This window comes from Caulobacter sp. GW456-12-1-14-TSB4, from assembly GCF_059424195.1.
The window spans coordinates 1-41,129 of sequence record NZ_JBWKZF010000037.1 but is presented as its reverse complement, the minus strand read 5'-3'; the positions used below and the strand labels follow the sequence as shown (position 1 = coordinate 41,129).

39 protein-coding genes and 3 pseudogenes are annotated in these 41,129 nt (G+C 68.7%); 20 read left to right on the top strand and 22 right to left on the bottom strand.

Annotated features, from left to right (window positions below):
* Positions 1-123: 123 nt before the first annotated feature.
* Together AC07YH_RS23980 and AC07YH_RS23975 are read right to left on the bottom strand one after the other, a co-directional pair.
* The gene (locus AC07YH_RS23980) at positions 124-822 is read right to left on the bottom strand and encodes a DUF998 domain-containing protein (protein ID WP_494749412.1); all 699 of its coding nucleotides are present in this window, start codon (positions 820-822) and stop codon (positions 124-126) included.
* A 144-nt stretch (positions 823-966) separates the two neighbouring features.
* A complete protein-coding gene (locus AC07YH_RS23975; protein ID WP_494749411.1) occupies positions 967-2,682 on the bottom strand; it encodes a M28 family peptidase in 1,716 nt (571 codons plus the stop codon).
* Positions 2,683-2,932: 250 nt separating this feature from the next.
* Here AC07YH_RS23975 and AC07YH_RS23970 point away from each other — a divergent pair, with 250 nt between their 5' ends.
* Entirely contained in the window at positions 2,933-3,166 is a 234-nt protein-coding gene (locus AC07YH_RS23970) for a flagellar basal body rod C-terminal domain-containing protein (RefSeq protein WP_494749410.1), read from the top strand.
* 231 nt (positions 3,167-3,397) lie between these two features.
* Complete coding sequence (locus AC07YH_RS23965; RefSeq protein WP_494749409.1) at positions 3,398-3,988, top strand: C39 family peptidase; 591 nt, start codon at positions 3,398-3,400, stop codon at positions 3,986-3,988.
* 20 nt (positions 3,989-4,008) lie between these two features.
* Here the strand turns inward: AC07YH_RS23965 and AC07YH_RS23960 are convergent, their stop codons facing one another.
* The 4 genes from AC07YH_RS23960 to carA all read right to left on the bottom strand — a co-directional run bounded on the left by AC07YH_RS23960 (position 4,009) and on the right by carA (position 7,325).
* Positions 4,009-4,158 carry a hypothetical protein gene (locus AC07YH_RS23960; RefSeq protein ID WP_494749414.1) on the bottom strand — a complete coding sequence of 50 codons (150 nt, stop codon included), beginning with the start codon at positions 4,156-4,158 and terminating at the stop codon, positions 4,009-4,011.
* Entirely contained in the window at positions 4,154-5,194 is a 1,041-nt protein-coding gene (locus AC07YH_RS23955; protein WP_494749408.1) for an alcohol dehydrogenase family protein, read from the bottom strand. The genes AC07YH_RS23960 and AC07YH_RS23955 overlap by 5 nt, the downstream gene beginning before the upstream one ends.
* A gap of 13 nt (positions 5,195-5,207) precedes the next feature.
* On the bottom strand, positions 5,208-5,945 hold the full coding sequence (locus AC07YH_RS23950; protein WP_494749407.1) for an SDR family NAD(P)-dependent oxidoreductase: 738 nt from the start codon (positions 5,943-5,945) through the stop codon (positions 5,208-5,210).
* Between the two features lie 213 nt (positions 5,946-6,158).
* The gene (carA, locus tag AC07YH_RS23945) at positions 6,159-7,325 is read right to left on the bottom strand and encodes a glutamine-hydrolyzing carbamoyl-phosphate synthase small subunit (protein WP_494749406.1); all 1,167 of its coding nucleotides are present in this window, start codon (positions 7,323-7,325) and stop codon (positions 6,159-6,161) included.
* Positions 7,326-7,583: 258 nt separating this feature from the next.
* On the opposite strand from carA, the gene AC07YH_RS23940 reads away from it, so the two are divergent.
* Both AC07YH_RS23940 and AC07YH_RS23935 read left to right on the top strand, forming a co-directional pair.
* Positions 7,584-7,865, top strand: a complete 282-nt coding sequence (locus tag AC07YH_RS23940) for a DUF1272 domain-containing protein (RefSeq protein ID WP_494749405.1) — start codon at positions 7,584-7,586, stop codon at positions 7,863-7,865.
* 1 nt (position 7,866) lies between these two features.
* A pseudogene (locus AC07YH_RS23935) lies at positions 7,867-7,972 on the top strand (hypothetical protein); the annotation flags it as partial.
* A 22-nt stretch (positions 7,973-7,994) separates the two neighbouring features.
* Here the strand turns inward: AC07YH_RS23935 and AC07YH_RS23930 are convergent.
* Positions 7,995-8,366 carry an endonuclease domain-containing protein gene (locus tag AC07YH_RS23930; RefSeq protein WP_494749404.1) on the bottom strand — a complete coding sequence of 124 codons (372 nt, stop codon included), beginning with the start codon at positions 8,364-8,366 and terminating at the stop codon, positions 7,995-7,997.
* Positions 8,367-8,383: 17 nt separating this feature from the next.
* Between AC07YH_RS23930 and AC07YH_RS23925 the strand changes: the two are divergent.
* From AC07YH_RS23925 to AC07YH_RS23910, 4 genes and pseudogenes are all read left to right on the top strand, one after another.
* Positions 8,384-8,498 (top strand): annotated as a pseudogene (locus AC07YH_RS23925) (hypothetical protein).
* 283 nt (positions 8,499-8,781) lie between these two features.
* Positions 8,782-11,886 carry a TonB-dependent receptor gene (locus AC07YH_RS23920; RefSeq protein WP_494749403.1) on the top strand — a complete coding sequence of 1,035 codons (3,105 nt, stop codon included), beginning with the start codon at positions 8,782-8,784 and terminating at the stop codon, positions 11,884-11,886.
* Between the two features lie 73 nt (positions 11,887-11,959).
* The gene (locus AC07YH_RS23915) at positions 11,960-13,222 is read left to right on the top strand and encodes an SGNH/GDSL hydrolase family protein (protein ID WP_494749402.1); all 1,263 of its coding nucleotides are present in this window, start codon (positions 11,960-11,962) and stop codon (positions 13,220-13,222) included.
* Between the two features lie 39 nt (positions 13,223-13,261).
* A complete protein-coding gene (locus AC07YH_RS23910; protein WP_494749401.1) occupies positions 13,262-13,393 on the top strand; it encodes a hypothetical protein in 132 nt (43 codons plus the stop codon).
* 42 nt (positions 13,394-13,435) lie between these two features.
* Here AC07YH_RS23910 and AC07YH_RS23905 read toward each other — a convergent pair whose 3' ends face one another.
* Both AC07YH_RS23905 and pip read right to left on the bottom strand, forming a co-directional pair.
* On the bottom strand, positions 13,436-13,687 hold the full coding sequence (locus tag AC07YH_RS23905) for a hypothetical protein (RefSeq protein ID WP_494749400.1): 252 nt from the start codon (positions 13,685-13,687) through the stop codon (positions 13,436-13,438).
* Between the two features lie 200 nt (positions 13,688-13,887).
* Positions 13,888-14,985, bottom strand: a complete 1,098-nt coding sequence (gene pip / locus AC07YH_RS23900) for a prolyl aminopeptidase (protein ID WP_494749399.1) — start codon at positions 14,983-14,985, stop codon at positions 13,888-13,890.
* Between the two features lie 97 nt (positions 14,986-15,082).
* Here pip and AC07YH_RS23895 point away from each other — a divergent pair, with 97 nt between their 5' ends.
* The gene (locus AC07YH_RS23895) at positions 15,083-15,787 is read left to right on the top strand and encodes an HAD family hydrolase (protein ID WP_494749398.1); all 705 of its coding nucleotides are present in this window, start codon (positions 15,083-15,085) and stop codon (positions 15,785-15,787) included.
* A 17-nt stretch (positions 15,788-15,804) separates the two neighbouring features.
* Here AC07YH_RS23895 and AC07YH_RS23890 read toward each other — a convergent pair.
* The 4 genes and pseudogenes from AC07YH_RS23890 to manD form a co-directional block, all read right to left on the bottom strand.
* Positions 15,805-15,939, bottom strand: a pseudogene (locus AC07YH_RS23890) (hypothetical protein); the annotation flags it as partial.
* On the bottom strand, positions 15,936-17,009 hold the full coding sequence (locus tag AC07YH_RS23885) for an acyltransferase family protein (RefSeq protein WP_494749397.1): 1,074 nt from the start codon (positions 17,007-17,009) through the stop codon (positions 15,936-15,938). The pseudogene AC07YH_RS23890 and the gene AC07YH_RS23885, both read right to left, overlap by 4 nt.
* Before the next feature lie 206 nt (positions 17,010-17,215).
* A complete protein-coding gene (locus tag AC07YH_RS23880; protein WP_494749396.1) occupies positions 17,216-17,965 on the bottom strand; it encodes a FadR/GntR family transcriptional regulator in 750 nt (249 codons plus the stop codon).
* A 153-nt stretch (positions 17,966-18,118) separates the two neighbouring features.
* Entirely contained in the window at positions 18,119-19,330 is a 1,212-nt protein-coding gene (gene manD, locus AC07YH_RS23875) for a D-mannonate dehydratase ManD (RefSeq protein WP_494749395.1), read from the bottom strand.
* Between the two features lie 327 nt (positions 19,331-19,657).
* Here manD and AC07YH_RS23870 point away from each other — a divergent pair, with 327 nt between their 5' ends.
* Complete coding sequence (locus tag AC07YH_RS23870) at positions 19,658-21,769, top strand: alpha-glucuronidase family glycosyl hydrolase (RefSeq protein WP_494749394.1); 2,112 nt, start codon at positions 19,658-19,660, stop codon at positions 21,767-21,769.
* Positions 21,770-21,921: 152 nt separating this feature from the next.
* On the opposite strand, the gene AC07YH_RS23865 is transcribed toward AC07YH_RS23870, so the two are convergent.
* The gene (locus AC07YH_RS23865; RefSeq protein ID WP_494749393.1) at positions 21,922-22,212 is read right to left on the bottom strand and encodes a GIY-YIG nuclease family protein; all 291 of its coding nucleotides are present in this window, start codon (positions 22,210-22,212) and stop codon (positions 21,922-21,924) included.
* Positions 22,213-22,462: 250 nt separating this feature from the next.
* Here AC07YH_RS23865 and AC07YH_RS23860 point away from each other — a divergent pair, with 250 nt between their 5' ends.
* Positions 22,463-23,776: an amidohydrolase gene (locus AC07YH_RS23860; RefSeq protein ID WP_494749392.1), complete on the top strand. Its 1,314-nt coding sequence runs from the start codon at positions 22,463-22,465 to the stop codon at positions 23,774-23,776.
* Position 23,777: 1 nt separating this feature from the next.
* Here the strand turns inward: AC07YH_RS23860 and AC07YH_RS23855 are convergent, their stop codons facing one another.
* Positions 23,778-24,500 (bottom strand): hypothetical protein, encoded by a 723-nt coding sequence (locus AC07YH_RS23855; protein WP_494749391.1) that lies wholly within the window; start codon positions 24,498-24,500, stop codon positions 23,778-23,780.
* A gap of 202 nt (positions 24,501-24,702) precedes the next feature.
* Here AC07YH_RS23855 and AC07YH_RS23850 point away from each other — a divergent pair, with 202 nt between their 5' ends.
* The 3 genes from AC07YH_RS23850 to bamJ all read left to right on the top strand — a co-directional run bounded on the left by AC07YH_RS23850 (position 24,703) and on the right by bamJ (position 28,277).
* On the top strand, positions 24,703-26,862 hold the full coding sequence (locus AC07YH_RS23850) for a sensor histidine kinase (protein WP_494749390.1): 2,160 nt from the start codon (positions 24,703-24,705) through the stop codon (positions 26,860-26,862).
* Positions 26,859-27,509 (top strand): response regulator, encoded by a 651-nt coding sequence (locus AC07YH_RS23845; protein WP_494749389.1) that lies wholly within the window; start codon positions 26,859-26,861, stop codon positions 27,507-27,509. Before AC07YH_RS23850 ends, AC07YH_RS23845 begins: the two co-directional genes overlap by 4 nt.
* Positions 27,510-27,764: 255 nt before the next feature.
* Complete coding sequence (bamJ, locus tag AC07YH_RS23840; protein ID WP_494749388.1) at positions 27,765-28,277, top strand: BamJ family beta-barrel-assembly machinery protein; 513 nt, start codon at positions 27,765-27,767, stop codon at positions 28,275-28,277.
* 128 nt (positions 28,278-28,405) lie between these two features.
* On the opposite strand, the gene rutA is transcribed toward bamJ, so the two are convergent.
* The 4 genes from rutA to rutB form a co-directional block, all read right to left on the bottom strand.
* Positions 28,406-29,482, bottom strand: a complete 1,077-nt coding sequence (gene rutA / locus AC07YH_RS23835) for a pyrimidine utilization protein A (protein ID WP_494749387.1) — start codon at positions 29,480-29,482, stop codon at positions 28,406-28,408.
* A 170-nt stretch (positions 29,483-29,652) separates the two neighbouring features.
* Positions 29,653-30,453: a pyrimidine utilization protein D gene (gene rutD, locus AC07YH_RS23830; RefSeq protein WP_494749386.1), complete on the bottom strand. Its 801-nt coding sequence runs from the start codon at positions 30,451-30,453 to the stop codon at positions 29,653-29,655.
* Positions 30,450-30,839, bottom strand: coding sequence for a pyrimidine utilization protein C (gene rutC, locus AC07YH_RS23825; protein WP_099576025.1), 390 nt, complete (start codon positions 30,837-30,839; stop codon positions 30,450-30,452). Before rutC ends, rutD begins: the two co-directional genes overlap by 4 nt.
* Before the next feature lie 138 nt (positions 30,840-30,977).
* Positions 30,978-31,694, bottom strand: a complete 717-nt coding sequence (gene rutB / locus AC07YH_RS23820; protein WP_494749385.1) for a pyrimidine utilization protein B — start codon at positions 31,692-31,694, stop codon at positions 30,978-30,980.
* Between the two features lie 109 nt (positions 31,695-31,803).
* Here rutB and rutR point away from each other — a divergent pair, with 109 nt between their 5' ends.
* From rutR to AC07YH_RS23800, 4 genes are all read left to right on the top strand, one after another.
* Positions 31,804-32,547 carry an HTH-type transcriptional regulator RutR gene (gene rutR, locus AC07YH_RS23815; protein ID WP_494749384.1) on the top strand — a complete coding sequence of 248 codons (744 nt, stop codon included), beginning with the start codon at positions 31,804-31,806 and terminating at the stop codon, positions 32,545-32,547.
* A gap of 60 nt (positions 32,548-32,607) precedes the next feature.
* Entirely contained in the window at positions 32,608-34,290 is a 1,683-nt protein-coding gene (locus AC07YH_RS23810; RefSeq protein ID WP_494749383.1) for a sensor histidine kinase, read from the top strand.
* A 271-nt stretch (positions 34,291-34,561) separates the two neighbouring features.
* Positions 34,562-36,157, top strand: coding sequence for a flavin monoamine oxidase family protein (locus AC07YH_RS23805; RefSeq protein WP_494749382.1), 1,596 nt, complete (start codon positions 34,562-34,564; stop codon positions 36,155-36,157).
* A 3-nt stretch (positions 36,158-36,160) separates the two neighbouring features.
* Positions 36,161-36,562 carry a c-type cytochrome gene (locus AC07YH_RS23800; protein WP_494749381.1) on the top strand — a complete coding sequence of 134 codons (402 nt, stop codon included), beginning with the start codon at positions 36,161-36,163 and terminating at the stop codon, positions 36,560-36,562.
* 172 nt (positions 36,563-36,734) lie between these two features.
* On the opposite strand, the gene AC07YH_RS23795 is transcribed toward AC07YH_RS23800, so the two are convergent.
* The 3 genes from AC07YH_RS23795 to AC07YH_RS23785 all read right to left on the bottom strand — a co-directional run bounded on the left by AC07YH_RS23795 (position 36,735) and on the right by AC07YH_RS23785 (position 39,362).
* Positions 36,735-37,199, bottom strand: a complete 465-nt coding sequence (locus AC07YH_RS23795) for an SRPBCC family protein (protein WP_494749380.1) — start codon at positions 37,197-37,199, stop codon at positions 36,735-36,737.
* The gene (locus AC07YH_RS23790; protein WP_494749413.1) at positions 37,196-37,507 is read right to left on the bottom strand and encodes an ArsR/SmtB family transcription factor; all 312 of its coding nucleotides are present in this window, start codon (positions 37,505-37,507) and stop codon (positions 37,196-37,198) included. The genes AC07YH_RS23795 and AC07YH_RS23790 overlap by 4 nt, the downstream gene beginning before the upstream one ends.
* A gap of 271 nt (positions 37,508-37,778) precedes the next feature.
* Positions 37,779-39,362: an aldehyde dehydrogenase (NADP(+)) gene (locus tag AC07YH_RS23785; protein ID WP_494749379.1), complete on the bottom strand. Its 1,584-nt coding sequence runs from the start codon at positions 39,360-39,362 to the stop codon at positions 37,779-37,781.
* A gap of 117 nt (positions 39,363-39,479) precedes the next feature.
* Between AC07YH_RS23785 and AC07YH_RS23780 the strand changes: the two genes are divergently transcribed.
* On the top strand, positions 39,480-40,364 hold the full coding sequence (locus AC07YH_RS23780) for an oxygenase MpaB family protein (RefSeq protein ID WP_494749378.1): 885 nt from the start codon (positions 39,480-39,482) through the stop codon (positions 40,362-40,364).
* A gap of 192 nt (positions 40,365-40,556) precedes the next feature.
* On the top strand, positions 40,557-41,081 hold the full coding sequence (locus tag AC07YH_RS23775) for a hypothetical protein (RefSeq protein ID WP_494749377.1): 525 nt from the start codon (positions 40,557-40,559) through the stop codon (positions 41,079-41,081).
* The last annotated feature ends 48 nt before the right edge of the window (positions 41,082-41,129 follow it).

Sequence of the window (41,129 nt, the reverse complement as noted above, 5' to 3'; positions counted from 1 at the left end):
GGGTGGCGGCGGGCTGGTCCTCGGTCTTCTGCTGGGAACAGGCGGTCAGCAAGAGCGCGGCGATGCCAACGGCCGCGAGGCGGTGTCCGATCATGATGATGTCTCCCCCGTTATGGCGAGAGCCTAGACCACCGCAGGTTCCGCCGCCACGGCACTCGCCTTCCAGCCCTTCTCCAGGCTCCAGGCGGCGATGGCCAGCCAGAGGAGGCCGAGGAACGCGTGGCCGCGCTGCCAGTAGCCGACATCGTAGCCGGTGCGCACGTTCCAGACGCCCGTGAGCAGGGCGAAGACCAGCAGCAGGCCGAAGAACCAGCCCAGCGAGAAATTGGCCAGCCGCCGGTAGCCCGGCTTGCCCCACAGCGCCCAAGCGGTGAACAGCGGCGCGAACTGCATGGCCAGACCCACCCCGCAGGCGCGGTGCATGGGGTCGGGCCAGTGGAACACCCCGGCGAAGAAGGCCCCCAGGCCCGTCAGCGCCACGAACAGGCCGGCGAAGGCCGAGACGCGGCGGCGACCGCCGGCCTCCTCCAGCGCATGGGCGAAGCCGGCCCCGGCCAGGAGGCCCGCGATGCCGGCGATCATCATGCCGTAGTTGAAGACCTCGGGCAGCGGAGCCTTGGGCCCGCCCAGCTCGCTGATGAACTGGGCCCCGGCGTCGAAGCCCGGGAACAGGCGCTGGGCGATCCACACGTCGGCCACCATGATGGCCGGCGCGATCACGCCGATCTTCAGGAAGGCGCCGGTGCGGGCGGTCACGCTTACGATTATCCGTCGGTCAAAGAGAGAGGGCGGCAGAATCCCTTCCGCCGCCCTCCGGGTCAATTCCAAATCCCGTTTTCCCGGCGAAGGCCGGGACCCAGATCTCGGGGCGCTGGGGATGATTGGAAGGGCTCAATGTTCTTAGAGCCCACCCCAGCGCCTTTCCATCTGGGCCCCGGCCTTCGCCGGGGAGACGGAGTTAGGTGATCACTTCGCCGCCGAAGGATGCCCCGCCGGCGCGAAGGTCCCGCCGAAGAAGTCGCCCTTCTTCCACACAGGACGGGCCGGGACGTTGGCCAGTTCGCGGGCGATCTCGTAGTTGACCAGGGCGAACTTGGCGGCCGCCTGGTAGTCGATCGGCTGGTTCAGGTCGTCGCCCGGGTGGTGGTAATTGCCCTTCAGGAAGGTCGTGAAGGCCTTCTCGCCGCCGTTCTGGAAGCCGGTCATCAGGAACACCGACGGGATGCCCTGCTCGACGAAGCGGTAGTGGTCCGAGCGGGTGAAGAGGCCTTCCTCCGGCAGAGGGTCACCGGAAAGCGCCACGCCCACGCGGCCGGCGGCGTGCTTGACGGCCTCGCCCACGGTCGAGCGGTCGGCGCCGAACGCGATCACGTCGGTGAACGGGTACAGCAGCACCGGCATGTCCAGATTGACGTCGGCGGCGATATTGGCCTTCGGCACGGTCGGGTTGGTGGCGAAGTAGTCCGAGCCGACCAGGCCCTTCTCCTCGCCCGTCACGGCCAGCAGGATGATCGAGCGCTTGGGCCGCGACTTGGTGTTCTCGAAGCCACGCGCGACCTCCAGCAGGGTGGCGATGCCCGAGGCGTTGTCGAGCGCGCCGTTGTTGATGCGGTCCTCGCCGGGCTTGGCGTTTTCCTTGATCCCGATGTGATCCAGGTGGGCCGACAGGATGATCGTCTGGGCCTTCAGGGTCGGGTCCGAGCCCTCGATCATGCCGACGACGTTGCTGCTCTCGCGCTGCTCGATCTGCGTCTTAAGGGCGATGCTGGCCTTGGTGGTCAGGGCGAAGCCCTTGACCGCGCCTTCGGGCGTCTCGGACTGCGCCAGCACGTCGGCCAGGGCCACGGGGGCGCCGGCGAACAGCTTGGCCGCGCCGGCCTGGCTGATCGACACCAGGGCCGGGGCGCCCGGCGCGCGGATCGCGCCCACGCCGTTGGCGTCACGCCAGATCACCCGCCAGCCGCGTAGCATGCCCGCGCCGGCCGAGAACGGACGGCGCTTCTCGGCGCTGGGGCCCGACATGGTGATGACGCCGACGGCGCCGCGCTTGGCGGCCTCGGTGCGCTTGGTGTTGGGGTTGCTGAAGTGGGCGCGTTCCTCGGTCTGCAGCGAGGTCGGGGCGCCGTTCAGCATGACGACGATCTTGCCCTTCACGTCCAGGCCCGCATAGTCGTCGCGGCCCGTGGCCGGGTTGACCAGGCCGTAGCCGACGAAGACCAGCGGCGCGTCCAGCTTGACCTCGGCCGCTTGGGCCTGGGCGTTGGGCAGGTAGTCCTCGCCATATTTCAGGGCGGCGGTCTGGCCGTCGGCGCCGGTCAGGCCGAAGGCGCCTTCGCCATCGGTGCGGAAGGCCAGCAGCGGCACGTGCTGCTGATACGAGACCCCGGTGGCCGTCTTGTCGCCCGCCGGCTTGACGCCCAGCAGGGCGTATTGGGCGGCGACATAGTTGGCGGCGATGTCATAGCCGCGCGTGCCCGCCTCGCGGCCTTCCATGGCGTCGTCGGCCAGGAAGGTCATGTGGGCCTTGATGGCCTCGGGCGACGGCGTGAAGTCCGAGACGGCCTTCTTGCCAGTCTTTTGGGCTGCGGCGGGTTTGGGCTTGGCGGGTGTGGCCGCGAGGACCGGTTGCGCCACCATGAGCAGGGCGGCGCTGGCCAGCGCGATACGACGCGAAAACGACATTTCTGAAAGAGACTCCCGAGCGACGGGCCGCCCCCCGGCCCGCGAAGGGGCGAACCATGTCGGGACGGTGACAGCTTGTCGATAAGGCCAAGCCTGAACGTTTTGTAATGTTTGAGCGCTGTCAGGGCTCGGCGCGCCAAAAGTTAACGCGCGCTAAAAAAGATGACCGAGGTATGAATTTTACCATTTTTGGTTGTAATGGCTTAACCCAACCGAACGGATAACCATTGGCGTACACGGAGAAAACGCCATGCAGGCTCTCTCGATCGCCGCTTCCGGCATGATGGCCGCCGCGGATCGTCTTAACGCTTCGGCCCAGCGCGTGGCCGCTTCGGACGCCCGCGCGGCCGAAGGCTTCAACGACGTCGACTACGTCAAGGAACGCACCGATCAGATCGGCGCGGCCACCGATTTCAAGGCCAACGCGGCGGTGATCCGCACGGCCGAGGACATGACCCAGCGCCTGCTCGACCTCAAGGTCTAGCCGCCGGTCAAACCCGAAGAGTTCGTCCACCATTCCCCCTCTCGGAGCGTCACCCGAGCGGACGAACTCCCATGGCCGGACCCCTGAAGCGCCCCCCTTGCCCGGGGGTCTGGCCGCCGCCTCCCGCATCGCCCCCTAGTCTTGCGGGAGGCGGCACCCCTTCCGTGTCGCATCGACAGAGCCGGTTAAGCCTCGGCGTGTAGCTTCCGGGTGAGGTATCCTGGAGTTGAAATGCGCCGACTGGTCGCCGTCCTGATCGCATTGGCCATCCTGCCGCTGAGCGCCTGCCAGGAACGGTCGGAACACCACGTCGCGCTGCCGGTGCCGCACATCGCCCAGGAGACGCTGCTGTGCGTCCCGACCTCGGCGGCGATGGTGCTGGCCTTCTACGGCGATCGTCGCGAGCCCCGGGCGCTGAAGGCCCTGTCGCGGGGCAAGGCCTACGATCCCGCCGCGCCGTTCGACGACTTCACCATCACCCTGTTCGCGGACATGAAGCGCGGCCTGGCCAGCCAGGGCTATGCCTGGACCGACGCGGCCTTCGACGACACGCCGGAGGGCTATGCGAGCGGGCTGAAGGTGATCGAGGACGAGCTGCGGGCGGGGCGGCCGGTGCTGATCGACATCACCGCCGGCGGCGTCGGGCATACGGTGGTGGTCAGCGGCTTCGACGACCGCCGGCGGGAACTGTCCTTCGTCGATCCGGCCCAGCCCGCGCCGGGCGCGGTGACGGTGGGCTACGACCAGTTCGAACCCCTCTGGAACGAGCACGCCTATGGCGGCCGGTTCCGGGCGCTGATGAAGACCGCGCGGAGGGCATAGGGTCATTGCGCTTGAGAGGTTCAGGACTTCCAATTCTTGTCATCCCGGAAAGCCCGTAGGGCTTGTCCGGGACCCAGGGGCCAACGCAGTGCGGCGGCCCCTGGGTCCCGGCTCTCCGCTTCGCTGCGGCCGGGATGACAAGTTTGGGGGCTCCAGGAACGTTCCTCAATCCGGCGTCAGCACCATCTTCAGCGCGCCCGCCTCGCGGCTTTCGAACAGCCGATAAGCCTCCGCGCCCTCGCTGAGCGGCAGGCGGTGACTGATGTACTTCTCCGGCTTCAGCCGTCCCGAGCGGACCAGCGGGAACAGGGCCGGCAGCTCCTCGGGAACCGAGCAGGTTCCCACCCGGAAGGTCAGCCCCGCCGCGAAGGCGCGCTCCAGCGGGAAGGGGAAGCGCCGCGCCTGCTGGACGCCGATCACCGACACCACGCCGCGCGCGCGGACCAGCCGCAGGGCCGCATCGACGGTGGCCTCGCTGCCGACGGCCTCGATCACGCAGTCCAGGCCTTTGCCTTTCGTGTCCTCGCGGATGCGGTCCTTGGCCTCGTCGGGAGAGAGGGCGATGGCGCCGGCCTCTTCCGCCAGCGCCCGGCGGCCGGGGACGGGGTCGATGGCGTAGACCACGTGCGCGCCCATGACATAGGCGCTCTCCACCGCCATCAGGCCGATGGGCCCAAGACCGATCACCGCCACGCTGGACCCTGGCCGGACCTCGGCGTTGCGCGCCCCGAACCAGGCGGTGGCCAGGGCGTCGGTCATCATCAGCGCCTGCTCCATCGAGACGCCTTCGGGCACCGGCACGGCGTTCATGTCGGCGGCCGGCACGCGCACGGCCTCGGCTTGCGAGCCCTGCAGCCGCGCCGAGAGGCCATAGCAGCCGAACTCGCCGTACTCGCAGGTCTGGACCACGCCGGAGAGGCACGAGCGGCAGCGTCCGCAGCCGACGGCGGCCGGCAGCATGACCTTGTCGCCGACCTTCAGTTGCTGGACGCCGCGCCCGATCTCGACCACCTCGCCGACCGCCTCGTGGCCGACGCAGAACCCCAGATCCTCGGAGAAGCCGTGGCCGTGATAGATGTGCAGGTCCGAGCCGCAGATCGAGCAGGCGCTGATCCGGACGATCGCGTCGCGGTCTGACTGCGGCGTCGGGTCGTCCATGCTCTCGTACCGGACGTCGCGGGCGCCGTGATAACGCAGGGCCTTCATCAGGTTACTCCACTCAAAGGGACAGGCCGCCGTCGACCACCAGGGTGTGCCCGGTGACGTAGGACGCCAGCGGCGAAGCCAGGAACAGCGCCGCCCCGGCCATGTCGGCGGGCGTGCCCATCCGGCGCTGGGGGATGGCGGCCAAGGCGCCGGCCAGGCGTTCGGGATTGGCGGTGGTGACCTTGGTCAGCTTGGTCTCGACCAGGCCCGGCGCCAGGCCGTTGACCCGCACGCCCTCGGGCGCCCAGGCTTGGCCCAGGGTCTTGGTCAGGCTGATCGCCCCGGCCTTGGAGGCGGCATAGGCCGGGTTGCCGATATTGGCCTTCAGGCCCGAGATCGAGCTGACGATGATCACGCTTCCCTGGCTCTGCGTGAGGGCCGGTTTGAAGCGGCGGGCGCAGTGCATCAGGCTGTCCAGATTGACCGCCATCACCCGGTCCCAGCCGGCCCGCTCGAACTCGCCGCGCTTGTAGACGACCGTGCCCTGGCACAGGACCAGGACGTCGAGGGTGTCGAACGGGGCGGGGGCGGCGTCGATGGCGTCGGGGTCGCCGACATCGACCTGGGCGTAGGCGAGGCCGGAGAGATCGCAGCCGTCGGCGGAGTCGTAGTCAGCGGCGCTGGCGCGAGTGCCCCAGACGGCGACGTCGGCGCCTCGGGCCTTGAAGGCATGGGCTATGCCGTTGCCGATGCCGCTGGAGCCGCCGACGACCAGCACGCGCCGGCCGGTGAAGTCGGTGTCGTTGGTCATCGCCGCGCCTCCCTTTTTCAGGAAGGATAGACTTGGTTTACGCGACGGCCGTCAAAGCCTGAAAGCTCCCTCTCTCTTAGAGAGAGGGTTGGGGTGAGAGGTTACGAGGTTCGACGGCGTGCCGGCACTCCGGTTGGCGTCGTAACCTCTCACCCTCCCACGCCTGCGGCGCGGGCCCCTCCCTCTCTCTAAGAGAGAGGGTTTCCCTTTGCCTTACTTCGCCGCGTCCATCAGCCCAGCGAAGCGCTCGAACAGGTACAGGCTGTCCGTCGGGCCCGGCGAGGCCTCGGGGTGGTGCTGCACCGAGAACACCGGCTTGTCGGCCAGCTGGATGCCGGCGTTGGTGCCGTCGAACAGCGAGACGTGGGTCTCCTGCACCGGGGCCGGCAGGCTCTCGCTGTCCACGGTGAAGCCGTGGTTCATCGAGACGATCTCGACCTTGCCGGTGGTCAGGTCCTTGACCGGGTGGTTGGCGCCGTGGTGGCCCTGTTCCATCTTCACGGTCTTGGCGCCCAGGGCCAGGGCCAGCATCTGGTGGCCCAGGCAGATGCCGAACACCGGCTTGCCGCTCTGCACCAGCTTCTGGATCTCGGGCACCGCGTAGGCGCCGGTCGCGGCCGGGTCGCCGGGGCCGTTGCTCAGCAGCACGCCGTCCGGATTTCGGGCCAGGATGTCCTCGGCCTTGGTGTCGGCCGGCACGACGGTGGCGCGGGCGCCGACATGGGCCAGGGCCCGCAGGATGTTGCGCTTCACGCCGTAGTCGATGACGACCACTTCGTACTTGGGCTTGTCCAGCTTGGCGTAGCCTTCCGGCCACGACCACAGGCCCTCGTCCCAGGTGAAGGTCTGGGTGGTCGAGGCGTCCTTGGCCAGGTCCAGCCCTTCCAGGCCGGCCCAGGCCTTGGCCTTGGCGACCAGGGCGTCGAGGTCGAACTTGCCGTCCGGCGCGTGGGCGATGACGCCGTGCGGCATGCCGGTCTCGCGGATCTTGCGGGTCAGGGCGCGGGTGTCGATCCCGGCCAGGCCGATGACGCCACGGGTCTTCATCCAGGCGTCGAAGTCGCTGTTGGCGCGCCAGTTGGCCTGCTCGGTCGGGACTTCGCGGAACAGGGCGCCGCGCGCGGCCGTCTCGGCCACGCCGGTGATCTGCTCGACGTCCTCGGCGTTGGTGCCGACATTGCCGATGTGCGGGAAAGTGAAGGCGACGATCTGGGCCATGTAGGACGGGTCGGTCAGGATCTCTTGATAGCCCGTCATGGCGGTGTTGAAGCACACCTCGCCGACCGCGTCGCCGACCGCGCCGCAGCCCACGCCTTGCAGGATGGTGCCGTCGGCCAGGGCCAGAACGCCGGTGACGCCGGGGAGAAGGTCTTGGGACATTCTTGAAGCGCTCCTGGACGCGGTTTGGTGGGTCTATTTTTGCAAAAAAGCGGGCTGAGGTGTACCCCGGCCCGCCGCGCAAACGGCGCGGTGTCTAGGGGGTATGGGGGAGGGGGTCAACCCCTTCCGATCACGCGGATTTCGCTTGCTTCCACATTCCCGTGATCGGCGAACGCGGCCCCTCGCGCGGAGGGGCTAAAAGCCCTTATGGTGCAAGGCTTACCGCCAAGAACCAGACGAACACGGGAGGACGGCCCCATGCTCGAACTGCGCCCCAATTGCGAGTGCTGCGACGCGGACCTGCCGCCGGCCAGCGACGCGGCCCGAATCTGCACCTTCGAACACACCTTCTGCGCCGACTGCTCGGACGTGCGCTTCGACGCGGCCTGCCCGGACTGCGGGGGAGGGCTGGTGGCCAGGCCGATCCGGCCGGACGCGCAGCTGCACCGGTACCCGGCGTCGCTGCGGCGGGTGAACCGAGGGCATCGGTACGCGCCGACGGCCCGGCGGGAGCAGGACCGGCCGGCGGGCTGGGCTTAGGCCGGAGCGCCCCCTCCGGCCCTTCGGGCCACCTCCCCCGTTTCACGGGGGAGGAGAAGTGTTCTTTTCCTGCCCCGCTTGCGGGGGAGGTGGCGCGGCGCCGATAGGCGACGTGACGGAGGGGGCGCTCTAGCCGCGCCGCTTTCGAGACAACTCCACGCAAGTATCCCAGATCCCATCTGCCACCGCCGTCGGATCGGCCATCACCTCCGACGCCGGATACCGCACCACCACATAGCCCTCCGCCGCCATCCACGCGTCCCGCCGCACGTCCCGTTCCGGCTGGTCGCCCATATTGTGGCCCCATCCGTCGATCTCGATCACCAGCCTGGCGGCCGCGCAGTAGAAGTCGGCGATGTACGGGCCGATCGGGTGCTGGCGGCGGAGACGGGGACCGTCGGGCTGGCGCGTGCGCAGGCGGGTCCAGAGGATGACCTCAGGCGGGGTCAGGGCTCGGCGAAGGGTCTTGGCTTGGGTGTGGGTTTTCGAAGGCGACCTCATAGGTTGAGTTTGGCGTTCTGCGCCCCCTCCGTCACGATGCGTATCCGCATCGCGCCACCTCCCCCGTTTCACGGGTGAGGAGAGCCAGATCCTCCTGCCCCGCTTGCGGGGGAGGTGGCGCGGCGCCGATAGGCGACGTGACGGAGGGGGCGCTTCACTAAGCTCCTTGGTCAGACCTTCCCCCACGCCCCGTCTCACGACCGTGGCCTTTGCGCCGCACTGGTCAATCAAAAGGTCCGACGGCCCGTCTCGTCTAAGGTCTGACCACATTGACTTGGGAGGACTTACCTCGTAACCGTGTCTTGTGTGACCGCTACCACACCGCGTCGGATCCACCAGGCCCAGGGAAGGGGCCGGGTCCAGCGTGGCGAAAATGAACAAGTGCGCAGAGCACAGAGACTCTTAGGGGAGAAACATGCCGTCCACTTCACACCACGGTTCCGCCCGCCGTCTGGCCCTCATCGGCGCGACGTGTCTGACCACCCTCATGATGAGCTTCGCCGCCCACGCCCAGACGGCGCCCGCGCCGGCTCCGGCCCAGGCCGACGACTCGGCCGTCGAAGAGGTCGTCGTCACCGGCTACCGCTCCAGCCTCGCGGCCTCGACCAACGCCAAGCGCGACGCGGTCGGCTTCCAGGACTCGATCTTCGCCGAGGACATCGGCAAGTTCCCCGACACCAACATCGCCGAGTCCTTCAACCGCGTCCCCGGCATCACCATCAGCCGCGAAGTGACCGGTGAAGGCCTGAACATCGCCATCCGGGGCCTGGGCAGCAACTTCACCCGCGTGCTGTTGAACGGCGCGCCGGTGGCCGTGGCCTCGACGGGCCGCACCGACGCCCAGAGCACCGGCCGCGACGTCGACCTGGACATGTTCCCGACCGAACTGTTCAGCCAGCTGAGCGTCAACAAGTCGCCGCTGGCCAGCCTGGTCGAGGGCGGCGCCGCCGGCACCGTCAATATGCGCAGCGCCCGTCCGTTCGACGGCAATGGCCGCCGCGTCAGCTATTCGGCGCAAGCCACCCGTGGCCAGCACGCCGACAAGTGGGGCGGCCGCGGCTCGTTCATCGCCAGCGACACCTGGGGGAACTTCGGCGCCCTGGTCGGCGTCACCGCCGTGCGCAACTACGTCAACACCCCCGGCTTCGAGACCATCGGCTGGACCAACGCCAACCTGTCGGCGGCCCAGTGCGGCGCGACCTCGGGCTGCAACAACACCGGCGGCGGCAACTGGACGATCCCGGCCACCGTGCCGGCGCTGAGCGGCAACAACCTGGTCACCGGCGCGACGCTGGACCGGGCGGCCCTGCTGGCGCTGAACCCCGGCCTGTCGATCCAGCAGATCGACAACGCCCTGATCCCGCGCCTGGGCCGTCAGGCCGAGAACTTCGGCCGCCGCGACCGCGTCAACGCCATCGCCTCGTTCGAGTGGAAGCCGACCGACGACCTGCACTTCTACCTGGACAGCATGTACGGGAAGAAGAAGAACAATCTGGAGCGGATCGACATGGACTGGGTCGGCCGCAACGGCGCGTCGATCCCGATCAACATGAAGGTCGATCGCAGCGACTGCTCGAACGGCTGCGTCGTCACCGAGGGCACGTTCGCCAACGCCCAGATGTTCATGACCTACCGGCCGTTCCTGGAGAACACCACCTTCTACGGCGTCAATCCGGGCTTCGACTGGCAGCTGAACGACAAGCTGAAGTTCGAGGGTCAGGCCAACTACACCAAGAGCAAGTTCCACCGGGAATCGCCCAGCGTCCTGCTGATCACCCCGGCCAGCTCGGGCCTGACCGTCACCTACAAGAACGACGGCGGCATCCCCAGCATCAAGTCCAGCTTCGACGTCAACGATCCCAAGAACTTCGGCTGGCCGGGCGGCCGCGTGAACATCCAGGACGAGCGTCGCGAGACCGAGACCAAGGGCGTTCGCGGCAACTTCACCTGGGGCGACGAGCACCTGAACCTGAAGTTCGGCGGCGCCTATGACGACGTCTCACGTCGCATCACCGCCTATGACAACAGCCAAGCCTGGCAGAACGCGATCTGCGGCAACAACCCCAGCGTCTTCCTGCCCTCGCCGAACGGCCAGCCGCCCTGCAACGGCGCGAACCTGCCGGGCGCCGCCCCGGCCGGCTATCCGACCTATCCGGGCTATGGCACGGGCTTCACCTCGGGCCAGACCGGCGGCGTCACCTATGCCGGCTCGCTGATCCCCAACACCGTGATCAGCAGCTACATGAAGCCCGGCTCGTACGGCTTCGTGAACCTGGACTGGGATCGCCTGGCCAAAGACGGCCAGTACGCCAAGTACCACGACAGCGCCCCGGCGGCCGGTTCGTCCAACACCGGCGCGGCGGGCGGCTTCATCGGCGAAAAGACCTATGGCCTGTTCGCCGAGATCAACGGCGTGGCCACCCTGGCCGACAACGATCTGCACTATAACGCCGGCATGCGCTGGGTGCGGACCGAGCAGACGATCGGCGGCACGATCTCGATCCCCGATCCGCGCAACACCCCCGCCAGCCTGGGCGGCGCCCAGCTGCCGGACGGCGCGCGCTATCCGAACATCAGCAACCAGACCTATATCGACAACGAGTACGACAACTGGCTGCCCTCGGCGTCGGCTTCGTACAACGTGTCGGAGCACGCGGTGGTCCGGGCCTCGGTCTCGCGCACCATGACGCGCCCCGACCCGAACGCCCAGCTGCCGGGCCTGAACTTCTCCACCCCGTCGGCGGACGTCGGTTCGGTCGGTAACTCGGCCCTGGAGCCATACATCTCCGACAATATCGACCTGGGCTTCGAGTACTACACCGGCGGCGAGGGCTATATCGGCTTCGCCACCTTCCGGAAGTCGGTCACCGGCTTCACCCAGAACCAGAACGTCACGACGCCGTTCTCGGCCCTGGCCGCCTATGGCGTGACCTACGACTCGCTGACCCCGACCCAGCAGGCGGCCATCAACGCCCGCGGCGGTCCGACGGCGGCCACGGTGGTGCTGACCCAGCAGGTCAACGCCTCGGGCAAGCTGACGGTCAACGGCCTGGAAATGAACTGGGTCCAGCCGCTGGACTTCGTGCTGGAAGACATCGGCCTGAAGGGCTTCGGCTTCCTGGCCAACGCCACGATCATCGACCAGAAGGGCGAGGGCGCCGCCCCCGCCACCGCCCTGGGCGTGGCCAAGTACACCTACAACGTCACCGGCTTCTACGAGCGGGGCGGGGTCTCGGCCCGCGTCTCGACCACCTTCACCAAGGGCTCGCAGTCCAGCGGCCTGAACCAGAACGGCATCCCGAACGCCGCGATCTTCAGCGACGACTATCGCCAGTACGACTTCTCCTCGAGCTTCGATCTGGACAAGATCCTGAAGCGCAAGGGGCTGCCGCAGCTGACCTTCGACGTCATCAATTTCACGGGCGCCAAGCAGCGCAGCTACTTCCAGTTCGAGAACGCCACCTTCACCTCGTACGACCCGGGCCGGACCGTCATGGTCGGTCTCCGCGGCCGCTTCTAGGTCAACCTCCCCCCAACCCGGGAACAACTGGGGCGGCGCTTGCGCCGCCCCTTTTCTTTGGTGAGATGGCGCCATGGCTTTTCGACCCCTGCTGACTCTCCTGGCCTGCGTGATGCTGGCCGCTCCGGCTGAAGCCGCCCCGCGCTGGGTCGGCGTCTGGGCCACGGCGGTGATGCCCGCCGACGCGCAGAGCGCCCTGCCGGACGAGGCCCTGCGCGACGCCACCCTGCGTCAGCGGGTGCGGGTCACGGGCGAGGGCCGCCGCATCCGTCTGAGGCTCTCCAACGACCACGGGACCGCGCCGTTGGTGCTGGGCGGGGTCCATGTCGCTCTCGCCGCCGACAAGGCCGGGACGACCACGCCGGGGACGGACCGCGCCGTGACCTTCGCCGGCCGGGGCGAGCCCGAGATCGCGGCCGGGGCCTACATGCTGTCCGATCCCGTGGAACTGCCGGTGAAGGCCGGGCAGTCGCTGGCGATCTCGATCCATTTCACCGGCGCGCCGGCCGGCCAGACCCTGCACCATATGGCCCAGACCACCGGCTGGCTGGCCCCCGGCGATCAGACGGCCGCCACGACGCTGTCGGACGCCAAGCCCTTGACCCACTGGTGGCAGATCGCCGGCGTCGAGGCCGAGACGGAAGGCGCGGCCGTGGCGATCCTGGGCGACTCCTTGACCGACGGCCATGGCGCCACGCTGGACGCCGACGACCGCTGGCCCGACGGGCTGGCCGATCGGCTGAAGGCCGCCGGCGTCAAGCTGTCGGTGCTGAACCTGGGCATTTCCGGCAACCGCCTGACCCGCGAGAACAGCGGCCCCAGCGGCCTCTCGCGCCTGGACCGCGACATCCTCTCGCAGGCGGGCCTCTCGACCGTGATCCTGTTCGAGGGGACCAACGACCTGGGCAAGATCTCCCGCGAAGGCCCGGTGACGCCCGAGGTGCGGGCCCGCACCGTGCGGGCGGTGATCGAGGGCTACCAGCAGGTGATCCTGCGGGCCCACGCGCGCGGCGTGCGGGTGCTGGGCGCGACCCTGATGCCGTTCGGGGGCACCAACTTCTACCGCTCTGACGCCGCCGCCGAGGCCGACCGCCAGGCGGTGAATAAGTGGATCCGCACCTCGGGAAAGTTCGACGGCGTCATCGACTTCGACGCCGTGGTCCGCGATCCGGCCGCGCCTGATCGGCTGAATCCGAAATACGACCTCGGCGACCGCCTGCACCTGTCGCCGGCGGGCTATCGGGCCCTGGCCCAGGCCGTGCCGCTGGCGCTTTTGAACGGCCCCGCTGGACAACGTGTCGCAGCAGCGCGTCCGTCCAAGATTCAGGAACGTTAACGCTTCAGGGTGCAAGCTCCAGCGTGCAAGGAGCACCCCATGACCCCCGCCGCCGCCCCGCTGAAGCAGACCTCGTTCTCGGCCGTCAAGCTGACCGAGACCCTTCTGCACGTGGCGCTCTCGGCGGCGATCCCGATCAGCGCGGTCGTGTTCGTGGTGCTGAGCTTCTAGGCGCGAAAACCCCCGGAGCGCTGCACGCTCCGGGGCGCCTTCCTAAAGATCGCCTCGACCCCGCAGCCGCGCCCAGTGCGCGGCCTCGCCTGGTTGGCCCAGCGCCTCGTCCAGGTGGACCAGGATCCGCGCGGCGCCGAAGACCAGCAGCCACACGATGGCGAAGAACCGGATGAGATCGGCCTGCGGATGGGCGACATGGGCGGCCCAGGCCATGAGGCCAAGGAAGCCGCCGAAGCCGGCGACCAGCAGGATCATCAACAGGCGGCGGTGAGCGGGGGAGGGCATGTACATGGCGGTCTGTCCACTAGACCGGCATGGGATAGCGCCGCCCCGCATAAGGGCGCTGTATGGCCTACGGCTTTCCAGCGTAAGGGCGACATAAGCGGAGGGGCCGAAACCTCGTCCTTCGACAAGCTCAGGATGAGGTTTCTAGTGAAGCGCCGTCAAAAGTAGTCCTCACCCTGAGCTTGTCGAAGGGCGAGGACGGTCCCTCAGATCCGTTCCAGCCCATCCATCACCGCCGTCAGCGCCAAGACCGTCTGAGCCTCCATGGCGCTATGCCCCGCATTGGTCGCCACATAGCTGGCCGGCTTGGCGCCCACCGCCGCCATCGCCGCCACCAGCCGCGAGGCCTGGGTCAGCGGGCAGACCTGGTCGAAGCGGCCATGGACGATGTGGGTCGGGATGGCGGCGATCTTGCCGACGTTCTGGACGATGTAGTCCGGCTCCAGGAACAGGCCGTTGGCGAAGAACTGGGCCTCGATCTGGGCGAAGCACAGGGCGAAATCCGCCTCGCCGAACTTCCCGGGATCGCTGTCCTGCGGGATCATGTTCGAGATCGTGCCTTCCCAGACCGACCAGGCCACGGCGGCGCGCAGCTGGCGGGCGCGTTCGGCATCATTGGCCGGGACCATGTCGAAGATCGCCTTGTAGGCGGCCATGATGTCGCCGCGCTGGTCCGCCGGGATCTCCTCGACGAAGGCCTTCCACTCGGTGGGATAGGTGACGTAGCTGCCCGGCTCGGTCAGGGCGTAGGGCGCGTCGGCGAACGTCGCCGCATTGCCCTGGTACATGTAGAGCAGGTCCTCGCTGGCCCCCAGGAAGATGCCGCGCAGGATCAGCGAGGCGGTCTTGTCCGGGTGACGGATGCCGTAGACCAGGGCCAGGGTGCTGCCCCAGCTGCCGCCGAACACGTGCATCTTGCCGGTGATCCCGAGCGCGTCGCGCAGCTTGTTGATGTCATCGACCAGGTGGTCGGTGTCGTTGCGGGTCAGGGCGATTTGCGGCCCATGCGTCGCCACGGTCGGCTCGCTCTTGCCGCAGCCGCGCTGGTCGAACAGGATCACGCGGTACCGCGCCGGATCGAAGAACCGCGACATCACCGGCGCGCACGCCCCGCCCGGACCGCCGTGCAGGTACATGACCGGCTCGCCGTCCGGATTGCCGTATTCTTCCCAATAGAGCTTGTGGCCGGGGCCTTCGCCGCCGCCCTGGTCCACCTGCAGCAGGCCTGAGCGGTTGGCCGGCTTCAGCGGATACTTCCACTCGGTGGTGACGGTGCTGACGGCCTGCAGCTTCGAGAAATCCATGGGGGCTCACCTTCGGTTCGAGCTGAAGGCCTAGCGCTTCGACGGTGGAAGGTCACGACCCCTTTTCGGGCGACCGCGCCGCCGCTATCTGTCGCCCATGAGCACGATCACCACGGTCGGCGTCGACGCCGACGACACCCTCTGGCATTGCGAGAGCAAGTTCCGGCTGTCGCACGCGCGGTTCCTGGACCTGCTGTCCGACCACGGCGATCCCGAGAAGATCGAGAGCCAGCTGCTGGCCGTCGAGAAGCGCAACCTCCGGGTCTATGGCTACGGGGCCAAGGGCTTCACCCTGTCGATGATCGAGACGGCGCTGGAGGTCACCGACGGCCGTGTCGACACCCGGGTGATCCGCGAGATCCTGGCCGTCGGCCGCGAGATGCTGACCGAGCCGATCGAGCCGCTGTCGGGCGTCGACAAGGCGCTGTCGGAACTGTCGGACCGCTACCGCCTGATCCTGATCACCAAGGGAGATTTGCTGCACCAGGAGCAGAAGCTGGCCTCGTCGGGGCTGGGCGACTACTTCGTGGCCGTCGAGATCGTGTCGGAGAAGGATGCGGGGACCTATCGCCGGGTGTTCGAGCGCTATGGCACCGGCGCGGAGCAGGCGGTGATGGCGGGCAACTCGATGAAGTCCGACATCCTGCCGGCGCTGGAGGCGGGCTGCTGGGGGGCGTTGATCCCGTACCCGCTGGTGTGGTCGCACGAGGCGGCCGAAGCGCCGGTCGGGCACGCGCGGTATGCGGAGCTGGGGAGTATCAGCGAGCTGCCGGGGTGGGTGGACGCGATTTCGCAGGGCTAAAAAACCCCTCTCCTTTAGGGAGAGGGAGGGGCCCGCCGCGAAGCGGTGGGAGGGTGAGGGGTTACAGCGGTAGCCGGAGTGCCGGCACGCCGTCATGCCTCGTAACCCCTCACCCCAACCCTCTCCCTATGGGAGAGGGGGCTTTGTCTCAGCGCTTGCCCAGCTTCGCGATCCAGTCCCGCGCCGGGCGCTCGAACCCGATCAGCGACAGGTAGGCGATCGGGATCAGCAGGATCACCCACGCCAGGCACCACAACCGCATTGCATCCCCGTTCAGGCCCCACATCCCCAGTCCCACCCAGTTCAGCGCCACCTTCAACGCGATCGGGTGCAGCAGGTAGAGGCTGAAGCTCAGCTGCGCCCACGGGGCCAGGCGCGCGCTCACCCCGCCCTGGACGCCTTGGGCGTCGGCCGCGACGCCGGCCAGGCCGACGGCGTAGATCACGAAGAGCAGGGCGGTGCGCGGCGCGCCGGCGTAGGACGCGGCGAAGAACGCCGCCAGCAGCGCCCACATCACGAAGCGGGCGAACGGCAGCTTGGCCAACACGTCCCGCAACTGGAACGCCAGCATCCCCAGCATGAAGCCGGGCGCGGCGCGGGCGACGCCGAAGTCGTAGGTCCACTGCGAGAAGGTCTCGCCGGTGCGGGACACCCACAGCAGCAGGGCCAGGCTGCCGAACGCCACGAGCGCCGTGGCCCACCAGCCCCGGGCGGTGATCCAGAACAGCAGCGGCAGGGCGATGTACATGCCCATCTCGGCGCTGATCGCCCAGCTGACGAAGTTCCAGGTCTGGGCGTGGCAGGTCCCCCAGGCATGGATGAAGAGGACGTTCTGGGCGATGCAGGTCACATCGTAGCGCGACGGGTCCCGCTCGTTCAGCACCCCGGCCCAGCCGAGGGCGGCGATGGCGACGAACACCAACATGGTCGCCCAGTGCAGGGGGCCGAGGCGCGCGACGCGCTTCTGCAGGAAGTCGCGGTACTTGGCGAAGGTGGTGAGCTTGCCGGTGTAGATCGCGGCCATGACGTAGCCGGAGATCAGGAAGAACAGATCGACGATCAGGCTGAAGCTCTTGATCGTGTCGTCGGCCGGCTGCCAGCGGCCGTCCAGATTGATGAAGCGGTTGAAGTGGAAGATCACGATCATGACCGCGCCCACGATGCGCAGGGCGTCGAGGTGCAGCATCTGGTCGGAGTCGGGTTTGAGGGGCGGCAGCTTCATGGGGAAGCTGTGGCATGGCGCATCCCGTCCGTCACGGGATGATCTCTCCTCCCCCTCTTGGGGGAGGGGGACCGCCGAACGGCGGTGGAGGGGGCCTGCGCAGGCGCTGCTGAGTCATGACCAGCCCCCTCCGTCACGGCGCGCTTCGCGGCCGCGCCACCTCCCCCACGAGGGGGAGGAGAGGAAGGCTCGCCAGCCTTGAGGGTTTAAATCGCCACCCGCTTGGCGATCGCGCTCCGCCGCGCCTTCGTCTCCTGCTGGGCCTTCTGCACGGCTTCCGTCTCGGTCGCGTGCAGCAGGTGGTCGATCACCCGCTCCAGGTGGTCGCGCATCGCCTGCCGCGCCGCCGCCGGGTCGCGCGCCTTCAGCGCGTCCACCACCCGCCGATGCTCGACGATCCGGGGCTCCAGCCCCATGCCGCGCGCGCGCGTCAGGATGTTCCGCGCCAGGGGCGAGCGGTTGCGCCAGTCCCAGAGGTTCTCGATCGTGGCGATGATCGCGCCGTTGCCGGTGGCGCGGGCGATGATCATGTGGAAGTCGCGGTCGGCGTCCTCGCCCCGGATCTCTTCCTCGACATGCATCCGCTCCAGCAGGCCTTCCAGCTCGCCGATCTGCTCGTCGCTGATCGAGGTGGCGGCCAGGGCGGCGGCCTCGCCTTCGAACAGGCGGCGGGCCTCGATCAGCTCGAAGGCGCCGATCTCGAAGTCGATGTCGGCCGACGGGGCCACGGGACGGACATTGCCGGTGACATAGATGCCCAGTCCGTGGCGGGCCTCGATCATGCCCAGCATCTCCAGGGCGATCATGGCCTCGCGCAGGGTCGGACGCGACACGCCGAACTGCTCGGCCAGCTCCCGCTCGGTCGGCAGGCGGTCGCCCAGCTTGTACTGCCCCGCCTCGATGGCGTCGGCCACGGAGTCGGCGATCTTGCGGTAGAGCTTGACGTTGTCTGACATGGCTTCGGGCTTTGGGGAGGCTCGGAAAAACGCGTGGAAGGTGTCGGGGCCGTGCGATTCACTAGCACGGGGATCGGCGCGAATTATCCTACTTTTTCTCCCTCTACGACCACGAGGTCAGGTTTTGCCCTCGCTTATGGCCTGACCTTGCCCTCACCAGTCGTGCATCGAGCCGTCCAGGCGGCGGGCGACCGGCAGATAGGCGCGCTGATAGGGGTATTTCGCCGCCAGATCCTCGTCGATATCGACACCCAGGCCGGGCGCCTCGCCCGGATGCAGCATGCCGTCGCTGAAGGTGTAGCTGTGCGGGAACACCGCGTCCGTCTCGGGCGTGTGGCGCATATATTCCTGGATGCCGAAGTTGGGGATCGACAGGTCGAAGTGCAGGGCCGCGCCCATGCAGACTGGCGAAAGATCCGTGGCCCCGTGGCAGCCGGTCCGCACGTGGTGCAGGTCGGCGAAGCTGGCCAGCTTCTTCAGGTGGGTGATGCCGCCGGCGTGCACGACCGTGGCGCGGATGTAGTCGATCAGCTGTTCCTCGATCAGCTGCTTGCAGTCCCAGATCGAGTTGAAGATCTCGCCGATCGCCAGCGGGGTGGTGGTGTGCTGGCGGATGATCCGGAAGCTCCCCTGGTTCTCGGCGGGGACGGCGTCCTCCATCCAGAACAGGCGGTAGGGCTCCAGGTCCTTGCCCAGGCGCGCGGCCTCGATGGGCGTCAGGCGGTGGTGGACGTCGTGCAGCAGGTGCAGGTCCCAGCCCAGGCGCTCTCGGGCGGCGGCGAACAGGTCCGGGGCGGTGCGCAGATAGCGCTCGGTCGACCAGATGGTCTCCTTGGGCAGGTCGCTGTCGGCCGGCTCGTAGAAGAACTTGTCCTTGGAGACGCCATAGGCCCCCGGCATGCCCGGCACGCCGGTCTGCAGGCGGATGGCCTTGTAGCCCTGGCCGGCATAGTGGGCGGCGTTGTCGAGGGTCTCCTCGATCGTCTCGCCATTGGCGTGGCCATAGACCATGACGCCCGTGCGGCAGGCGCCGCCCAGCAGCTGGTAGACAGGCAGGCCGGCGAGCTTGCCCTTGATGTCCCACAGCGCGGTGTCGACCGCGGCGATGGCGGCCATGGTCACCGGCCCGCGACGCCAGTAGGCGCCCTTGTACAGGTACTGCCAGATGTCCTCGATATTGTGGGCGTCGCGGCCGATCAGGCAGGGGATGACGTGCTGGGACAGATAGGCCTCGACCGCCAGTTCGCGGCCGTTCAGGGTCGCGTCGCCGATGCCGTAGACGCCTTCGTCGGTCACGATCTTCAGGGTCACGAAGTTGCGACCCGGGCAGGTGACGATGGTCTTGGCGGCAATGATCTTGGGCATGGTGGCCTTGGAGGACGCTTTTTCTGCAATCGTTTGGCTGGATCGAAAGACCGAAGGCGCGCCCGGTGCGGGGCGCGGGGTGTCCATCTTCCTCCCTGCCTTACCGGTTTACCGCTACCATGAGGGTTGTCAACCCAGTGGTCTGACCACTATGACGGGGTGACCCGACCTTTTTGGCAGGGTTCAAGTTTCAAATAGGCCGTTCTTCCCGGCGAACGCCGGGACCCAGATCGTAAGGCTGAATTCAGGCCCCTCTTGGCCCCGCACAGCCCTTTCAGCTGGGCCCCGGCGTTCGCCGGGGAAAACGGAAAAAACGGGAGTGGAACGATGCGGCTTCTGGCCTTGGCGCTGGGTCTCATGCTCGTGGCGACGACCGCCCGGGCGGAGGACGGCTACGACCTCTGGCTCCGCTATCGGCCCGTCGAGGCCAGCGCAAAGGCCGCCTATGCCGCCCGCGCCGCCGCCATCGCACCGGTCAAGGACACCCCGACCCTGAAGGTCGCCCGCGCCGAGCTGGACCGCGGCCTCACCGGTCTGGTCGGCAAGCCCGCGACCGCCGCCGCCGGCGCCCGTGATGGCGTCATCCAGCTGACGGTCGAGCCGTCCAAGGACCTCGGCGACGATGGCTATCGCATCCGCACCCAGCTGGTGAGCGGCAAGAAGACCACGACCATCTCGGCCGCCAAGGACGTCGGCGTCCTCTATGGCGTCTACCGTTATCTGGAGCTGATCCAGACCCGCCAAAGCGTCGAGACCCTGGACCTGACCTCGGTCCCCAAGGTCAAGCTGCGCATGCTGAACCACTGGGACAACCTCAATGGCCACGTCGAACGCGGCTATGCCGGGCGCTCGATCTTCGACTGGTGGAAGCTGCCCGGCCATGTCGACCCGCGCATGGTCGACTACGCCCGCGCCAACGCCTCGATCGGCATCAACGGCACTGTCGTGAACAACGTCAACGCCAAGGCCGATAGCCTCACGCCCGCCTATATAGCCAAGCTGGCCGCCCTGGCCGACACCTTCCGGCCCTACGGCATCAAGGTCTATCTATCGGCCCGCTGGTCGGCCCCGATCGAGATCGGCGGCCTGAGGACCGCCGACCCCACCGACCCGGCCGTCGCCGCCTTCTGGAAGGCCAAGGCCGACGAGATCTACAAGGCCGTGCCCGACTTCGGCGGCTTTCTCGTGAAGGCCAATTCCGAGGGCCAGCCTGGTCCGCAGGACTATGGCCGCACCCATGTCGACGGGGCCAACATGCTGGCCGACGCCGTGGGCCCGCACGGCGGCGTCGTGATCTGGCGCGCCTTCGTCTATTCGCACGAGCAGCCCGACGACCGCGCCAAGCAGGGCTATACCGAGTTCAAGGACTTCGACGGCAAGTTCCGCGACAACGTCGCCATCCAGGTCAAGAACGGCGCCATCGACTTCCAGCCGCGCGAGCCGTTCCACCCGCTGTTCGGGGCCATGCCGAAGTCCAACCTGGGCATGGAGTTCCAGATCACCAAGGAATACCTCGGGTTCTCCACACACCTCGTCTATCTGGGCCCGCTGTTCGAAGAGACCCTGAAGGCCGACACCATGACCGAGGGCAAGGGCTCGACCGTGGCCAAGGTGGTGGACGGCTCGCTGGACCATCACAAGCTCACCGTCATGGCCGGCGTGGCCAATATCGGCAGCGACCGCAACTGGTCGGGCTCGAACTTCGACCAGGCCAACTGGTACGCCTTCGGTCGCCTGGCCTGGGACCCGGAAGCCTCGGCCAAGGACATCGCGACCGACTGGACGAAGATGACCTTCGGCGCCGATCCGCGCCTGGTGACGCCGGTCGTGGCCATGATGATGGGCTCGCGCGAGGCGGCGGTGGACTACATGACCCCGCTGGGCCTGCACCACCAGATGGGCCGCAGCCACCACTATGGCCCCGGGCCCTGGGTCGCCGGCGGGCCGCGCGCGGATTGGACCAGCGTCTACTACGCCAAGGCCGGGCCTGACGGCGTCGGCTTCGACCGCACGCCCTCGGGGTCCAACGCCACGGCCCAGTACGCGCCGGAGGTGGCCAAGTGCTTCGCCGACGTGAAGTGCGTCGACGAGAAGGACCTGCTGTGGTTCCACCACCTGCCCTGGGACTACCGCCTGAAGTCCGGCGACACCCTGTGGGACGGGCTGGTCAAGCACTACGGGCGCGGTGTGTCGTACGTAGACGGCATGGAGAAGACGTGGGCGGGCCTGACGCCGTACGTCGACGCCGAGCGCCACAAGGAAGTCGCCGACTACCTGAAGATCCAGCGCGACGAGGCCCAGTGGTGGCGCGACGCGTCGGTGGCGTGGTTCGGCAGCTTCTCGAAGAAGCCGCTGCCGCCGGGCGAGAAGGCGCCGGCGAGGAGCCTGGAATATTACGAGAGCCTGGAGTTCCCGTGGGCGCCGGGGAACGGGCAGTAGCTCTCCTCCCGCCGCACCAACCCTTGTCATCCCGGAAAGCCCGTAGGGCTTGTCCGGGACCCAGGGGCGGCCGGCACGGCGTTCACGCACCCCTGGGTCCCGGACAACGCCTGCGGCGTTTCCGGGATGACAAGGATTAGGGCTGCGGATAGTCAGCAGTTCAACGTCTCGTATAAATCCAGCCACTGCGGGTTCTCCGCCTCGATCAGCCGCAGCTTCCATTTCCGCCGCCAGCGCTTAAGGCGCTTCTCGTGCAGGATCGCCTGATCGATCTCGCCATGCTCGGCGTACCAGACCAACTTCGTGACGTCGTACTTGGTCGTGAAGCCTTTGAGATGCTTTTCGCGATGCTCCCAAATCCGGCGCGAGAGGTCGTTGGTGACCCCGACATAGAGCGTGCCGTTTCGTCCGCTGGCGAGGATGTAGACGAAGTACGAGCGCATCTCGTGATGTAACTATGGGTTGATTTCAAGCTCAACCACCCTCTTGTCGTCTGTCCATCTCTTGTCATCCCGGAAGCCTCGCAGAGGCTGTCCGGGACCCAGGGGGTGAAGGAACGCCGTGCGCGCCGCCCCTGGGTCCCGGACAAGCCCTACGGGCTTTCCGGGATGACAAGCTTTTGGGGAAGCGCGAAGTGGCGGTTAAGTGATCGCGCTTCGTCATTCAGCTGACTCACCACCCTCGGGGCTCCGCATGAAACTCCTCGCCGCCACGGCCACCGCCGCGTTCCTGGCCACAGCCGCTCAAGCCGCGCCCCTCAACGTCCCCGCCACGCTGAAGACCATCGACGCCCAGCTGGACCGCGACTACCCGTCGCTGGAGGCGCTCTACAAGGACATCCACGCCCATCCGGAGCTGGGCTTCCAGGAGGTCGAGACGGCCAAGAAGCTGGCCGCCCAGATGCGCAGCCTCGGCTTCACCGTCACCGAGGGCGTCGGCAAGACCGGGCTCATCGCGGTGTTCAAGAACGGCGACGGCCCCAAGGTGCTGATCCGCACCGAGCTGGACGGCCTGCCGATGCAGGAGCAGTCGGGCCTGCCCTATGCCAGCCAGGCGACGGCGACCTATCGCGACGAGAAGACCTTCACCGCCCACTCGTGCGGCCACGACATCCACATGGCCGCCTGGGTCGGGACGGCGAAACAGCTGGTCGCGATGAAGGCCAAGTGGAAGGGCACGTTGGTCTTCATCGCCCAGCCCTCGGAAGAGACCACCGGCGGCGCGCGGGCCATGCTGGCCGACGGGCTGTTCGACAAGATCGGCGGCAAGCCGGACTACGGCTTCGCTTTGCACGTCGGCAACGGTCCGGCCGGCGAGGTGGCGTGGAAGGCCGGGGTGCTGACCTCGACCTCGGACGGGCTGGACATCACCTTCAACGGTCGCGGCGGCCACGGCTCGATGCCGGCGACCACCATCGATCCGGTGCTGATGGCGGCCCGCTTCGCCGTCGACGTCCAGAGCGTGATCAGCCGTGAGAAGGACCCGTCGGCGTTCGGCGTCGTCACGGTCGGTTCGATCCAGGCGGGCAGCGCCGGCAACATCATCCCCGACAAGGCCCGCGTGCGCGGCACCGTCCGCACCCAGGACGCCGCCGTGCGCGAGAAGGTGCTGGACGGCGTCCAGCGCACCATCAAGGCGGTGGTCGACATGGCCGGCGCCCCGCCCGCCGACGTCAAGATCACCCCCGGCGGTAAGATGGTGGTCAACGACCAGGCCCTGACCGACCGCACGGCGGTGGTGTTCAAGGCCGCGTTCGGCAAGAACGCCGTGGTTCAGGACAAGCCCGGCTCGGCGTCCGAGGACTATTCGGAGTTCGTGCTGGCCGGCGTGCCGTCGGTCTATTTCGGCATCGGCGGCTATGACCCGGCCGAGATCGCCAAGGCCAAGGCGGAGGGCCGCCAGATCCCGTCCAACCACTCGCCGTTCTTCGCCCCCACGCCGCAGCCGACCATCCGGACGGGCGTCGAGGCCATGACCCTGGCGATCCTCAACGTCACGGGGAAGTAGTCTAGCCCACCAGCCTGCGCGCCAGCCCCTGCACGACGGGGCTGGCCGCCAGCAGCGCGTGGACCGGCTGGGCGAGGACGATCAGTCCCACGCCCCACAGATAGGCCGGATGGATGCGGCGGCGCGTGGCCAGGTCGAACAGCGGCCCGACCAGGGCCAGCAGGATCAGCAGGCCGATCGAGGCGGGGATGATGTTGTGCAGCCCCAGGCCCCGCAGCGGGATCAGCCGTCCCAGCGCCGGCCAGGTCAGCAGCACGGTGGCGCACAGCAGCAGCCGCTTGTGCCAGGCGCTCTGCCGTCGCAGCAGGATGGCGGCGACGTAGAGCCCCAGGAACAGGAAGATGTCGGTGACGTCGGCCGCCATCATCTCGGCGGGCGTGAAGAACGGCGGCGTCGCGCCGCGCTTGATGGCCAGGAGGTTGGTGGCCAGGCCCAGCGGGACCATGGCCGCGACCAGGCCGACCGACAGCCAGCCCAGGCGGCGGTGCAGGGCCAGCGAGCGCTTTCCGATCAACCAGGCCTGGACGGCGAACAGCACGATCCAGCCGGTCATGGCCGCGCCGTGCAGGTGCACCCAGAACGGCAGGCCGGGCGGCGCCAGGCTGGACGTGTAGGTGGGGCCAAAACCGCTGGCCACGACCACGGCGACGACGCCGGCCATGATCGTGAAGAACCGCCGGTCCGCGCCCGGGGCCGACCAGCCCTGGAAGTCCACTGTCGTCATGTGTCAGCCCCCGCTGTTGGCCCGAGCCTACACCAATCCGCGAGATTGCATATCGACGTTCCGCCACTTGCGGGCGGTGGTGTTCGGGGCGCCGCAATCCCCCAAACAGGGGGTGTCCCCGTAACGGCGTTCTGTGATGGTTGCGGCCGCGCTTGTCCTGTCTCAAGGTCTGGCGGCGACAATCGTTTTCAGCAAAGGCCGGATGCGCGCCTCTTCACCCACCACCCTGCTGCTCGGCGTCGTCCTGCTGTGCGTGGCGACGGCGCTGATCGGCGTGTGGATGGCGCTGAGCCCGCCGTGGCTGGGCGCGGGCTTCACCGCCAAGCCGGACGGGGCCGTGGTGATCACGCGCTTGACCGCTGGCGGTCCGCTGGACCGCGTCGGGGCCAAGGTCGGCGACCGCCTGGCGGGCGTCGGCGGCGACCGTGCTTCGCCCACCCTGCAGGCCTCCGAGATCGGCGGCCTCCATACTCCCGCCACCCAGACCGCCGCCCGCGAGAAGGACCGCCTGGAGGGCGCCTTCGCCAAGGCCCTCTCGGCCAAGCCGCTGGTGCTGCGCCTGGCCAGGCCGGACGGGAGCCAGCGGGTCGTGACCCTGGACGACCGCGTCCGGCCGCTGTCGAAGCTGGGGGCGGAGTTCTGGGCCAACCTGGCGTTCGGCCTGATCGCCACCCTGATCGTCGGCTGGGTCTGGGCGCTGCGACCGCGCGACCTTTCCACCCAGCTGTTCGGCGTCACCGGCCTGTCGATGCTGGCCTTCACCTTCGGCTGGGCGGTCAATTCCAGCGTCGAGCTGGTGATGGACGGGACCCTGACGGTCGTCGCCCAGCGGCTGAACATGATCGGGGCCGTGGCGTTCGGCGGGGCGATGATCGCCTTCTTCCTGGCCTATCCCAAGCGGGTGACGAAGGCGCCGCTGATGCTGCTGGCGCCGCTGTGGGTGCTGGGCTGGGCGCTGACGCCGCTGTTGCCGGGCAATCCGTCCACGGAGAGCATGGGCCAGGCGATCACCTCGATCGAGATGGCCCTGATCATCGTCGCCATCGGCGTCCAGGCCTTCGCCAGTCGCCGCGACCCCGCCGCCATGGCCGCCACCCGCTGGCTTGGGCTGTCGGTGATCGTCGGGGCCGGGGCCTTCATCGGCAATGTCGCCGTGCCGATCGCGCTGGGGATGCGGCCGTTCCTGGACCCGCGCTTCTCGCTGGGCTTCTTCGTGATCATCTATGTCGGCATGGCCGTAGGCCTGCGCCGCCATCGCCTGTTCGAGCTGGACCAGTGGGCGTTCCGGATCCTGTTCTACATCAGCGCCGGCGCGGCCCTGCTGGCCCTGGACGGCCTGCTGATCACCGCGATGGGGACCAGCCCGCAGGCGGCGCTGGGCGTGTCGCTGCTGGTGGTCGCCTTCGCCTACCTGCCGTTCCGCGACGTGCTGTGGCGGCGGACCCTGGGCCGCAAGACCATGAAGGACCACGAGATGTTCGCCGCCGTGGCCCAGGTCGCCCTGATCCACGACGCCGAGGCCCGCGCGGAGGCGTGGAAGGCGCTGCTGTCCAAGGTCTATGAGCCGCTGGAGATCGGCCCGGGCCAGGCCGCGACGACCAGGGCCGAGATCCTCGACGAGGGCGTGGCGCTGGGCCTGCCCGCCGCCGCCGGGACCACGGCCCTGACCTTGCGCTTCCCATTTCGGGGCCGGGGCCTGTTCGGCGTTCCCCAGGCCCAGCTGGCCGACCAGCTGGTCGGGCTGCTCAGCCAGATCGAGGAAGGCCGCGACGCCTATGCCCGTGGCGTGGTCGAGGAGCGCCTGCGCATCGCCCGCGACCTGCATGACGACGTCGGGGCGCGGCTGCTGTCGGGCCTGCACCGCCAGGACCTCAGCCAGACCCGCGAGGCCATGCGTGGGGCGATCGGCGACCTGCGCTCGATCGTCTCGGGCCTGTCGGGCCACGACCTGCCGCTGGAGGCGGTGCTGGCCGACCTGCGCCACGAGACCTCCGAGCGGCTGGAGGCGGCGGGCCTGGCCCTCGATTGGCCGCCGGTCGAGCTGCGCGATCCGGGCCGCACCGCGCCCTATCGCGTCTACAAGAACCTGACCTCGGCCGTGCGCGAGGTGGTGTCCAACGCCATCCGCCATGCGGGGGCCACGACGGTGGCCGTCACGGTGCACGAGGATGGGGGGCGACTGGAGCTGACCCTCAGCGACGACGGGGTCGGCCTGCCCAGCGCGCCGGGCGGTCGGCGCAGCGGCCTGGCCAACCTTGAGCGCCGCCTGGGCGAGATCGGCGGGGCGGTCGAGATCCCCGAGACGACGCGGGGCACGGTGATCCGCCTCTCCGCGCCCATCGATGCGAGCGCCTCGGCATGACCCTTCCCGCCACCGCCCTCGTCCTGGAAGACCAGGCCGAGACCCGCGAGCACCTGCTGGCGGCGCTGGCCGAAGCCTTTCCCGGCGTGGTGGCGAGGGGCGCGGCCGACCTGGCCGAGGCCCGCTCGTTCCTGTGCGAGGGCGCGCCGGACCTGGCCCTGGTCGACCTGGCCCTTCCGGACGGACGCGGCGTCGACTTCCTGCGGGATCTGGCCGAGCGCTCGGGCGGGGCGACGCGGTCGGTGGTGGTGACCATCTACGCCGACGACGCCCATCTGTTCGACGCCATCGCGGCGGGAGCGGGCGGCTACCTGCTCAAGGACATGGGCCGCGAGGAGCTGGTGCGCTACCTGCGCCGCCTGGAAGCCGGCGAGACCCCGCTGTCGCCGGCCGTGGCCCGGCGGATGCTGGACTATTTCCGGGCTCGCCCCGCCCCGATGGCGGCCGAGCCCGAAGCGGCTTTAACGCCCCGCGAGACCGAGGTCCTACGGCTGATCGGCCGGGGCCTGCGCTCGGGCGAGGCGGCCAAGGTCATGGGCGTCACCGAGCTGACCGTGGCGGGGTATGTGAAGGCGATCTATCGCAAGCTCAACATCTGCTCCCGGGCCGAGGCGGCGCTGGAGGCGCAGAAGCGGGGGTTGGTTTAGGGCTACGCTGCCAAACCCAACAAACCCCCGTCTCCCCGGCGAAGGCCGGGGCCCAGATTCATCCTGAGCGTCTGGGGATGATCCGAGATACGCCGCGTCAGCCAGTCGAGCGCTCGTGGGTTCGATCTGGGCCCCGGCTTTCGCCGGGGAGACGGAGGAGGGGGCGCTCTTCCACCGATCCAATTTTCGCCGCGAAGTTCCGCTCAAGGATCGCTACGGTGTCGCTCACTGACACCAGCGTTCGAAAGACCCTTGATGCGCCTTCTCGCCCCCCTGGCCCTCGCGGCCTTCCTCGCCGCCGGCGCCGCCGGCGCCGCCAACGCCCAGGTCACGCCGTCCGCGCCGCCGCAACTGAACGCCGGCCCGTCGGCCAACGCCCTGGCCGGCAAGGCCTTCCTGGAGAAGAACGCCAAGGCGCCGGGCGTGGTGACCCTGCCGTCGGGTCTGCAATACAAGGTCGTGACCTCGGGCCCGAAAACCGGCCCGTCGCCCAAGGTCGGCGACATCGTCAAGGTGAACTACGAGGGCAAGCTGCTGGACGGCACGGTGTTCGACTCGAGCTTCGCGCGCGGCAAGGCGGCGATCATGCCGGCCGACGGCCTGATCCAGGGCTGGCTGGAAGCCCTGCCGCTGATGAAGGTCGGCGACGAGTGGACGCTGTATATCCCGTCGGAGCTGGGCTACGGCCCGCGCGACATGGGCGAGATCCCGCCCGATAGCGTGCTGGTGTTCCGGCTGCAGCTGATTGGGATGCTGGCGGTCGATTAGGGCGGCGCTGGCCCCTCCACCAGCTTCGCTGGTCCCCCTCCCCCAAGAGGGGGAGGAGAGGGTTTCCCCAGCGGGGGAGGGTAAGGTTCTCCGCCCCGCTTGGGGGCGGACAGACCTGCGTCAGCAGGTCAGGTGGGGGCCTGTGCGGCGCTTCGCGACTTCATCAGCGGCTGGATCTTCTCCCCGAAGTCCTCGACCCCCTTCACGAAGTCGTCGAAGGTCAGCAGCACCCCCGCCGTGCCCGGCACCGCGGCGATCTCGTCCATCATCCGGGCGATGCTCTCATAGCTCCCCACCAGGGTGCCCATGTTCAGGTTCACCGCCGACTCCGGCGCGGCCAGCTGGGTCGTATTGGTCGTCGCCCCGGCCTTGGCGTTGGGCGCGGCCTGGTTGGTCAGCCACGCCAGCGCCTCCTGGTCCGCGCCCTCGCGGTAGGACTGCCACTTGGCCATGGCCTTCTCGTCGGTCTCGTCGGCGATGATCATGAACAGGATGAACGACTGCACGTCGCGGCCGGTCTTCTCCGCCGCCGCCTCCAGCCGCTTGTTCACGCTCGCAAAGGCCGTCGGGGTGTTGGTCCCCTTGCCCAGGGCGAAGCTGTAGTCGGCATATTGCGCGGTGAAGGCCAGGCCCTCGTCGGACGAGCCGGCGCAGATCAGCTTGGTCTCCTTGGGGTGCGGGCTGACCCGGCAGTCGTCCATGGCGAAGTACTTGCCCTTGAAGTCCGAGACCCCGGTCTCCAGCAGCTCCTTCAGCACGGTCGTGTATTCGGCCAGGTAGTTGTAGCGGTCGGTATAGTGCTCTTCGCCTGGCCACAGGCCCATCTGCGAGTACTCGGCCTTCTGCCAGCCGGTGACCAGATTGATGCCGAAGCGGCCCGGGGCGATCGAGTCGATGGTCGAGGCCATGCGCGCCACGATGGCCGGCGGGATGGTCAGGGTGGCGACGGTGGCGAAGATCTTGATCTTCGACGTCACGGCCGCCAGGCCCGACATCAGGGTGAAGCTCTCGAGATTGTGCTCCCAGAACTCGGTCTTGCCCCCGAACCCCCGTAGCTTGATCATCGAGAGCGCGAAGTCGAAGCCGTACTTCTCCGCTTTCTGGGTGATCTCTTTGTTGAGCTCGAAGCTGGGCATGTACTGCGGAGAGTTCTCCGAGATCAGCCAGCCGTTGTTGCCGATGGGGATGAAGACGCCGACCTGCATGTGTGCCCCTTTTCCTTGATCTCTAAATTCCGTTTCCCCGGCGAAAGCCGGGGCCCAGATTCATCCGGGGCGGTTTGGGTTGATCCGAGATGCGCCCCGCCAACTCGCCCGAAGCTCTGGGTTCGATCTGGGCCCCGGCTTTCGCCGGGGAGACGGAAGAGGGATGGCCATCACGCTCCCTCCAGGAACTTCACCAGTCCCTCGTTGAACGTTTCCGGATCTGTCACCGTGAAGCCGTGGCCGCCCCAGGCGAACTGCTGGAGGTCGGCGTTGGGCAGGCGGCCGGCCAGGCGCTGCGAGCAGAGCGGCGGCACCAGCATGTCGTCGGCGCTGGCGCTGATCAGCACGCGGTGGGTGATCTCCTCCAGCCGCGCGTCGACGTCGAAGGCCAGCAGGGCGTTGATCCGCGCCAGCATCACCTCGCGCGGCGGGAAGCCGGCGACGTGATGAGCCTCCTCGGCCTGCAGGCGGGTGTGGTTCCGCGAGATCCAGTCGGCCGGATAGAGGAAGATCGGCTGGGCGTGGACATAGGCCTCCGGGCCCGTGTCGTTCAGCAGGTGGATGCGGGTGTCGAAGCAGCGGCGGATGTGCGGATCGGGCCGGCTCCAGCCGTTGACGACGACCAGCTTGCCGAGGCGGTCGGGGTGGTCGAGGGCCAGTTGCAGCCCGGCATTGCCGCCGGCCGCGTGGCCGACGACGTGGGCCTTGGCGAGCCCGAGCGCGTCCATGACCTTGACCATGTCCTGCGCCATGTGGGCGACGGTGTAGTTGGCGGGCAGCTCGCGGACGCTGCGGCCCGTGCCCCGGTGGTCGTACAGCACCACCGGCCAGCGCTCGGTCAGCGCCTGCATCTGCGGCGCCCAGAACGCGCCGGAGCCACCCAGGCCGGAGGACAGCAGCACCACCTCGCGGCCGGCCACGGGACCGCCGTGCAGCTCGTAGAACAGGCCGTCGACGACGCCGGAGGTCATCGCTTGCCGATGTGCGCCACGGACGCGATCTCGACCACGAAGCCGGGCTTCACCAGGCCGCACTGGATGCAGTAGCGGGCCGGTTTGTCGCCGGGGAAGTACTCGGCATAGACCTTGTTCATCGGCGCGTAGTGGGCCCAGTCGGTCAGGAAGATGTGGTTCATGGTCACGTCCTCCATCGTCCCGCCGGCGGTCTCGATGACCGACTTGATGGTCTCCAGCACCTGGCGGGTCTGGGCCTCGGCGTCGTCGGGGAAGGCGACGTTGTTGTCCTTGTCGAAGGCCAGGGTGCCCGAGACGTAGACGATGCCGTCGGCCAGGGTTCCCGGCGAGAACGGGGCGATCGGGACGCCCGTGCCGGGCGGGGTGATGACGGTCTTGGGCATGGTGCTCTTCCCTTACTTGTCAGGCCCTGCGTCCTTCGAGGCCTGCTTCGCAGGCGCCTCAGGATGAGGAATTCAGTACATGCGGTCCTCATCCTGAGGTGCGCGCTCCTGAGCGCGCCTCGAAGGACGCACCGCGTTTCAGCTGGGCGCCAGCTGCCCGAACGCCCCCTTGAAATCGGCCGTCGTCGAGACCCAGCCGAAGAAGGTCTCGATGTTGAACAGCGCCGCTTTCTGGAGGAACTCCGGCCCCGCCTGGTGGGTGGCGTCCTCCAGCACGGTCCCGAAATATTCGAGCATGAAGCCGTCGCGCAGGGTCGACTCCACGCAGACGTTGGTGGCGATGCCGACGAAGACCAGGTGCCGGATGCCCCGCGCCCGCAGCACGCTGTCCAGCTGGCTGTTGAAGAAGCCGCTGTAGCGCGTCTTGTGCAGCTGGATGTCGCCCGGCTCGGGCTTCAGCTCATCGACCAACTCGTAGTCCCACTGGCCGCGCGCCAGCAGCTTGCCTTGCAGCTCGGGCCTGGCGCGCATGGTCTTCAGGGCGTTGGATTTCCACCAGTTGGGCGAGCCGGGGCCGCCGGCCTCGACGTACTGGTCGTCCCAGCCGTTCTGGAAATAGACCACCTGGATGCCGGCCGAGCGGGCCACGGCCAGCACGCCCTTGATCTCCTGGATGACCTTGGCCGCGCCCGAGATGTCGAAGCCGGCGAGATCGAGATACCCGCCCGGCGAGGCGTAGGCATTCTGCATGTCGATGACGATCACGGCCGTCGTCTTGGGATCGACCGGGATCGGTTCGGGCCGCGCGGGCAGCATGATCGCATCGGGCGACAGCGGGGTGATCCGAGAGCTCATCGACGCGGCTCCTTGTGATTTCCAGACGGCATGGAATACCATTCGGAAGAACGTTGCAATCCGAACCATTCGGTCCATGTTTGACCAAATGGTCCAAGTTCGAGATCGCATGACCGACCCCGCCGCCAAGACCGTCAAGCCGCCGCGCGGGCTCGCCGCCAAACCGGCTTCCGGCGCCCGCAAGCTGGTCAAGGCCGCCCAAGCCTTGAGCGACATCAAGGCGGCGCAACCTCCGAAAGGGCCACGGGCGAAAGCCGGCGAGGCCCGCAAGGCCGTGATCCTGAAAGCCGCCCTGGGCGTCTTCGCGCGCCTGGGCGTGGACGGGGCCAGCGTCGAGGCCATCGCCCAGGCGGCCGGGATCTCCAAGGCCAACCTGCTCTACTACCACCCGACCAAGGAGGCCCTGTACGTGGCGGTGCTGGAGCAGGGGCTGTCGCTGTGGCTGGCGCCGCTGTCCCGCTTCACCGAGGGCGACGACCCGGCGCAGGCCATCGCCGCCCTGATCGACGCCAAGCTGGTGCTCAGCCGCGATCACCCCGAGATCTCGCGCCTGTTCGCCCTGGAGATGCTGCGCGGCGCGCCGCTGCTCAAGCCCGTTCTGGCGGGGCCTCTGAAGGCGGTGTTCGACGCCAAGGTCGCGGTGATCCAGGCCTGGATCGACGCCGGAAGGCTATGCCGGGTCGATCCGTCGCACCTGATCTTCGCGGTCTGGGCCCTGACCCAGCACTATGCCGATTTCGCCGTCCAGGTGCGGGCCCTGACCGGCGGCAAGACCTTGTCGGACAAGGCGTTCATGGACGAGACCCGCGCCGCCCTGACGGCCCTGATCCTTGATGGGGTAAGGATTCGTTAGCCATGCGCTGCGGCGCCGCGTCACCTGTCGGGGAACGCCGTTCGCCTACAGGGTGAGTGCATGGTTCGGCTCTCGTCCCTCCTTCCGCTGTCCTCCAAGGACCCCGATGCGCGGCCCCTGCGGCTGATCCTCGGCATCGTCGGCGCGGCCGCCGTGCTGGTGGTCGTGTCGATCCTGGGCAGCGTGGCCCTGATGCTGCTGGCCGCCCGTTCGGTGGACCGCACCGACACCGCCGACGACACCATCCTGGTGCGCCACACCCTGGAGCGCAGCCTCAACCGCCTGGAGCGCGAGGCGACCTCGGCCACGGTCTGGGACCTGGCCTATGCGGCCATGGACTGGAACCCCGACCCGGCCTGGGCCGACACCAACCTCGCCAACTATTATCGCAGCCAGTTCGGCCACGACGTGACCTTCGTCATGCGGTCGGGCCAGGTGGTCTACGCCTCCAAGCTGGGCAAGCGCGTCGCGCCGGCGGCGCTGGGCGACTTCCCGACCCTGGCCGCCCGCATCGCCGCCGACATCGCCGCCGAGGCGCGCGTCGCCCGCCGCGCCGGCAAGGTCAGCACCGCCGGCGAGGTCACCCGCACCGGCCTGCTGCGCGTGGACGGCGCCACCTACATGGTCGCCTTCGCCGCCGTCGCGCCCGAGAGCGTCCGCGGCGCCCTGGCCTATAACGGCCCGCCCGCCGTGGTCGTCACCGCCCGCCGCCTCGACAGCGTCTTCGTCCACGGCGTGGCCGACGACCTGGGCCTGAAGGGCCTGACCTTCCTGGCCCATCCAGGCGACCGCGAGCCGCACGTGCCCCTGCTGGGCATGGACGGCCAGACCGCCGGCGCCCTGGTCTGGGACGCCGAGAATCCCGGCCTGTCGCTGCTGAAGGGCCTGGCCCCGTGGATCGTCGCCGGCTTCGTCGTGCTGGCCGCCGCCGGCGCCGTCCTGACCCGCCGGGTGCTGGAGGCCCTGCGCAAGCTGGAGGCCGGGCGCCTGGACCTGATCGCCGCCAAGGAAGAGGCCGAGGCCGCCAACGCCGCCAAGACCCGCTTCCTGGCCAATATGAGCCACGAGGTCCGCACCCCGCTGAACGGCGTGCTGGGCATGGCCCAGGTCATGGCCGTCGACACCCTGAGCGAGACCCAAGGCCGCCGCCTGCAGATCCTGCAGGAGTCCGGCCAGTCGCTGCTGGCCCTGCTGAACAGCATCCTGGACATCGCCCGGCTCGAGACCGGCGCCGTGCGCCTGCGGGCCGAGCCCTTCGACCTGGCCGGCCTGGTCGAGGCCTCGTGCGCGGCCTTCTCCGGCGCGGCCATGGCCAAGGACCTGGCGCTGACCGCCGACATCGCCCCCGAGCTGCGCGGCCGCTGGGTCGGCGACCCGATGCGCCTGCGCCAGGTGCTGGGCAACCTGGTCGCCAACGCGGTGAAGTTCACCGACGAGGGCCGGATCACCGTCCGCGTCCGTCCGTCGGGCAAGGGCCTGCGAGTCGAGGTCGAGGACACGGGTCTGGGCATCGCCGCCGAGCACCTGCCCGAGCTGTTCAAGACCTTCTCCCAGGTCGACACCTCGCTGACTCGCGCCCATGACGGGGCCGGCCTGGGCCTGTCGATCTGCCGCGAGCTGGTCGAGCTGATGGGCGGAACCATCGGCGTGCACTCGACGCCGGGGCAGGGGTCCAGCTTCCACTTCGTCGTGCCGCTGATGCAGGCGATGGTCGAGCGGCCGGCGCTGCGGGTGGTGCGGTAGGGCCGAGCGTGATCCTCGTCCTTCGACAAGCTCAGGATGAGGATCAAGGCCGGTTCAGTAGAAACCTCATCCTGAGCTTGTCGAAGGACGAGGTTTCGGTTCCGCCGCCTGCACAGTTCCCGCGCAGCCACTTCGTCAGGGCGCCGATAAATCGGAGCCTTTGACGCCACGTCACGCCCAGCCGCCCCCTAACCCTCGCCGTCTCGCCGACCGCTGTTAGCCCTTACGCACACCGTCCATCGCGACGGTTCTGTCGGGGACGGGCTTTCCAATGGAATCCGGAGTAAGGGCGCCAACCAGGCGTCAGCTTCTATCGGCCATCGCCAAGGTCGGCGGCACGGCCGCGCTGTACCAGGCCATGACCACGCTGGGCCACGCGGCCGAGACCCAGTTCCATGGGCCGCCCAACCTGCAGGGCGCGCGGCCGGGCGCCAGCGTCATCGTGCTGGGCGCGGGCCTGGCCGGGATGCTGGCGGCGTTCGAGCTGACCAAGGCCGGCTACAAGGTCCAGATCCTGGAATTCCAGAACCGCGCCGGCGGCCGCAACTGGTCGCTGCGGGGCGGAGACACCTACACCGAACTCGGCGGCGCGACCCAGAAGGTCGGCTTCGCCAGCGGCAACTACCTCAACCCCGGCCCCTGGCGCATCCCGCACCATCACCGGACCCTGCTGCACTACTGCAAGCAGTTCGGCGTGGCCCTGGAGCCGTTCATCCAGTTCAACCACTCCGGCTGGGTGCACTCGTCCCAGGCCTTCGGCGGCAAGCCGGTGCGCTTCAACACCGCCGCCGCCGACTTCGAGGGCAATATCGCCGAGCTGCTGGCCAAGTCGGTCAACGCCAAGGCGCTGGACGACACCGTCACGGCCGAGGATCGCGACAAGCTGCTGGAGGCCCTGAAGGGCTGGGGCATGCTGGACAACGACTACAAGTATTCGGCGTCCCTGAAGGCCTCCAGCCATCGCGGCTTCGAGCGGCCCGGCGGCGGCGGGGTGAACGGCGCGCCGATCCCGTCCAAGGACCTCAACAGCCTGCACGACGTGCTGGACCCGCAGGTCTGGACCTCGATGGCCTTCTTCATGGGCAGCGAGATGCAGACCACCATGTTCCAGCCGGTGGGCGGCATGGACATGATCGGCAAGGCCTTCGCCAAACAGGTCGAGAGCCTGATCACCTATGGCGCCAAGGTCAGCAAGATCGCCCAGGACGACAAGGGTGTGGTGGTCAGCTGGACCGATGTGGCCACCGGCAAGGCCTCGGACGCCAAGGCCGACTGGTGCGTCTGTACGATCCCGCTGGGCATCCTGGGCCAGATGGACCTGCAGGTCACCGACGAGATGATGGCCGCCATCAAGGCCGTCCCGTACTCCGGCCAGGTCAAGATCGGCCTGGAGATGAAGCGCCGCTTCTGGGAGGAGGACGACTACATCTACGGCGGCCACAGCTTCACCGACCAGGAGATCGGGCTGATCTCGTATCCGAACAACAACATGTTCGGGAACGGGCCGGCGGTGCTGCTGGGGGCGTTCGCCCGCGACCTGGGCGCCTTCCGCCTGGCCGGCATGACGCCCGACCAGCGGATCGAGGCGGCGTTGGCGCAAGGGTCCGTGCTGCACCCGGCCAGCTACCGCAAGGAGTTCTCCAACGGCGCCTCGGTGGCCTGGAGCCGCGTGCCCTGGACGCTGGGCTGCTGCGCCCGCTGGAACGAGGACACCCGCAAGGAGCACTACCAGACCCTGGTCGGCATGGACCGCCGGATCGTGCTGGCCGGCGAGCACGCCTCCTATGTCGGCTGCTGGATGGAGGGGGCGCTGCTCTCGTCCATCGACGCCATCACCCGTCTGCACAAGCGCGCGCTGGAGGCCTAGAGGATGAAGCGGTTTGTTCTAGTGGCCGCGCTGATGGCGGCTTTCCCGGCGGCGGCGCAGGACGGCGCCGGCGGCGTGGTGCGGGTGCAGAAGCCGGTGACCGGCGAGCAGGTCTATGGCGCGGTCTGCCAGGCCTGCCACATGGCCGACGCCAAGGGCGCGAGCGGGGCGGGGACGATCCCGGCCCTGGCGTCGAACCCCAGGCTGGCCGGCGCGGCCTATCCGATCATGGTGGTGACGGGCGGCAAGGGGGCGATGCCGGGGTTCAGCGGCGTGCTGTCCAACGCCCAGATGGCCGAGGCGGTGACCTATGTGCGGACCCACTTCGGCAATGCCTACGCCAAGCCGGTGACGGAGGCGGACGTGGCCAAGATCGCCAAGCCACCGCCCGCGGCGTCGCACTAGAGCGAGGGGCCGATCCGGAGATAATTCTCCTCCCCCTCTTGGGGGAGGGGGACCGCCGAACGGCGGTGGAGGGGGACAGCGCCGGCGCCATTCAGGCCGCACAAGCCCCCTCCGTCTCGCCGCGCTTCGCGGCGATCCACCTCCCCCAAACGGGGAGGAGAAAGAGCGCCGCCTATTCCGCCGCTTCCACCACCCCCGCGATCGCATCCAGCTGCCACGCGATCCCGTGCTCGCGCCCCTCGGCCGAGTAGTACCCGTCCAGGAACGCCCCGACCTCGGTCACCACCAGCCGCGTCCCGGCGCCTTCAGGCCGGAACTCCAGGGTCGCCACGGACGCCGAAGCCAGCGGCTCCCCGTGGTGCATCCAGTACGTATAGACGATCCGCTCGTTCGGGATGATTTCCAGGTAGCGGTTGTAGAACCGGTGCTTCGGCTCGCTCGGCGGGCCGCCGATGCTGTGTTCCTCGCCGCCGACGCGGAAGTCGTACTTCTGGTCCGGCGGACCCCATTCGTCGGGGCCCTTGAACCACAGCTTCTTCTTCTCCGGATCGGCGAAGGCGGCGAACACCCGGGCGGGCGCGGCGGCGTAGGTCCGCTCGACGGTGAAGGTGGCGTGGATGACGTTGCGGTCGGTCATTTCTGCGTTTCCTCGTCCTCGGCGGCCAGGAACGCGCCCAGCCGGTCGAGGCGCTGCTCCCACTGGGTGCGCCTCTGGTTGATCCATTGTTCGGCCAGGCTCAGCACGTCGGGATTGATCCGGCAGGTGCGCACCCGCCCGACCTTCTCCGACGCCACGATCCCGCCGGCCTCCAGCATGGCCAGGTGCTGCATGACCGCCGGCAGCGACATGTCCAGCGGCCGCGCCAGCTCACTCACCGAGGCGGGGCCTTGGGCGAGACGCTCGACCATGCTCCGCCGCGCGGGGTCCGCGAGGGCCTGGAACATGAGGTCGAGCGAGGGCTGTTGGTTAGGCATGGGGTTAAGTATCGGGGTGTGGAGAGATAGTCAAGTAAATGCCTAACTATCCAGCCAAACAAAAAGCCCCCTGAGGCAGGAGGCTCTCCTCCCCCTTCATGGGGGAGGTGGCGCGGCCGCGAAGCGCGCCGTGACGGAGGGGGCTGGTGCGGCCTAAACCGGCGCGGCGCAGGCCCCCTCCACCGCCGTTCGGCGGTCCCCCTCCCCCAAGAGGGGGAGGAGAGATTAGTCCCCGGCCGCCCTAGGCCAGCGTCACCTTGCCATCGACCCGGCGAGCGATGCCCAGCGGGTTCTCGGTCCGCAGCTCGGCCGGCAGCAGGGCTTCCGGCAGGTTCTGATAGCTGACCGGGCGCAGGAAGCGCGCGATCGCCAGCGTCCCGACCGAGGTCGCCTTGGCGTCGCTGGTCGCCGGGAACGGACCGCCGTGGACCATGGCGTTGGCCACTTCCACGCCGGTGCCGAAGCCGTTGACCAGGATGCGGCCGGCCTTCAGCTCCAGGGCCGGCAGCAGGGCGCCGGCGATGGCGTGGTCGGCCTCTTCCAGGTGGATGGCGATGGTCAGCTGGCCTTCCAGGGCGTCGATGACCTTGGCCAGCTCGGCCTGGTCGGCGGCGCGGACCACCACCGACGCGGCGCCGAACACCTCCTCGTGCAGGTGCGGATTGGCCAGGAAGTCGGCGGCCTTGACACTGAACAGGCCCGCGCGGCCGGTGTGGCTGCCGTCGGCGCCCGGCAGGCCGCGCGCCACGGTGGTGACCGCCTTGTCCTCCGACAGGGCCGAGACCCCATGCGCGAAGGCCTGGCAGATGCCGGGCGTCAGCATGACGGCGGCCGGGGCGGCTTCCACCACCTTGCCGGCGGCGGCGACGAAGGCGTCCAGCTCCGGACCGTCGATGGCCAGGACGAGGCCCGGATTGGTGCAGAACTGGCCCGCGCCCAGGGTCAGGGCGGCCACGAAGTCGGGAGCGATCTTCTCGCCGCGGACTTTAAGGGCTTCCGGCAGCAGGATGACCGGGTTGATGCTGCTCATCTCGGCATAGAACGGGATCGGCTCGGGCCGGCCCTGCGCGACGGCGGCCAGGGCCAGACCGCCCCGGCGCGAGCCGGTGAAGCCGGCGGCCTTGACGCGCGGATCGGCGACCAGGGCCACGCCCATCTCATAGCCGCTGTCGTGGATCATCGAGAACACGCCCGGGTGCAGGCCCAGCTTGGCGACGGCGGCCTGGATGGCGCGGCCGACCAGCTCCGAGGTCCCCGGATGGGCCGGGTGGGCCTTGACGATGACCGGGCAACCGGCCGCCAGGGCCGAGGCGGTGTCGCCGCCGGCCACCGAGAAGGCCAGCGGGAAGTTGCTGGCGCCGAACACGGCCACCGGGCCCAGCGGCACGTTGCGCAGGCGCAGGTCGGGACGCGGCAGCGGCTTGCGGTCCGGCATGGCCGGGTCGATGCGGGCTTCCAGGAAGCCGCCGTCGCGCAGCACGCTGGCGAACAGGCGCAGCTGGCCGGTCGTGCGACCGCGTTCGCCTTCCAGGCGCGGGCGGGGCAGGCCGGTCTCGGCCATGACGCGGACGATCAGGTCGTCGCCGATCGCCTCGATCTCTTCGGCGATGGCTTCGAGGAACGCCGCGCGGGTCTCGTAGGGCAGGGACCGGTACGGGCCGAAGGCCTCGGCCGCCAGCGCCGCCGCCGCGTCGATATCGGCCTTGGTCGCGCCGCCGAACGCGGGCTCCAGGATCTCGCCGGTCGCGGGGTTGATCCCCTTGATCTCGCCGTGGGTTCCCTTGCGGCTCTCGCCGCCGATCAGAAGCTCGCCCGTCAGATGCACGTTCGTCGTCCTTCAAGTTCCAGTCCGGCCATATGGGCGCGGTACCATGACAAGTCCAATGCGTTTGCCGGATCGGTGCGGTGTAGGCTGCGCATCGTCCACAGGAAGGTCGTCGCCATGCAGCTCCTGACCCGCGCCGTGCGCGACTTCACGGCGGTTCCGGGCGGCCCGCGCGTGGACTTCGGCCAGCCGCCCGGCGAGCCGGCCCTGGCCGCGCCCGACTCGGTGTCGTGGCGGGTGTTCAAGAACCCGGTCGCCCTGTTCGTCGGCGGGGTGACGGCCGTGATCCTGGAACTGGCCGAGCCGCGCGTGCGTACCGGCGTGTGGGAGCATTCCAGCTTCCGGACGGACCCGCTGGGCCGGCTGAAGCGCACGGGCCTGGCGGCCATGGTCACGGTCTATGGCGCGCGGTCGGTGGCCGAGGCGATGATCGCCGGCGTCGGCCGCCAGCACGCCCGGGTCGGCGGGGTGACGCCGGGCGGAGTGGCCTATCGCGCCGACGAGGTCGAGTTGCTGGACTGGGTGCAGGCCACGGCCAGTTTCGGGTTCCTGAACGCCTATCACGGGCTGGTCCAGCCGCTGTCGGCGCAGGATCGCGACCGGTTCTACGCCGAGGCGGCCCCGGCCGCGCGGCTCTACGGCGCGGTTGGCGCGCCGGGATCGGAGGCCGCGTGGGAGGCCCGGCTGGCGGCGATGCTGCCCAGGCTGGAGCGCTCGGACATCGTGCTGGAGTTCCTGGACCTGATGCGCGGCGTGAAGGTGGCGGGACCGCTGAGCCGCCTGCAGCATCCGCTGATCCGGGCGGCGGTGGGACTCACGCCGGAGCCGGTGCGGGCGGTGCTGGGGCTGGGCGGCGAGTGGCTGCCGAGACCGCTGGAGCTGCCGGTGATCCGGGCTGCGGCGCGGCTGGCGGACCGCACGCCGATCCCGGGCGCGCCGCCTTATGAGGCGTGCGTGCGGATGGGGCTGCCAGGTGGGTGGCTGTATCGGCGGACTCAGTAGGACCCCCCCACCTGACCTGCTCCGCAGGTCTGTCCGCCCCCAAAGGGGTGGCGGAGAGGGCAAGCCTCGCCCTCGAGCATACTTCTCTCCTCCCCCTCTTGGGGGAGGGGGACCGCCGAACGGCGGTGGAGGGGGCCTGCGCCGCCTCCCGGAGCCCCGACCACGGGGATTGAGCGGCCTGTATCCCCGGCGTTGGCTGAGCAGAACCTCACCAAATCAACCACTTACCACTTTTATGGCCTGCTCAATCATCCGCGCCCGCTGGCGCCGTACCTTTGTGTCATGGCCGGAAGAAGCGACGAGACGCAGGGCTGGGGCGAGACGCACCAGCGCACGCTCATGGGTCTGGTGGACGTCCAGATCGAACGCCTGAAACGCTCCACCGACCTCGCCGAGATCGCCGAGGTCGAGAAGATCACCAAGGCTTACGGAACCGTCGCCCGCACCGTGAAGGCGGTGGAGGCGATCGTTCCCGAGCCGAAAGCCAAGCCGGTCGCCAAGGCGGCCGATGACGACGAGGCCCCCATGCATGACGGCATTCCCGACGACCCCGAAGAGCTTCGCGCCGCTCTGGCCGAACGCTTCGCTCACGTGGCCGACCTCATCGAACAGAAGCGGCGCGAAGCTCTGGACGGAAGAGGAGATATTGGCTCTGCAACGGCTGCTCAGCGCGATGCTGGCGCGTCCGCTGAAGCATCAGCAGAGCCCGGACCATGAGGTCTGGACCACCTGGCTGATGCTGGGCGGGCGCGGGGCGGGAAAGAC

Coding starts and splice junctions, on each gene's coding strand:
- AC07YH_RS23860 (WP_494749392.1), top strand. CDS start 22,463: ATGAAACTCCTCGCCGCCACGGCCACCGCCGCGTTCCTGGCCACAGCC.
- AC07YH_RS23905 (WP_494749400.1), bottom strand. CDS start 13,687: ATGTACATGCCCTCCCCCGCTCACCGCCGCCTGTTGATGATCCTGCTG.
- AC07YH_RS23795 (WP_494749380.1), bottom strand. CDS start 37,199: ATGACCGACCGCAACGTCATCCACGCCACCTTCACCGTCGAGCGGACC.
- AC07YH_RS23975 (WP_494749411.1), bottom strand. CDS start 2,682: ATGTCGTTTTCGCGTCGTATCGCGCTGGCCAGCGCCGCCCTGCTCATG.
- AC07YH_RS23930 (WP_494749404.1), bottom strand. CDS start 8,366: ATGAGGTCGCCTTCGAAAACCCACACCCAAGCCAAGACCCTTCGCCGA.
- rutC (WP_099576025.1), bottom strand. CDS start 30,839: ATGCCCAAGACCGTCATCACCCCGCCCGGCACGGGCGTCCCGATCGCC.
- AC07YH_RS23950 (WP_494749407.1), bottom strand. CDS start 5,945: ATGACCAACGACACCGACTTCACCGGCCGGCGCGTGCTGGTCGTCGGC.
- AC07YH_RS23850 (WP_494749390.1), top strand. CDS start 24,703: ATGCGCGCCTCTTCACCCACCACCCTGCTGCTCGGCGTCGTCCTGCTG.
- AC07YH_RS23855 (WP_494749391.1), bottom strand. CDS start 24,500: ATGACGACAGTGGACTTCCAGGGCTGGTCGGCCCCGGGCGCGGACCGG.
- AC07YH_RS23805 (WP_494749382.1), top strand. CDS start 34,562: ATGGAATCCGGAGTAAGGGCGCCAACCAGGCGTCAGCTTCTATCGGCC.
- AC07YH_RS23885 (WP_494749397.1), bottom strand. CDS start 17,009: ATGAAGCTGCCGCCCCTCAAACCCGACTCCGACCAGATGCTGCACCTC.
- AC07YH_RS23790 (WP_494749413.1), bottom strand. CDS start 37,507: ATGTTCCAGGCCCTCGCGGACCCCGCGCGGCGGAGCATGGTCGAGCGT.
- AC07YH_RS23880 (WP_494749396.1), bottom strand. CDS start 17,965: ATGTCAGACAACGTCAAGCTCTACCGCAAGATCGCCGACTCCGTGGCC.
- AC07YH_RS23845 (WP_494749389.1), top strand. CDS start 26,859: ATGACCCTTCCCGCCACCGCCCTCGTCCTGGAAGACCAGGCCGAGACC.
- pip (WP_494749399.1), bottom strand. CDS start 14,985: ATGGATTTCTCGAAGCTGCAGGCCGTCAGCACCGTCACCACCGAGTGG.
- AC07YH_RS23810 (WP_494749383.1), top strand. CDS start 32,608: ATGGTTCGGCTCTCGTCCCTCCTTCCGCTGTCCTCCAAGGACCCCGAT.
- AC07YH_RS23910 (WP_494749401.1), top strand. CDS start 13,262: ATGACCCCCGCCGCCGCCCCGCTGAAGCAGACCTCGTTCTCGGCCGTC.
- AC07YH_RS23870 (WP_494749394.1), top strand. CDS start 19,658: ATGCGGCTTCTGGCCTTGGCGCTGGGTCTCATGCTCGTGGCGACGACC.
- bamJ (WP_494749388.1), top strand. CDS start 27,765: ATGCGCCTTCTCGCCCCCCTGGCCCTCGCGGCCTTCCTCGCCGCCGGC.
- rutD (WP_494749386.1), bottom strand. CDS start 30,453: ATGACCTCCGGCGTCGTCGACGGCCTGTTCTACGAGCTGCACGGCGGT.
- AC07YH_RS23955 (WP_494749408.1), bottom strand. CDS start 5,194: ATGAAGGCCCTGCGTTATCACGGCGCCCGCGACGTCCGGTACGAGAGC.
- AC07YH_RS23920 (WP_494749403.1), top strand. CDS start 8,782: ATGCCGTCCACTTCACACCACGGTTCCGCCCGCCGTCTGGCCCTCATC.
- AC07YH_RS23970 (WP_494749410.1), top strand. CDS start 2,933: ATGCAGGCTCTCTCGATCGCCGCTTCCGGCATGATGGCCGCCGCGGAT.
- AC07YH_RS23800 (WP_494749381.1), top strand. CDS start 36,161: ATGAAGCGGTTTGTTCTAGTGGCCGCGCTGATGGCGGCTTTCCCGGCG.
- rutA (WP_494749387.1), bottom strand. CDS start 29,482: ATGCAGGTCGGCGTCTTCATCCCCATCGGCAACAACGGCTGGCTGATC.
- AC07YH_RS23940 (WP_494749405.1), top strand. CDS start 7,584: ATGCTCGAACTGCGCCCCAATTGCGAGTGCTGCGACGCGGACCTGCCG.
- rutB (WP_494749385.1), bottom strand. CDS start 31,694: ATGAGCTCTCGGATCACCCCGCTGTCGCCCGATGCGATCATGCTGCCC.
- AC07YH_RS23865 (WP_494749393.1), bottom strand. CDS start 22,212: ATGCGCTCGTACTTCGTCTACATCCTCGCCAGCGGACGAAACGGCACG.
- AC07YH_RS23965 (WP_494749409.1), top strand. CDS start 3,398: ATGCGCCGACTGGTCGCCGTCCTGATCGCATTGGCCATCCTGCCGCTG.
- carA (WP_494749406.1), bottom strand. CDS start 7,325: ATGTCCCAAGACCTTCTCCCCGGCGTCACCGGCGTTCTGGCCCTGGCC.
- manD (WP_494749395.1), bottom strand. CDS start 19,330: ATGCCCAAGATCATTGCCGCCAAGACCATCGTCACCTGCCCGGGTCGC.
- AC07YH_RS23780 (WP_494749378.1), top strand. CDS start 39,480: ATGCAGCTCCTGACCCGCGCCGTGCGCGACTTCACGGCGGTTCCGGGC.
- AC07YH_RS23915 (WP_494749402.1), top strand. CDS start 11,960: ATGGCTTTTCGACCCCTGCTGACTCTCCTGGCCTGCGTGATGCTGGCC.
- rutR (WP_494749384.1), top strand. CDS start 31,804: ATGACCGACCCCGCCGCCAAGACCGTCAAGCCGCCGCGCGGGCTCGCC.
- AC07YH_RS23895 (WP_494749398.1), top strand. CDS start 15,083: ATGAGCACGATCACCACGGTCGGCGTCGACGCCGACGACACCCTCTGG.